Below are 57671 nucleotides of genomic sequence, written 5' to 3' on the forward strand. Positions count from 1 at the left end.
GCGCCCCAGGCGAAGAACTCCAGCGCCTGATCGTCCATGCCACAGCCCAGCTGAATATGCGGATAGTCGCGCGCCAGGAGGTGCACACGGTTGATGTCGCCAGAGCTTTCCTTGATGCTGCAGAAGTTGCGGCTGCGCCCCACCCGGTCAAGAAACTCTTCGCCCATCATGGTGCCGGTGCGGTGAGGATAGTTGTAGAGCATGATCGGCAGATCCGCCGCCTTGTCGATCGCCAGCGCATTCAATGCGTTTTCGCGGTCCGTCGGCACCGAATAGGGCGGGCTCGCCAGCAGGATCGAGTCTGCGCCGATCTCCTTGGCCCCGGTGGCCAGTGCAATGGAATCCGGTGTCATCATGGCGCCGGTGCCCACCACCAAGGGCAGCCGCCCGTTCAGACGCTCCTTGGTAAAGCGCGCCAGCTCCAGCCGTTCCTCGACGGTCTGGGCATAGTTTTCGCCGGTCGAGCCCCCGGAAATCAGCCCATGCACGCCCTGTTCGACGAGGAATTCGATCTGGTCCGCCAAAGCGTCCCAAATGACGTCGCCCGCGCCCGTATAGGGCGTGACAACAGGGGTATAGATCCCTTGAAACTGAAAGATGGGGGTCATCGAAGTCCTCTAGGCTGATGTGTTTCGGCTAAACGTCCCCATCGGCACATCCAGCGCCGTTGGCATGACGAACAATTCGATCTGACCGCGCGACAGGTTCCAGTGGTCCTCGGCCAGTTTGGCGGCGGTTGCCTCGTCGCCCGCCTCGATGGCGGCGATGATGGCGTCGTGCTGGTCGGCGGCCTCGGTGAGGTTTTCCGCCATTTCATTGGTCTGCGGCCGGTAGAAGGTCATGCCGATGCGCGCGTGGTCGATCAGCAACCGCTTGAACGACGGCAACAGGTAGACATTCGCAGCCATGTCGCCGGTGATCTCGTGGAAGCGGTTGTTGGCCAGCGCCCGCTCGGCGCTTGATCCGCTGCGCAGCGCGGCACGGAAGTCCTCTTGCGTGGCCTTCAACTCCGCGATCTGCGCCGGTTTTGCATGCTGCGCCGCGAGCCGCAGAATGGCGCCATAGATCATCGGCGCCGCCAGAAAGAAATCGCGCAAGGTGGTATAGGACATCTCTGTCACCCGGGCGCCCCGGTTCTCGCGCAGATCAACGTAGCCCTCGCCCGCCAATTGCCGCAGCACCTCGCGCAGCGGTGTGCGCGACAGGCCGAAGCGCTCCGACAGGTCGCTCTCATCCAGATCCGCCCCGGGCCGCAGTTCCAGGGTCAGGACCTGCTGCTTCAGGGTGTCATAGAGGGTCGATTTGCGCTGTTTGGCTGCGTCTTTCACCGGGCTTCTCCATCCGAAGGTCTCGTATCGCATCAGAATTCATCGAAGCGACTCTGAGTTCAATCAGAACCTAAGCTTTGTCCTAATTCAAAATACAATTTGTGTACAAGAAAAAAATCTGCTGTGTTGTCCGCCATAACGAACGCGGAGAAACGTGATGACAGACAGGGTCCCAAGCGGGGAAAGCGCGGTGATCGACTGCCGCAATCTATGGAAGATCTTTGGCAAGCGCGCCGATGAGGCGATGAAAGCTGTGCGCGAACAGGGGCTTGGGAAACTCGAAGTGCGCGATGCATTCGGCTGCGTGGTGGGCGTTCAGGATGCCAGCTTCACCGTCGCCCGGGGCGAGATCTTCTGCATCATGGGGCTTTCGGGCTCCGGCAAATCGACCTTGATTCGCCATATCAACCGGCTGATCGAGCCCACATCGGGGCAATTGTTCATCGAAGGGCAGGACGTCAACGCCCTCTCGGCGCGCGATCTGCGGGGTCTGCGCGCGGAAAAAATCGGCATGGTGTTCCAGAACATGGCGCTGATGCCGCATCGCACGGTGCTCGAAAACGTCTCCTTCAGCCAGGAGGTGCGCGGTCATGACGCCCGCGCCCGTCGCGAAACCGCCCTGCGTGCCATTGATGCGGTGGATCTCAACGGTTGGGATCAGAAATACCCCGACGAGCTGTCGGGCGGCATGCAGCAGCGTGTGGGCCTGGCGCGCGCGATCGCCGCCGACCCCTCGATCCTGTTGATGGACGAACCCTTCTCCGCCCTTGATCCGCTGATCCGCCGCCAGTTGCAGGACAAGTTCATGGCGCTGTCGGCAAACATGAAGAAGACCACGCTCTTCATCACCCATGACCTCGACGAGGCGATCCGCATCGGCGACCGCATCGCCATCATGAAGGACGGCCAGCTGGTTCAGGTCGGCACGCCCGAGGACATCGTGACCAACCCGGCTGACGACTATGTCGCCGATTTTGTCGCCGGCATTTCCAAGCTGGAACTGATCTCCGCGGGCAAGATCATGGAGCCCGTGGCCGCCTACGAACAGCGCCGCGGTCCGGTGGACCTGGCGGACTGGCCGGAGGCGCATCCGGACCAGCCGCTCGACGATCTCGTCAACCTGTCCATCGCGACCCAGCATCCGGTGGTGGTGAAGATCGACGGCAAACCCCTTGGGATTGTCACCAAGAACGCGCTCCTGCGCGGCATCAAGGGCGAAACCCCGGGCGCGGACGCTGCCCGCGCGGCGCAATAACGGGAGGGTAGATCCATGGCCGAAGAACAGACTTTCAACATCCTCGATCCGTTTTCATCTGTTGACCTCGGCATCGCCGACAAGACCGATGGCATCAAGCAGTGGGCGATTGCCAACCGCGACCTGATCCAGCCGATCAAGGGTTTTTTCAACGAGATGATCGTGGGCATCGACAGCGCGCTCAATGCGGTGCCGCCGCTGGTGATGCTGGTGATCCTGGCGCTGATCGCCTGGCAGGCGGCAGGGCCGCGTGTTGGCATTCTGGTGGCGGCCAGCCTCACCTTCCTCGGGTTCTTGGCCCCCAATGCCTGGGAACTGGCGATGACCACGCTGGCGATTGTGGTCTCGGCGGTGATCCTGTGCTTTCTCATCGGGCTGCCGCTCGGCATTTTTGCGGGCAAGAACGACCGGTTCGAAGCGCTGATGCGCCCCATCCTCGACACCATGCAGACCATCCCCGCCTTTGTGTATCTGGTGCCGGTGGTGATGCTGATCGGGATCGGCAATGTGTCCGGCGTGATCGTGACGATCATCTTCTCGCTGCCGCCGCTGATCCGTCTGACCTCGCTTGGCATTCGTGGCGTGAACCCCTCGGTGGTGGAGGCGGCGCGCGCCTTTGGTGCCAGCCCGTCGCAGGTGCTGTTCAAGGTCGAGCTGCCGCTCGCCACCCCCACCATCCTCGCCGGTGTGAACCAGACCATCATGCTGTCGCTGTCGATGGTGGTGATCGCCTCGATGATCGCGGTCAAGGGCCTCGGCAACGAGGTGCTGCGCGCCATGGGTCGACTGGATGCGGGCAAGGCCATCGTCGGCGGGCTCGGCATCGTGATCCTCGCCATCGTGCTCGACCGCATCACCCAAGGCATGGGCCAGTCGGGACGCGAGCGCGGCCACCGTCACTGGTGGCAGGGCGGTCCCATCGGCGCGGTTCTGCGCCTGCTGTCCAAACCCAAACAGACCGCCACCGGCGATCTGAAAACCGAAACCTGAACACATACAGGGAGATAACAACCATGTTCAGAACGACCCTCACCGCAGCCCTGGCTGCCAGCACATTCCTCGGCACCGCCGCCCTGGCGCAGGACATGCCCGGCGACGGCACCACCGTGCGCCCCGTCGTCGGCCTGATCGCCGAGGAGTATTTCCAGTCCCGCATCCTGTTCCGCGCGCTGGAGGACCTCGGCTACGAGGTGGCCGAGCCGCTGGAGACCGAGATCCAGACCGCTCACCTCGCGGTCGGCACTGGCGATGGCGATTTCTACCCGATCCACTGGGGCAATCTCCATCAGGCGTTCTTCAACGAGTCCGGCGGCGATGACGTGCTGGAAAAGGTCGGCCCCTTCGTCGAGGGCATGTTGCAGGGCTATCTGGTGGACAAGGCCAGCTATGATGCGGGCGTCACCAACCTCGGCGATCTTCAGGACCCGGACGTTGCGGCTCGGTTCGATGCCGATGGTGACGGCAAGGCAGATCTCGCGGGCTGCGTGCCCGGCTGGGGCTGCGAGCGCATCATCGAGCATCAGCTGACGGAATATGGCCTGCGTGACACCGTCTCTCACAATCAGGGCGCCTACAACGCGATCATCGCCGACACCATGGCGCGCAAGGGCAATGGCGATGCGATCCTGTATTACACCTGGACGCCCTATTGGGTCTCCGGCGCGCTGGTGCCGGGGCAGGATGTGGAGTGGCTCGACGTGCCGCATACCTCGCTGCCGGACGGGGTCGAGACGGAAACCACCTTCAACGGCAAGAACCTCGGCTTTGCGGTCGACAGCATGTATGTGCTGACCACCGATGATTTCCTCGCCGAGAACCCCGCCGCGGCAAAACTGTTCGAGGTGGCCCGGCTCGACGTGAATGACATCTCCGCCCAGAACAAGCTGATGGCGGATGGCGAGGACAGCTCCGACGACATCGACCGTCATGTAGACGAGTGGATCACCGCGCATCAGGCTGATTACGACAGCTGGCTTGAGGCCGCCCGCGCCGCCGCGCAATAATACCCCCGCAACCTTGGCGCCGCGCGATCCTGTCTGGGTGGCGCGGCGCCTGCCGGTCTGGAGCCTGCTATGGCGGATACCCAACATTTCGTCTTTGCCCTCGTCGAGGACTTCACCCACATGGCGCTGTCCTGCGCCGTGGATCCCTTGCGCATTGCCAACCTGATCGCGGGCAAACCGCTCTATCGCTGGTCCTTCGCCTCGGAGGATGGCGAAACCGCGCGCGCCTCCAACGACTCGCACACATTGGTGCACCACAGCTTTGAGACGGTGCCCGATTGTGACCGGCTGTTTGTGCTCTCCGGCATCCATATGAAGGACAAGGACACCAGCCGGCTCATTGCCACCCTGCGCCGCGAACGCGCCCGGGGCACGCTGATCGGCGCCCTGTGTTCGGGGGCCTACATCCTTGCAAAGGCAGGGTTTCTGGACGGCATGCAAGCGGCGATCCATTGGGATTACCACGACAGTTTCATGGAAGCCTTCCCGGAGGTGAACCTGGTCCGCAACGTCTTTGTTGCCGATGAAAAACATGTGACCGCCTCGGGCGGCACCGCCACCGCCGACCTGATGCTGCACCTGATCGAACGGGACCATGGCTATGACCTCTCCGTCGCGGTGGCGGATCAGATGGTCTATAACGCCGTGCGCAACGCCACTGCCGCCCAGAGGGTGTCGCTGCAATCGCGCAACGGCATGCGGAACAAGCATCTGGCCAAGGCCATCCAGGTGATGCACGACAACCTCGAAACGCCGATCTCGCCGACGGTCATTGCCCGCGATCTGGGTATTTCCACGCGTCAGCTTGAGCGGTTGTTCGGCAAATACCTCAACGCCTCGCCCAAGAAGTATTTCATGGAAATGCGCCTCGAACGCGCCCGCCATCTGCTGCTGCAAAGCGAGGCGTCTATCACCGAGGTCGCCATGGCCTGTGGTTTCGACAGCCCGGGGCATTTTTCACGTGTCTACCGGTCCGCCTTTGGCGTGACCCCGATGTTGCAGCGCGACAGGATGAGCTGAGGGACAAGGCAGCGCCCCGTGCGGCGCTAAAATCCGGGTTTTCAGGGTAGGCCGTTGCCCATTTTTGCGGTGGAAACGGCGAAGCCGACTCAGGTTATCCACAATTCGTTGACATGATTCGGGTCGATGGTTAACAAAAGGTAAACGTCAATTCACAAGTCTTGGATCGGTGGCTTTCCGCGCGCCGATATATTTTTATCGGGGGTGTTCATGCAGCAGTTGAAGCGGAAACAGCAGGTCTCTGACGTGGCGCACGCCACGGGTTTCACCCCTTCACAGGCCATGGCGCCCACGTCGGCGACACCGCTGAAGCCGGCGCAAACCAGAATTGAAACGGTGTCATCATCGGGCAACGTCAAGGTTGCACTCAAGCGCAAGCCAGCCGGCGGCGCCACGGCCCCCACCACAGCAGCATCGCCGGCCAACGCAGGGCAGGGGGCACCCGCTGGCCCGCAGTCCACGCCAGAGCCCGTCGCCCCGGTCTTTCCGGATCCGGAGGCCTATGCGGCGGGGCGCAGCAGAATGCCGCTCCTGATGGCGCTGGGCGCGGCAAGCCTGCTGGCGCTGGGTCTGGTCTCGTTCACGCTCTTTACCGGCAACGATCAGGCGCATGCCGATGTGGCGGCTGCCACGGACGCGCCCGACGGCCAGCCTCTGCCTGCGGCCTCGGCAGAGCAGGGCGGGGCGCAAAGTGCTGCGGAGCAAGGGGCGACTTCCGCCCTGGCCGCCGCAGGCAGCACCGCCACCGGTGAGGACCTGATCGCCAAGATGACACAAGGCACATTGGCCGCGCTGCGCAGTGGTGCAGCCAGCCCCGCCGCCGCGCCGGCTGCCCCGGCGACGACCGCGGAAACCGCCTCTGTTTCGGCCCTCTATCAGATGGTGATGACCGCCCATGCGCAGGGGCAATCAGAGGCCTATATCGACCAATTGCTGAACGATGCGCATGCACGCCAGCAGATCACCGTCCCAGAGGGGCTGATCGGGGCCGACGGGCGCGTCGACACGTCGACCATCCTCAGCCTGCTGATCCAGAAATAGATGCCGATAACGGCACGGTCCTGACAACGCGCGCGCCCCAGCCGGGCGCGCGGACGAGCGACACCTACCTTCAACACAAAAACAAATGATCCTTCGGGGGGATACATGAAAGCACTGATCGCAGCTGCCGCGCTGGGGCTGGCCTCTGTTCTTGGGCATGGGGCCGCAGCCGAAACCTGTGGTGGCGTCTATACCGTACAGCCGGGCGACAGCCTCTCGGTGATCGCCGACAAGCTCTACAAGAACGCCGGCATGTGGAGCATCATCCACAATCGCAATATCGACGCCATCGGCCCGAAACCCAGCGCGATCCGCGTCGGGATGAAGCTGGATCTGGCCTGCGTCAATGGTCTGCCGCTGGGGCTGGCCGGGGGGCGCGCGTTGCAGGATGCGACGCCGGTGGCCGCGCAGCCGATCCGGATCGAGGCGGGCAATGCCGCGGTGCGCCACAAGATCAACCTGCTCACCGGGGATGATTTCGAACCCTTCACCGGCAAGGAGCTGCACAACGGCGGTTTGCTCACCGATTTGGTCAATGCGGCGATGACCGAGGCCAACCCGGAGCGTGGCTTTGCCATCCATTGGGTGGATCACTGGGCGGCGCATTTTGATCCGCTGCTGTCCAATGCGCTGCTGGATGTGGGCTTCCCCTGGTACAAGCCCAACTGCACCGAACTGCCCGACAACTACCGCTGCAAGAACCTGCTGTTCTCCGACCCGCTGTTTGAGACCCTGACGCTGATGTTCGCCGATGCCAGCCGTCCGGTGAGCTTTGCATCCGATGAGGATCTGTTCGGCAAGTCGATCTGCCGCCCCAAGGGATATGACACTTCGATCTTCAACGAAAACGGCCGCAACTGGTTGCGCGAGGAGAAGATCACCCTGGTTGTGGCGGCAACGCCCGGAGATTGCTTTGATCTGGTGCTCGAAGGCGGCGCCGACGGTGTTGTGCTGAATGAATTCACCGGCCGGGACAAGATGAAGGAAATGGGGGTCGCCGACCGCATCCAGGTGGTGCCGGAGCCGATCTCGATCCAGTCGCACCATGTGGTCGTGCATAAATCCCACCCCGAGGCGCAGGAGCTGCTGGCCATCGTCAACGACGGTCTGCGCGGCATCCGCGAGGATGGCTCCTATCAGAAGATCGTCGAAGATCACCTGGCCCGCGTCTGGGCCGGGTTCTGATCGGGGGATGGTGATGCAACGCATTCTGATACCGCTGCTGTGGCGGCTGGCGCTGCTGTGCGGCCTGGTCCCCTCTGCCGCGCTGGCGATCTGCGATGTGGAATATGTGGTCCAGCCGGGCGACAACCTCTTTACCATCGCCGAGGCGCATTACGGTGATCGCAACCGCTGGACGCTGATCTACTACCGCAACCAGGGCGAACTGGTGGGGCCGTCGACGGTGCCCGGGCGCACGCTCCATATCCCCTGTCCGCCGGATGCGGTGGAGGCGGACGCCACGCCACTGCGCAAACCCACCGCAGAGCTGAACCTGCTGACCGGAGGCAACTACGCGCCCTTTACCGATCAGAGCCTGCCGGGGCAGGGGATGATCACCGAACTGGTCAATGCCGCGCTGGAACTGGCGCCCTCGCCGGTGCCCTATGCGGTGACCTGGGAGAACGACTGGAGCCAGCACCTGTTTCCGATGCTGGACGGCAAGGAATTCGACATGGGCTTCCCCTGGGTGAAGCCGGATTGCGAGGCCACGCCCGACAACGAGCGCTGTGCCAGGTTTCACTTCTCCGATCCGCTTGTGGTGGTGCCGATCATGCTGTTTGCGCGCACCGGCGGCGACATGGTCTATGCCAGTGATGCCGATGTGCTGGGCAAGACGCTCTGCCGGCCCAAAGGGTTCTACACCTTTGACCTCGACCGCGCGGATCGCCGCTGGCTCAGCGAGGAAAAGATCACCCTGTTGCAGCCGGACACGCCCGGAGACTGCATGCGCATGGTGGCCGAGGGTCGCGTGGATGCGGCGGCGATGAATCTCTTTGTCGGCGCAGAGGCCGTTGTGGCCGAGGGGCTGCGCGGCACGGTGGAGCCGCTTGAGAAGCAGCTGTCGGAAACCGGCATGCATGTGGTCATCTCAAAAACTCACTGGCGCGGCACGTCGCATCTCTATCGGGTCAACGCGGGGCTGCGCAAACTGCGCGAGAGCGGCCGCTTTGACGAGATCATGAGCCGCCACCTGGAGCTGTTCTGGGCCAAGCTGCAATAGCACAGCGCCGCCCGCCGAGGTGACGGCGGGCGGCGCAATCTGATGGGGTCAGGCGGCGACGGTAAAGGCCGCGCGAAACGCATCCAGCGCCGCAAGCTCATCGCCCGCCGCAAAGGCCTCCATCGCCACAGGGCCGTCATAGCCCATGCGCTGCAAGGCGCGCGCAACCCCGGCGTAGTTGATCTCGCCCGTGCCCGGTTCGCACCGCCCCGGCACATCGGCGACCTGAATCTCTCCGATCCACGGCAGGCACGCCTGACACAGCTCGATCAGGTTCCCCTCGCCAATCTGCGCATGATAAAGGTCGAGGTTCAGGCGCAGCTGCGGCCGGTTCACCGCCGAGACCAAGGCCAACGTCTCTTCGGCCCGCGCGAAAGGCACGCCTGCGTGGTCCACCGGCAGGTTCAGGTTCTCCAGCGTGAACTGCACGTCCAGCTCTTCGGCCAGATCACAGATCCGATGCAGCGTGTCGATGGCTTTGACCCATTTCAGCGGCGTGGCCACTTCGGCCAGCTTTGGCCGTCCGCCCTCCCCCAGCCCGGTGCCATGCAGGTTCAGCCGCGCCACGCCCAGCCGCTTGCCCACCAGCGCCGTTTCCCGGGCCGAGGCCAGCAGCATATCCGCACCCGCATCATCCGACAGCCGCCCCTCAAGGTAGCCATTCATGATCGAGAACACCGCGCCAGAGGCCTCAAGCGTGTTCAGATCATGGTCGGGCCAGTTCCACAGCCCAACCTGAAACCCCATCTCGTGCAGCTGCGTGCAGCGCCACTCGACCGGTTTGTCCTGCCAGAGCATCTCGGCGCAGGCGGCAAGGGTAAACGCCATGGATCAGCCCCCGATCAGATCGGAGGTAATCGCCACAGGACGCCCCTCGGCCAGCGAGCGGTTCGCAGCCTCAGCCAGCGCCAGCGCATTGACGCCATCCTGTATCGATGCGGGCACCGGCGTGCCCGCAACCACCGCATCGACAAAGGCCGACCATTCGATCGCATAGGCGCGCATATAGCGTTCAAGGAAGAAATAGACGGGCTTGGCCGACTGCACCCCGGCGGTGGTCGATTTCACCACGGTATTTTCAACCTCATTTTCAGCCGCGAGCGTGCCCTCAGAGCCCAGGACCTCCAACCGCTGGTCATAGCCATAGGGCGCGCGGCGCGAGTTGCGGATGGTGGCGATGCGCCCGTCCGCATAGGTCAGCACCACCACGGCGGTGTCGACATCGCCCGCCGCGCCGATCTCCGGATCGACAAGGCACGACCCATGCGCCATCACGCTCACCGGCATTCCAAACAGGAAGGAACACATGTCGAAATCATGGATCATCATGTCCCGGTACAGACCACCAGAAACCTTGATATAGCTCACCGGCGGCGGCGCCGGGTCATAGGAGGTCACCGCCAGCATCTCGCCCTTGCCGACCTCGCCCGCGTCCAGCGCCGCCTTGACGGCGGCAAAGTTCGGGTCAAAGCGCCGGTTGAAGCCCATCATCATCGGCTTGTCGTGGCTGGCGGCAATCTGGCGGACCTGAAGCGCGCGCTCCAGCGACAAATCAATGGGCTTTTCGCAAAAGATCGCTTTGCCCGCCTTCACGCCCGCCTCGATCAGGTCGGAATGCGTGTTGGTCGAGGAGGCAATCAGGATCGCGTCAATGCTTGTATCGGCAAAGATTTCCTCGGGTGTGCGCGCCGCGATGCCATGCTCCTGTGCAAGCGCCTCGGCGGCCTCGGCCATAACGTCAGTGACCGCAACCAGCTCCGAGCGCGGATCCATCTTGATCGAGGCGGCATGGACCTTGCCGATGCGGCCCGCGCCAAACAATGCGACTTTCATAGGCGTATTCCTTTTGTGCTGGCGTCACAGGGTGACGCGGCGGCCCTCACGGGCCGAAGTGTCGATAGCATGGATGACGCGCTCAAACTCCAGCGCGTCGGTGAAATTGGGAAAACTCTCCTCGCCCGCCGCAATGGCACGCAGGAACCCCGCAACCTCGATGGTTTTCAGATCGCCAAAGCCCAGCTGATGCCCCGGTGCCGGGCAGAAGGCCCCATAGGGTGCATGCTCCGGCCCCGTCAGAATGGTGCGGAACCCCTGCTGCGCGCGCGGACCTTCATTGACATAGAGCTTCAGTTCGTTCAGCCGCTCCTGACTGAAGGTCATCATACCCTTGGTGCCATGCACCTCCCAGTCGAGCTTGTTCTTGCGCCCCCAGGCCGAGCGCGAGGTGCACAGCGTGCCCTGCGCCCCGTTGCGATAGCGGATGATGGCCGAGGCGGTGTCCTCGTTCTCCACCGCCGCGCGGCCGCTTCCATCGGGCAGAGGGCGGGTTTGATGGATGATCTGCGTATCGGCAATCAGGCTCTCGATCTCGCCCATCAGCACATGCGACATCGACACCAGATGACAGCCCAGATCGCCGAGCGTGCCAAGCCCCGCATCCGCGCGGGTGGCGCGCCAGGTCCACGGCAGGTCCGGGTCGGCCTGATAGTCCTCATCCACCCAGCCGCGAAAATGCACAGGCTTTCCGATCACCCCTGAGGCGATCAATGCGCGGGCATGGCTGACGGCGGGATTGTGAATGTAGTTATACCCCACTTTTGTGCGCACCCCGGCGGCACGCGCCGCGGCTTCCATCTCCTGCGCATCCTCCAGCGTCAGCGCCAGAGGTTTCTCGCAATGCACATGTTTCCCGGCTGCAATCGCCGCCAGCGCCATCTCCTTATGCAGCGCATTGGGTGTGGTGATGGAGACAATATCGACCTCCGGACTGGCGATCAGGGCGCGCCAATCGTCGGTGGCGGCGGCAAACCCGAACTGAGCCGCCAGATCGCGTGCCTTCTGTGCGGGCGTGTCGCACAATTGCGCCAGACGCACCGGCGCCAGATCCCCAAATACCGCCGCGGCAGAGCCATAGGCCAGCGCATGCGCCTTGCCCATGAAGCCGGTTCCGATCAAACCAAGACCTAGAGTCACGAAATCCTCCCTTATGGAATTTTCATTCCAATTTCGGTGATGAGCGATTACAGTGACCCTGTCAAGAGAGAGGACATTAAATGCGCGAGAACGAAGCTGTCGCCACGCCGCCCGTCAATATCAGCGAAACCATCGAGCGGCTGGACCGGATGATGGATGAGCTGCCGAAACGGTTGAAGCAATGCGCGTCGTTCACCCGTCGGCATCTGCATCTTGTGGCGGTCTCCACCGTCTCTGACATGGCGGAGGCATCGGGCGTCGCGCCCTCTGCCTATATCCGGTTCTGCCAGGCCATCGGCTTTAGCGGCTATTCCGAGATGCAGGGGCTGTTTCGGGTGCAGTACACCTCTTTCCGCCCCGACTATGAGCAGCGTCTCGCTCAGGTGCGCCCCGACGTGGCGCAGGGCAGTGGGCAGCTGTTGGGCGAATTTGCCGAGGCGGGGCATAAGTCCTTGCTGTCGCTTGGCAATTCTGTTGCAAATGAGGGGCTTAACAGTGTTGCAAGCGGGCTGGCCAAGGGGCGAATTTTGCATCTTCTGGGTATGCGTCGCGCCTTTGCCGTGGTCAGCAATATGTCCTATCTGCTGGGCAAGATGGATGTGCCTGCCTTGTTGCATTCCGATGTTGGTCAGCTCGACAATACCCCTCTGATGACGCCCGATGATGCGCTGTTTGCGGTGACCTTCGCGCCCTTTTCCGAGGATGTGATCCAGCAGGCCAGGGGGGCCGCCGAGCGGGGCGTTCCGGTCTACGGGCTGAGCGATTCCGAGAAATGCCCGCTGTTCGACTTCGCCCGCGAGGTGCTCATCGTGCACGAACATGAGGTGGCGGGGTTCCGGGCGCTGAATGCCTCCATCTCGCTGACCACGACGCTCGCGGTTCTGGTCGGATCGCAGCGACACGAATCTTGACAGGTTCGCTCCAAAACGGAATAAATGTTCCATAAGCGCGATTCGACATCGTTTTGCGTTGACCGGTGGGAGGCCGGTCGCACCGAAGCCCTTCCGGCGCAACCGCGCATCGAGGGGCCTGCAATCCGGGAAACCGGGCTTTGTCTAAGGGAGGACAAATTGAAAAAATTCTTGAAAACCGCAGCTGTTGTCGCCGGGATGGCCGTCGCAGCCCCCGCCATGGCGCAGGACATCATCGTGGTCGCCCACGGTCAGGCCAATGATCCGTTCTGGTCCGTGGTGAAGAACGGCGTGGAAAAGGCCGCCGCGGATTCCGGTGCCAACGTCGATTTCCGCTCGCCCGAGACCTTTGACATGGTGCAGATGAGCCAGCTGATCGACGCCGCCGTCAATCAGGAACCCGACGGGCTGGTGGTCTCCATCCCCGACGCCGACGCGCTGTCGCCCTCGATCCGCCGCGCGGTCGAGGCCGGTATTCCGGTGATCTCGATGAACTCCGGCTCTGACGTCTCCAAGGATCTCGGCGCGCTGCTGCACGTTGGCCAGGACGAATACACCGCAGGCAAGGCCGCCGGTGAAAAGCTCGCCTCCATGGGCGGCACTGTCGGCATCTGCGTCAACCAGGAAGTCGGCAACGTGGCGCTCGATCTGCGCTGTCAGGGCTTTTCCGACGGGTTCGGCGGCTCTGTCGAGGTGATCCCGACCCAGAATGACCCGGCCGAAGTCGAAGCCAAGGTCAAGGCGGCGCTGGAATCCAACCCCGACATCGACACGGTGATGGGCCTTGGTGCCTCCCTGGTGGGTGAGCCGGCGATCCGCGCTGTTGCCGCCGTTGGCCGCACCGGCGAAGTCAACGTTGCCACCTTCGACCTGTCGGCCAGCTTCCTTGAAAGCGTTGCCGAGGGGGAGGCCGCCTTTGCCATCGACCAGCAGCAATTCCTGCAAGGCTACCTGCCGGTGTCCTTCCTGGCGCTGAACGCAAAATTCGGGCTGATCCCCGGCGGCAATGTGCCCTCCGGCCCCAACCTGATCACCCAGGACAAAGCTGCCCAGGTGGTCGAGCTGAGTGCTGAAGGCATCCGCTAAGCCACGCACTTAAAACGCTAAATCGCATTTGGGGCCGTGGTGCAAACGCCGCGCCACGGCCCTTCTTTGTCCCCAAGGGAGGATCACGCCATGGCCGACACGGCCCAAACCGTCACCGACGAACGCCTGAAACAAGAAGGCTTTGGCGCGCGGCTGATGAAGCGCCCGGAGCTTGGGGCCATCGCCGGTGTCATTCTTGTCACCACATTCTTTTTGTTCACTGCCGACAGCACCATGTTCACGCTCTCGGGCATCATGAACTTCATGACCCCTGCGGCGCAGCTCGGCATCCTCGCCATCGGGGCGGCGATGCTGATGATTGGCGGTGAATTTGACCTCTCCATCGGCTCCATGGTGGCCTTTGCGGGTCTGATCTTTGGCGCTTGCGTCGTGACCCTCGGCCTGCCCCTGATCCTCGCGATCCCGCTGACATTGGCGGTGGCGGCTGGGCTTGGCGCGGTGAATGGCGTGATCGTTCTGAAAACCGGCCTGCCGTCCTTTATCGTCACACTCGCCTTCCTGTTCATCCTGCGCGGCGCGTCGCTGGTGGGGCTGAAACTGGCCTCTGGCGGCTCCACCCAGCTGCGCGGCGTGCGCGATGCGGTTGAGGGCGACTGGCTTGCGCCCATGTTCTCTGGCGACGCATTCGGCCCGATCTTTGCCTGGCTTGCCCAGATCGGCCTGATCGACACCTTCAAGAACGGCACCCCCAAAGTACCCGGCATCCCGGTGGAAATCCTCTGGTTCATCGCGCTGGCGCTGGTGGCGACCTATGTGCTGCTGCGCACTCCGCAGGGCAACTGGATCTTTGCCTCGGGCGGCGATCGCAACGCGGCGTCCAATTCCGGTGTGCCGGTGCGCAAGGTGAAGATCTCGCTCTTTATGGTGACGGCGCTCTGTGGCGCGCTGGTTGCGATCATCACCGTGATGGATGCCGGATCGACCGACGCCCGCCGCGGCTTCATGAAAGAGTTCGAGGCCATCATCGCCGCAGTGATTGGCGGCTGTCTGCTGACCGGCGGCTACGGATCGGCCATCGGCGCATTCTTTGGCGCGATCATCTTTGGCATGGTCACCATCGGTCTCACTTATACGGACTTCGATCAGGACTGGTTCCAGATCTTCCTGGGCGGCATGCTGCTGATCGCGGTTCTGTTCAACAACTACATCCGCAAGCGCGTGACGGGGGAACGCTGAGATGACCCAGCAGATGACCGAAGACACGACTTTTCATCACGGCAGCCCGCAGGACGCGGCCAAGCCGATCATCGAGATGCAGAGCATCGAAAAGCATTTCGGCAATATCATCGCGCTTGCCGGTGTCAGCTTTGATGTGAAACCGGGCGAATGCCACTGTCTGCTTGGCGACAATGGTGCGGGCAAATCCACCTTTATCAAGACCATGTCGGGCGTGCACAAACCCACCAAGGGCGCGATCACCATCGACGGGCAACCGATGAATTTCGACAGCCCCCGCGATGCGATGGAGGCCGGAATTGCCACGGTGTTTCAGGATCTTGCCATGATCCCGCTGATGAGTGTGACGCGCAATTTCTTCATGGGGCGAGAGCCGCTCAAGGGTTCCAAACCCTTCCGCCGCATGGACATCGAGATGATGAACCAGACCACCGTGGAGGAGATGCGCAAGATGGGCATCAACCTGCGCGGCCCCGATCAGGCGGTCGGCACGCTCTCGGGCGGCGAACGCCAGACGGTTGCCATTGCGCGCGCGGTCTATTTCGGCGCGCGGGTGCTGATCCTGGACGAGCCCACCTCGGCGCTTGGCGTGCGGCAGACCTCGAATGTGCTCGCCACCATTGACCGGGTGCGCAAACAAGGCGTCGGCGTGGTGTTCATCAGTCACAACGTGCGCCATGCGCTGGCCGTGGGCGACCGGTTCACCGTGCTCAATCGCGGCAAGACGCTGGGCACCGCTCAGCGCGGCGAGATCACACCGGAGGAGCTGCAGGATCTCATGGCGGGTGGTCAGGAAATGGCACAGCTCGAAGGCTCGCTCGGGGGCACTGTGTAATGACCAAGGATCTGGACCTCATCACCATCGGGCGTTCGTCCGTCGACCTTTACGGCGCGCAGGTCGGTGGCCGTCTGGAGGACATGCGCAGTTTCGAGAAATACGTCGGCGGCTCCCCCACCAATATGGCAACGGGCACCGCGCGTCTGGGCTTGCGTTCGGCGCTGCTGACCAAAGTCGGCGACGAGCATATGGGCCGTTTCCTGCGCGAGGAACTGGTGAAGGAGGGCGTCGACGTCACCGGCGTCCTCACCGACCCGGAGCGGCTGACCGCGCTTGTGCTGCTCGGCATTCGCGATGAGGACCAGTTCCCGCTGATTTTCTACCGCGAGAATTGCGCCGATATGGCGCTGAGCGCGCAGGACGTGGACGAAGGCTTCATCGCCCGCGCCCGCGCCGTAGTCGCCACCGGCACCCATCTGTCGAACTCGCAGACCGAGGCGGCAGTGCTGAAAGCGCTGGACTTCGCGCGCAAACACGGCGCGCAGACCGCGCTGGACATTGATTTCCGCCCCAACCTCTGGGGGCTATCCGGTCACGGCGACGGTGAAAACCGCTTTATTGCCTCAGCAGCGGTGACGGAAAAACTGCAATCCACCCTGCATCTGTTTGACCTGATCGTCGGCACCGAAGAGGAATTCCACATCGCAGGCGGCACCACCGACACCGTCGCAGCACTGCGCGCCGTGCGCGCGGTCTCGGGGGCGACGCTGGTGTGCAAACGCGGTGCCGATGGCGCGGTGGCCTTCACCGGCGCGATCCCGGACAGGCTGGACGCGGGTCAAAGCGGCCCCGGCTTTCCCATCGAGGTCTTTAATGTGCTCGGCGCGGGCGATGGCTTCATGTCCGGTCTCTTAAAGGGCTGGCTCGACGGCGAAGACTGGCCCACCTCGCTCAAATACGCCAATGCCTGCGGGGCCTTTGCCGTCAGCCGTCATGGCTGCACCCCCGCTTATCCCAGCTGGGAAGAGCTGCAATTCTTCCTCCAGCGCGGCGTGGTGGAAAAAGCCTTGCGCAACGACACCGCGCTGGAGCAGATCCATTGGTCCACCACCCGCAAGCGTGACTGGGACGATCTGCGGGTCTTTGCCTTTGATCACCGCATGCAGATGGAAGAGATGGACGGCGCCACGCCCGAGCGCATCGGCGCGTTCAAGGAGCTTTGCCTCAGGGCCGCCGTTACACAGGCCGCTGGCCGCCCCGGTCACGGCATCCTCTGCGATGGCCGCCTTGGCGCGCGCGCGCTTTATGCGGCAGCGGGGCAGGGTCTGTGGATCGGTCGCCCGGTGGAATGGCCCGGTTCGCGCCCCTTGCGGCTGGAACCGCAGGTGGGCGAGGATGCAGGCGGGCTGAAGGAATGGCCCGGCGAACATGTGGTCAAATGCCTGTGCTTCCCGCATCCCGACGATGACGACGCGATGTGGGCCGACCAGATCGCCACCATCACCCGCGTGTTCCAGTCCTGCCGCCGGAACGGGCTTGAATTCCTGCTGGAGGTGATCCCCTCCAAGGTCGGCCCCTTTGACGATAAAACCACGCCAGATGTCATCCAGCGCGTGTACGATGCGGGCATTTACCCCGATTGGTGGAAGCTCGAACCCTTCCGCTCCGAGGCCGCATGGGCCGCAAGCTGCGATGCGATCGAACGCAACGACAAACGCACCCGAGGTATCGTGGTGCTGGGTCTGGACGCCCCGGAGGACGAGCTGCGCGAGAGCTTCGCGCTCGCCGTGCGCTTCCCGCTGGTCAAAGGGTTTGCCGTCGGACGGACGATCTTTGGCGATGTGGCCCGTGACTGGTTTGCGGGCCGCATTGACGACGACAGCGCCGTGGGGCGCATGACAGAAAATTACGCCCGGCTTTGCGATGTCTGGGCGCAGGCACGCGCACGCACAATGGAGGCGGCACAATGAGCACGATCCGGCTAACCGCAGCGCAGGCGATGGTGAAATATATCGCCGCACAACTGAACGAGGAGGGCGAACCCTTCCTCGCCGGGATCTGGGCGATCTTTGGCCATGGCAATGTGGCCGGTCTGGGCGAGGCGCTGCACGGCGCGCGCGACGAATTCCGCACCTATCGCGGCCACAATGAGCAGACAATGGCCCATGCGGCGATTGCCTATGCCAAGCAGTCCGCGCGCAAACGAGCGATGGCGGTCACCTCCTCCATCGGCCCCGGTGCCACCAATATGGTGACGGCGGCGGCGCTGGCGCATGTGAACCGGCTGCCGCTCTTGCTGATCCCCGGCGATGTCTTTGCAAACCGAGGCCCCGACCCGGTGTTGCAACAGATCGAGGATTTCGGCGATGGCACCACCAGCGCCAATGATTGTTTCAAACCGGTCACGCGCTATTTCGACCGCATCATGCGCCCCGAACAGCTGCTGACTGCCCTGCCGCGCGCTTTTCGCACCATGACCGATCCGGCAGACTGCGGCCCGGTCTGCCTGTCCTTCTGTCAGGACGTGCAGGCCGAGGCCTATGACTGGCCCGAGGCCTTCTTTGCGCCGCGCATTTGGCAAACCCGCCGTCCCCGCCCGGATGAGGGCGAGCTGGCGCGGGTCGCCGACCTGCTGAAAGCCGCAAAATCTCCGGTGATCGTGGCCGGGGGAGGCGTACATTACGCAGACGCCTGCGCCGCGCTGCAAAGTTTTGCCGAGGCGCATCAAATCCCGGTTGTGGAAAGCCAGGCGGGCAAATCCGCCCTTGCGTGGGATCACCCGCTGAACCTCGGCCCCGTAGGGGTGACCGGTGCGGGCTCTGCCAATGAGGTCTGCGCCGGGGCCGATCTGGTGCTGGGTTTGGGCACAAGGTTTCAGGATTTCACCACCGGCTCGTGGAACCTGTTCCAGAACCCGGGCCGCACGCTCGTCTCCCTCAATGTTGCCGCCTATGACGCAATGAAACATGGCGCAGAGCCCTTGTGCTGTGATGCCCGCGTCGGGTTAGAGCTGCTGGGCGCGGCGCTTGGCGATCTGCAATTCGCCGCCCCCTCCGCCACCCTCAAGGAGGCGTGGTTCAGCGCCGTCGACCCGCTCACCGCCGCCCCGCGCGAGGACATCCAACTGCCGACCGACCAGCAGGTGATCGGCGCGGTGCAACGGGCCTCCGGTCCCGACACGGTGGTGATGTGCGCCGCGGGCACCATGCCGGGCGAACTGCACAAACTCTGGAAAGCCCCGCGCCCCGGGGCCTATCACATGGAATACGGCTATTCCTGCATGGGGTATGAGATCGCCGGAGCCATGGGCATCAAGATGGCGCAGCCAGATCGCGATGTGGTCTGCATGATCGGCGACGGCAGCTATATGATGGCCAACTCGGAACTGGCGACGGCGGCGATGCTGGGCATCGACATGGCCGTGGTGATCACCGACAACCGGGGCTACGGCTGCATCAACCGGCTGCAAATGGGCACCGGCGGGGCAGAGTTTAACAACCTCCTCGACCACTCCCATCACGTGACGCCGTCGAACATCGACTTTGCTGCCCATGCCGCATCCATGGGGGCGGCGGCGGTGCATGTCAGCAGCATTGCGGAACTAGAAGAGGCCCTGAGCCGCGCCAAATCCGCCAAAGGGCCGTTTGTGGTGGTGATCGACACCGATCCCTACCCCTCGACCCCCGATGGCGGCCATTGGTGGGACGTGGCGGTGCCCGAAGTGTCCGAGCGGGCCGAGGTGCGCGCCAAACGCGCCGAATATGAAAAACAGATCAAGGCCCGCGCGCTCAACTGACGCCCGTGGCCTGCCTTTCCGGGGTGCGTCCTCCCGCGCGTCGGAAAGGCCCCAATTTTGGATCAGGCGCGGACATGCGCCCACAACGAAAGACACCGCCCATGAGCGTCAAGATCGGCATCTCCCCCATCGCATGGCAGAACGACGACCTGCCCGACCTCACCGCCGCCTACACGATGGAACAGGCCCTGAGCGAAGCGCGCGAGATCGGCTATACCGGGGTCGAACGTGGCCGCCGCATGCCTCAGGACACCGAAGGGCTGCGCAAGTATCTGAACGAATACGACATTTCGCTCTGTGGTGGCTGGTGCTCTGGCAACCTGTTGGTCAATGACGTCGAGACCGAAAAAGCCGCCATCGCAGAGCAGGTCGAGCAATTCGCCGCTTTGGGCGCGCCCTGTCTGGTCTATGCGGAATGCTCCAACACCGTGCAGGGCGACCGCACGACCCCGGTGAACAACCGCCCCAAGCTGACCCGCGACGACGTCCGCGCCTATGCGGCCAAGCTCTCTGAACTGGCCAAGTGGATGACCGACAAAGGCCTGCCACTGGCCTATCACCACCACATGGGGGCCTTTATCGAGGATCAGGAGGATATCGACTGGCTGATGGAGGCCAGCAGCCTCGAGGTGACGTTGCTTTATGACACCGGCCATCTGGTCTTTGGCGGCGGCGATCTGCTGGGCACGCTCGACAAATGGGGCGACCGCATCCACCACGTCCACTATAAGGATTTGCGCGCCAATATCGCCGCACAGACCCGCGCCGAGAACTGGTCCTTTCTGGATGCGGTGATCGCCGGGGCCTTTACCGTGCCGGGGGATGCCGAAGGGTCCATCGATTTTGCCGCCGTGACCGAACGTCTGGCCAAAATGGGCTATCAGGGCTGGATCGTGGTCGAGGCCGAACAAGACCCCGCCAAGGTCGCGCCCTATGCGGCCTCAAAACTGGGCTATCAGACCATTCGCGACCTCTGCGCGCGCTATGGGCTGGAGGTTGCGGATTAATCCCCGCGCCCCAACAACAGGAGGCAAGACCCATGAGCGATCTGCTGCAAAAACCCTTTGGCACCCATGGCGAGGTGCACCGCATCACCCCCGAAAGTGCAGGCTGGCGCTACGTGGGCTTTGCCCTGCACCGTCTGCGCGCGGGCGACAGGGTGGCGGACGTCACCGGCGACCGCGAGGTGATCCTCGTGATGGTGGAAGGCAAAGCCAACCTGACCGGCGCAGGCCAGGACTGGGGCGAGTTGGGCGCGCGCATGTCGGTGTTTGAGAAAACCCCGCCCCATTGTCTTTATCTGCCCAATGGCAGCGACTGGAGCGCCGAGGCCACCACCGATTGCACCATCGCGGTCTGCTCCGCACCGGGCAAGGGCGGCCATGCGGCGCGCCGGATCGGCCCTGATGGCATCACCCTCACAGAGCGCGGCAAGGGCACCAATACCCGCTACATCAACAATATCGCAATGGAGAACGAGGACTATTGCGACAGCCTGCTGGTCACCGAGGTCTTCACCCCCGCCGGCCACTGGTCGTCCTTCCCCAGCCACCGCCACGACGAGGATGACTTCCCACGGATCACCTATCTGGAGGAGACCTATTATCACCGCCTGAACCCGGCCAGCGGCTTTGGCATCCAGCGCGTCTATACCGATGACGGGCAATTGGATGAAACCATGGCGGTCGCGGATGGCGATGTGGTACTGGTGCCGCGCGGTCACCACCCTTGCGGCGCGCCCTACGGTTTCGAGATGTATTACCTCAACGTCATGGCAGGCCCCTTGCGCAAATGGCGCTTTGTCGCCGCGCCGGAGGTCGAATGGATCATGGAGCGCGACGCCTGATCCCGGCACCGCCCGGGGTGACATGCTCCGGGCGGTGCGCGGCCTGCCCTTCTCAGAGGCGGGCCAGAACGCCTTTTTCCGGCTTCCCGGTGGGGGTGCGCGGCATCTCCTCCAGCTGCACAAATTCACAGGGCACCATGAATTTTGCCATGCGGCCCGCGCAATGGCTGCGCAGCGCCTCCAGATCCAGGCTGTGGCCGTCCTTTGCGGTGACAAAGGCCTTGATGTCCTCTTCTCCCATCGTGCCGGGCACGGCGATCACCGCACAATCCTGCACCGATGGGTGGCTGAGGATGCCTTCTTCGACCTCGTAGCCGGACACCATTTCGCCCCGGACCCGGATGCGCTCGCTGACGCGATGCAGGAAATAGAACCGGCCTTCGTCATCCATGCGGCCGATGTCGCCGGTCTGGAACCAGAGGTTGCGGCGGCTGTCGAGCGTGCGCTCCGGCATGCCGAAATACCCGTCTGCCATCACGCCGGGCTCCTTGGGGCGGACCGCCACATGGCCGGGGCTGCCCGCCGGCAGGCGTTCGCCGTGATCGTCCTGGATCTCCACCTCGAAATGCGACAGCACCAATCCGCCGGGGTGGTCCCATTGCGGCACCACCACCCAGCCCGCATCGGTGGAACCATAGCCGCCGCCGGGGATCAGATGGGTGTTGAAACGGGCATCAAACGCCGCCTTGGGCACCGGCGCCGGCGTCGCCCAGCAGCGGCTGATCCGGTGGGTTTTTTCCAGTTCTGACGGCGGGTTGGCCCACAACAGCTGCTGCACCGATCCCAGCATCATGAACCAGGTGGCGCCATAGTCGTTCACGTCCGTCCAGAAGTTCGACAGGCTGAACCGGTCCCGCAGGATCACATGCCCGCCGGTCATCAGGGTGGTCAGAATATCGTAATAGGCCGCCCCGATGTGGGACAGCGGATAGGGCGCGTAGACACAATCCGCCTCCGTGACCCGGAAGGGGGCGATCATGTTCTCGGCGGTGCGCACCGCATAGCGATGCGACAGCATGCAGCCCTTGGAGGTCCCGGTGGTGCCGGAGGTGAACAGGATGGTGGCGGTGTCGGTGTCGCGGGCGGCGGCGGTGATATGAGAGGTCTCTTGCGACAAGAGGCTGGCAAAGGCCCGCACCTCCAGCTGTGGAAACCGGCGCCGGGCGTCCTCCGCGCCATCCATCATCACCAGGCAACGCAGATGCGGCAGCTGATCCCGGATCTGGTCGAGCGCCTCCAGATGGGCGGCAGAGGTGAACAGCACCGGCGCGCCGGTCTGGCTGATCATGCGCGCCAGCGGCGCGGCACGCATGGCCCGGTTGACCGATACCTCGATCACATCGATCTTCTTCAGCGCATAGGTGAGCGCCAGATACTCGATGCTGTTCTCCAGCAGGATCGCGCCATGACCGAGCTGCGCGCCAAACTGCGCCAGCAGACCATGGGCGATGCGGTTGGTCAGACGTTCAAACGCCGCATAGGTGATGCTGCGCCCGGTCTCGGCCTGGGTCACAAACGGACGATCCGCAAACATCGCGGCGCGTTCGGTCAACAGGTCTCCCAGAGTGATTCTGAGGGTCATGGCGGGGTCCTCCTCGTGCAATCCTGTCCGCTGCCGGATCATTAGAACCGGAGGCGGGGACCCAAGAAGGGGGCGTTTCCTAATGCTATCATGAGCCGCGCCTAATGCTGTTCGGGCGCGGGCGGCGGCCCCGTTTCGCGCTGGTCGAACAAGCCAGGCTGCGCGGCGGGTCAGGCGGCGCCGGAGGCCGGAGGTCGCGCCACCTCGCGCAGCCATTCAATCAGCGCGGTGACCTCCGGTCGCTGGTGGTTCTGCCCCGCCGGCAGCACCAGATAATGCCCCTGCCGCGCAGGCAGCCTCTGCTCCGTGGCCTGCACCAGCGTGCCGCGGTCCAGGTAGGGCTGGACAAAGACATCGGCAATCAGCGCCGCGCCCAGGTTCTGCGCCGCCAGTTCCAGGGCGATCAGCGACTGGTCGACCCGGTAGGCGGGGGCGGGCACCGGGCAATCGGGGGCGTGCAGGGCAAAGAAATGGTGCCAGGTGTCAATCACCCCTGTCACTTCGATCAGCGGGCCCTGCGCCAGGCTTTGCAGGCTGCCATCCCCGCGTTGCTCCGGCGTGCAGACCGCGATGATCTCGTTGTGCATCAGCGGGATCACCTCGCCGTCCGACCAGCTGCCGTCCCCATAGCGAATGTCGATGTCGATATCCTCGCCGCTGGCCAGTTCCGCCCAATAGGCCGACAGGACCCGCAGGCGGCTGTTGGGGTTCTGCGCGCGGAATTGCGCCAGCCGGGGCACCAGCCACAACAGGTTCAGCGAACTCAGGCAGCGCAGGGTCACCTCCCGCTCCGCGCCCATGCCGAACAGGTTCGACGTGGTGGCCTCGAGATCGCCAAAGGCTTTGCTCACCACGGGCAGATAGGCCTGACCCAGGCGGGTCAGATACAGGGATTTGCGCTCTCGTCTGAACAGCATGTGGCCCAGATGCGCCTCCAGCCCGCGCACCTGATAGCTGACGGCAGAGGGGGTCAGGCCCAGCTCTTCGGCGGCCAGTGTGAACGTCCCGAGCCGCGCACTTGCATCAAAGGCGCGCAACCAGGGCAGAGGGGGCAATTCCTTGTACATGGCGGGAGCATAACAGGTCTGCGAAATTTTTTAAGGATATGACGAATATTTTTTCGTTTTGGATTTTGACGGGTGGTTTGTAACGGTGCTGTGACGCGACATCGAGCAGGCACCAGACCGTGAAAACCTACGACTACATCATCATCGGCGCGGGATCGGCGGGCTGTGTGCTTGCAGAACGCCTGAGCGCCTCCGGACGTCACAGCGTATTGGTGCTGGAGGCGGGCGGGCGCGGCCGCACCCCCTGGATTGCGCTGCCGCTGGGCTATGGCAAGACCTTCTTCAACCCGGCGGTCAACTGGAAGTACGAAACCGATCCCGAGGACAGCCTGGGCGGACGCCGGGGCTACTGGCCGCGCGGCAAGGTCGTCGGCGGATCCGGCGCCATCAACGCATTGGTCTACGCCCGTGGCCTGCCGCGTGATTTTGACGATTGGGAGGCCGCCGGCGCCACCGGCTGGAACTGGCAGGCGGCCCGCAGCACCTATGAGCAGATGGAGACCCGTGTCAGCGCCTGCGGGGCGCGACAGGGGCAGGGGCCCCTGCATGTGCAGGATGTCTCGGACCAGATCCACCCGGCGACGCGGCATTTCTTCCAGGCGGCAGAGGAGTTGCGCCTGCCGCGCACCGCCGACATCAACGGCGACAGCAATGAAGGGGCGGCGACTTATCGCATCAACACCAGCGGCGGGCGGCGGATGCATTCGGCCCGCGCCTATCTTGGCCCGGCGCTGAAGCGGGAGAATGTCACCCTGATGACCGGCGCGCTGGTGGAGCGGATCGGGTTTGACGGCCTGCGCGCAACCTCGGTCGAGATCCGCCACAAGGGGCGCCGCCAGAGTCTGCGCGCCGGACGTGAGATCATCCTGTCCGCCGGGGCGGTGACCTCGCCACGGGTGCTGCAACTCTCCGGCATCGGCCCGGCGTCGGAGCTGCGCGCCCATGGGATCACGCCGCTGCTGGATGCGCCGCATGTGGGCGGCAATCTTCAGGACCACCTCGGCGTCAACTACTACTTTCGCGCCACCGAGCCGACGTTGAACAACCAGCTGCGCCCGCTGCACGGCAAGATCCGCGCGGCGCTGCAATATGCGCTGACCCGGCGCGGGCCGCTGTCGCTGTCGGTCAACCAGTGCGGCGGCTATTTCCGGTCCGGCGCCAGCCTGAGTGCGCCGGATCAGCAGCTCTATTTCAACCCGGTGACCTATACGACAACGCCAAACGGCACGCGCACCGTGGTGCAGCCGGATCCCTTTGCGGGCTTTATCATCGGGTTTCAGCCCACCCGCCCCACCAGCCGCGGGCGGATCGACATCAGCGCCAACGACCCGCAGGCGCCGCCGCGCATCCGCCCCAACTCGCTGGCAACCGAAGAAGATCGCGCGCAGGTCATCGCGGGCGGGTTGCTGTGCCAGCGCCTGGCCCGGACCACCGCCATCACGCGCCTGATCGAAGGCCCGATGGAGCCCGACCTGCGCGGCCTGACGCCGGAACAGATCCTGGCCGATTTCCGGGCGCGATGCGGCACCGTGTTCCACCCGGTCGGCACCTGCCGCATGGGGGCGGAGGCGGCGCAGTCCGTGGTCTGCCCCCGGCTCAAGGTGCACGGCGTGGCGGGCTTGCGGGTGGTGGATGCGTCGGTCTTTCCCAATATCACCTCGGGCAACACCAATGCGCCGACCATGATGCTGGCCCACCGGGCCGCCGACCTTATTCTGGAGGATGCATGAGCACGCCTTATTCCACATCCGGCGCGGTGCCGGTGACCTTTGCGCGCGGCGACGCCGACACCGGCCCGCGCATCACCCGGATCGAGACCTTCTGCACGCCGCTGATCGGCTTTGTCCGTGTCACCGCCGAGGATGGCACCCAGGGCTGGGGGCAGGTCTCGACCTACAACAGCGACCTGACCTGCGAGATCCTGCACCGCCAGGTGGCCCCCTGGGCGCTGGGCCGGGGCATGGATGCGCTGGAGGCGGTGATCGCCGAGATCCCGCTGCGCGAACATAAATTCCCCGGCACCTACCTGCGTCGCGCCATGGCGGGGCTGGATACGGCGGTCTGGGACTGGCGCGGCAAGGCACAGGGCAAACCGGTGGCGGAGCTCTTGGGCGGATCGAGCGGTCCGGTGCGGGCCTATGCCTCCTCGATGCGGCGCGACATCACCCCCGAGGCGGAGGCTGAACGTATGCAGCGGCTGCGCGATGCATACGGGTTTGATGCCTTCAAGGTCCGGGTCGGCGCGGAATGCGGACAGGACCGCGACGAATGGGACGGCCGCACCGAGGCGATCATCCCCGCCTTGCGCCAGGCCATGGGACCGGAGGCCGCGCTTCTGGTCGATGGCAACTCGGGCTTCAGCCCCGCCCGCGCGATCGAGGTCGGGCGCATGCTGGAGGCCAACGGCTATGAGCACTTCGAGGAACCCTGCCCCTATTGGGAGCAGGAGCAGACGCAGGAGGTCACCCGCGCCCTGAGCATCGATGTGGCGGGAGGAGAGCAGGACTGCGATCTCCAGCACTGGAAACGCATGATCGAGAACCGCGTGGTCGACATCATCCAGCCGGATATCCTCTATCTTGGCGGCATGGTGCGCAGCATGGATGTGGCGCGCATGGGCCACGCGGCGGGGCTGCCCTGCACGCCGCATGCGGCCAACCTGTCGCTGGTGACGCTCTTCACCATGCATCTTCTGCGCGCGGTGCCCAATCCGGGCCGCTATCTGGAATTCTCCATCGAGGGGGACGACTACTACCCCTGGCAACGCGAGCTGTTCGTGAACGATCCCTATCAGATCACCGACGGTCAGGCGCAGGTCTCCGATGCCCCCGGCTGGGGGGTGGAGATCTGTCCCGAGTGGCTCGCCAAATCCACCTATAAATGCAGCGAGGACGGCCAATGACTGCCGATCACCTGATTTCGACCTATTTTGCCACCGGCACCCTGCCGGACCTGCCCCGCGATCACTTCATCGACGGGCAATTCACCGCCCCCGCAGGCGGGGCCCGGATGCAAAGCTACGATCCCGGGCGCGCCGTGCCCTTTGGCGATTTTGCCGCGGGCACGGCGGCCGATGTGGACCACGCGGTGCACAGCGCCACCCGGGGCTTTGCGATCTGGCGCGAGACACCACCGGCGCAGCGCTGCGCCATCCTGATGGAGGTGGCGCGGCTGATCCGGGCAGAGGCGGACCGGCTGGCGGTTGTCGAAAGCCTCGACAGCGGCAAGACATTGGCCGAGGCGCAGGGCGACATCGCGGGCTCTGCCCGGTTGTTCGAATATTACGCCGGTGCCGCCGACAAGCTCGACGGGCGCAGCGTCAATCTGGGCAATGACAATGCCGCCTTCACCCTGCGCGAACCGGTGGGGGTCACCGCCCATATCGTGCCGTGGAACTATCCGACCTCGACCCTGGTGCGGGGCATTGCCCCGGCGCTGGCGGCGGGCTGCTCGGCGGTGGTGAAACCGGCAGAGACCACGCCCTATACGGCGCTGATGATTGCCGAACTGCTGATCCGCGCCGGGGTTCCGGCGGGGGTGGTGAATGTGGTGACGGGCACCGGCCAAGAGGCGGGCGCGCCGCTGGTCCAGGATCCGCGCGTGCGTCACGTGACCTTTACCGGCTCGGTGGCAACCGGCGTCGGCGTGATGCAGGCGGTGGCCCCGAATGTCACCGGCCTGACGCTGGAGCTGGGCGGAAAATCCCCGCTGGTGGCCTGCGCCGATGCCGACCCCGAGGCGGTCGCCGAGGGGGCGCTCTGGGCGATCTTCTCCAATGCGGGCCAGATCTGCTCTGCGGGCTCGCGGCTGGTGATCCACCGCGATCTGCACGCGCCGGTGCTGGAGCGGCTGGTCGCCAAGGCGCAGGCGCTGCGGTTCGGGCATGGGCTGCGCAACGCCGACATGGGGGCGGTGAACTCGGACCGCCACCTGGCCGCCATCACCGCCCATCTCGACAGCGCCCGCGCCCGCGGGGCAGAGATCCTCTGCGGTGGCAACCCCGCCTGCGATCGCGACACCGGCACCGGCTGGTTCTTTGAACCGACGATCCTGGATCGGCTACCGGCAGAGGACCCGGCGATCCAGCAGGAGATCTTTGGGCCGGTGCTTGGCGTGCAGGTCTTCGAGGACGAGGATCAGGCGATCGCGCTGGCCAATGGCACCGATTTTGCCCTGGCCGCCGGGATCTACACCCGGGACATTTCAACCGCGCTGCGCCTGTCGCGCCGGATTGACGCCGGTCAGGTTACGGTCAATGACTATTGGGCCGGCGGCATTGAACTGCCCTTTGGCGGCAATCGCAAATCGGGCTTTGGCCGGGAAAAGGGTCTCGAAGGTCTCGATGCCTATACCCGGGCAAAGGCGATCACGCTGTCGGTCTAACGCGCCGGTGCACAGATACCCGTCCGGAAGGGCCGGGCGGTGTTGGTCAGGGCGGCGCTGATCTGGGGCGGGGGCCGGGGCACATGCGTGTTTCGGCCCGATCCACTGACAGAGGGCCCGATGAAAGAGGGGATGCCGCATGTGGAGCCAAGTGCCGCCCTTGCAAAGCCTGAAACTGTTTGACGCGGTCGCCCGCAGTCGCAGCATGACCCATGCCGCCGCCGAGGCGGGCATCTCGCAATCGGCGGTCAGCCAGTCGATCCGGCAGCTGGAGGACTTCGTGCAGGTGCCGCTGCTGGATCGCTCCTGCCGCCCGATGCAACTGACCGAGGAAGGCGCGTTGCTGCACCGGGCCTGTTTCGACACGCTGGGACGGCTGGCCGAGGTGGTCGAAGAACTGCGCCGCGCCGGGCAGGGCACCGATACCGTCACCCTGTCCTGCAATCTCGGGTTTGCCACCTATTGGCTGATGCCGCGCCTGAACGCGTTCAGTGTCGCCCACCCCGAGATCACGGTGAATGTGATGGCCACGTTCCAGGGCGCGCCCGGGGTGCAGCCAGGGACGGATGTGGCGATCCGCTACGGCGATGGCGGCTGGACACAGGACGGCTGGGTCCTGTTGTTCCGCGAAACCATCGCGCCGGTCTGCGCGCCGCGCTACCTGGAGTGCGCTGGGGCCTTCTCCGGCCCCGAGGCGCTGGCGCGGCAGCGGTTGATCCATGTCTCGGGAACCGGCCCGGACTGGCCCGGCTGGGAGAGTTACTTCCGGCAGCTGGGCCACGCAAAGCCCGCCCTGCAATGCCGGCTGCGCTTCAGCAACTACGTGCAGGCGGTCCAGACCGCATTGACCGGCGAGGGGGTCATGCTGGGCTGGCGCGCGGTGGCCGGGGATCTGCTGCACACCGGGCAGCTCTGTGTCGCCGGGGGCAGGCCCCTGCCGCAGGCCAGCGGCTATCACCTGCGCACCGCACCCGGGAGCGACCGGCGGGAGGCGGTGCAGGTCTTCCTTGGCTGGCTGCGCAGACAGGCAGAGGAAACCCCCGATCTGATCTAGGGGCGCATACCCGGCCTGGGCGCACCTCCGGCGTAGTCGCTCGAGGCGCGGGACAGCGATCAGAGGTTGGGATGGATGAAACCGTTGATGGGATAGACGCTGCCAAAGGCGCCGGGGTTGCTCTCCAGCCGCACCCTGGACCAGTCGTTGTTTTCCGACACATCGACAACCGCCATGCCCAGCGACACCTTGTTGCGGTGCCAGTTGGCGTGATCCACCCGCAGCATCCGCTCGTTCACCAGTTCGGATACCACCGCCACATGGCCCAGCGGCATCGACCGGGTGGCGCTGAACGCCATGACCGCGCCGACGCTGGGGGAGCTGCCGACGTCAAATTCGCCCTGTGCCTGTCCCCACCAGGTGCGGGCATTGCCGCGGATCTCGACACCGGAGAGATTGCGCGCGAAGGGCACGCACCAGACCCGTGCCCCGCGGGCGCGCAGGGATTCGGCTTCGCGCATGGCAAAGTCGCGCCGCAGCGGGTCGATCTGGCTGCCGCTGTCCGGCCGCGTTCCGCAGGCGGTCACAGCCAGCGTCGCAACAAGCAATAGCACACTCAAACAGGGGTTCAGGCGGGGCGCGCCAGCGTAGCGTTTCAACAATGTCCCAAGGATCTTTTTTCGGTTTCGTGATTGCGCGAAACATTCTGTCAGAAATCCGTGTCTGCCAACCCTGCGGTGCCGGGCAGGCAAAAAACCGCCTAGGTTCCGGGGTCTGGAGGCTTTGCCGCGACGCCCCCGGGCACGCATCGCGTCATATTGCCTGTTTTCCACGGGCCGGACACCGGGCCTGGCGGCGCCGGATAGGATGCATTTGCGCTTTGCGGCAGCTTGCGAGGGGGACGCAATCTGCATACATAGGTATACCAAGCGACTTGATTCGGCGCGCGTCCCTGGCGGCGCGCGTCGTCGTTCAAGCCAGTTCGGATACCAAACGCAGCGAGATAGACATGAGCTTGTACACTGACTACCTGGATGAAATCGGCACCCGCAAGGCGCAGGGCCTGAGCCCGAAGCCGATTGACGATGGCGCGCTGGTGGAGGAGCTGATCTCGCAGATCAAGGAGCCGGGGCATGCGCATCGCGCCGACTCCCTGCATTTCTTCATCTACAACACCCTGCCCGGCACGACCAGCGCTGCGGGTGTGAAGGCGCGGTTCCTGAAGGAGATCATCCTGGGTCAGGCCGAAGTGGCGGAAATCACGCCGGATTTCGCGTTTGAGCTGCTCTCGCACATGAAGGGCGGCCCCTCGGTCGAGGTGCTGCTTGATCTGGCGCTGGGCGAGGATGCGGCGATCGCCGAACAGGCGGCAGAGGTGCTGAAGACGCAGGTGTTCCTCTACGAAGCGGACACCGCCCGGATCGAAGCTGCCTACAAGGCCGGCAATCCGATCGCCCGCGACCTGCTTGAAAGCTACCTCAAGGCGGAGTTCTTCACCAAGCTTCCCGACATCGACGAGGAGATCAAGGTCGTCACCTATATCGCTGCCGAGGGCGATATCTCCACCGACCTGCTGTCGCCGGGCAATCAGGCGCACTCGCGGTCGGACCGGGAACTGCACGGCAAATGCATGATTTCCGAAGCGGCACAGAAGGAAATCGAGGCGCTCAAGCTCCAGCACCCCGACAAGCGGGTCATGCTGATCGCCGAAAAGGGCACCATGGGCGTCGGCTCCTCGCGGATGTCTGGTGTGAACAACGTGGCGCTCTGGACCGGCAAACAGGCCAGCCCCTATGTGCCCTTCGTCAACTACGCCCCGATCGTGGCGGGCACCAACGGCATCTCGCCGATCTTTCTGACCACGGTGGGCGTGACCGGCGGCATCGGCCTCGACCTGAAGAACTGGGTCAAGAAGGTCGACAGCGACGGCAAGCCGATCCTGAACAACGACGGCAACCCGATCCTCGAACAGAAATACTCGGTCGAGACCGGCACCGTGCTGCGGATCAACACCAAGACCAAGACCCTGCTGAGCGAAGAGGGCGAGGAACTGGTGGACGTCTCCTCTGCCTTCACGCCGCAGAAGACCGAGTTCATGAAGGCCGGCAGCTCCTACGCGATCGTGTTTGGCAAGATGTTACAGGCCTTTGCGGCCGAAACGCTGGGGGTCGAGGCACCGGCGGTCTTTGCCGCCTCGCAGGAGATCTCCCACGAGGGGCAGGGCCTGACCGCGGTCGAGAAGATCTTCAACGCCAATGCGCGCGGCTCCACCCCGGGCAAGAAGCTGCACGCCGGCTCCGATGTGCGGGTCCGCGTGAACATCGTCGGCAGCCAGGACACCACCGGGCTGATGACCAGCCAGGAGCTGGAGGCGATGGCGGCCACGGTGCTGTCGCCCTCGGTTGACGGTGCCTATCAGTCGGGCTGTCACACCGCATCGGTCTGGGATGCCAAGGCGCAGGCCAACACGCCGCGCCTGATGGCCTTCATGCACAAGTTCGGTCTCATCACCGCGCGCGATCCGAAGGGCGAATACCACGCCATGACGGATGTGATCCACAAGGTGCTCAACGACATCACGGTGGATGACTGGGCGATCATCATCGGCGGCGACAGCCACACGCGGATGTCCAAGGGCGTGGCGTTCGGCGCCGACTCCGGCACCGTTGCGCTGGCGCTGGCAACCGGCGAGGCGACCATGCCGATCCCGGAATCCGTCAAGGTCACCTTCAAGGGCAAGATGGCCGACCACATGGATTTCCGCGATGTGGTGCACGCCACCCAGGCGCAGATGTTGCAGCAATGCGGCGACAACGTCTTTCAGGGCCGCATCATCGAGGTCCACATCGGAACGTTGCTGGCCGATCAGGCCTTCACCTTCACCGACTGGACCGCCGAGATGAAGGCCAAGGCCTCGATCTGCATTTCCGAAGACGAGACGCTGATCGAATCCCTCGAAGTGGCCAAGCACCGCATCCAGATCATGATCGACAAGGGCATGGACAATGAGGCCGGGATGCTCCAGGGTCTGATCGACATCGCCGAAACCCGGATCGCCCAGATCAAATCCGGCGAAAAGCCCGCGCTGCGGCCCGATGACAACGCCAAGTATTACGCCGAGGTGGTGGTTGACCTGGACGCGATCAACGAGCCGATGATCGCCGACCCGGACGTGAACAACCCCGATGTGTCCAAGCGCTACACCCATGACACCATTCGTCCGATTTCCTTCTACCAGGCGGAAAAGAAGGTCGATCTCGGCTTTGTGGGCTCCTGCATGGTGCACAAGGGCGACATGAAGATCGTCGCGCAGATGCTGAAGAACATCGAAAAGGCCAACGGCAAGGTCGAGTTCAAGGCGCCGCTGGTGGTCGCTGCGCCGACCTACAACATCATCGACGAGATGAAGGAAGAGGGCGACTGGGAGATCCTGCAACGCTACTCCGGCTTTGAATTCGATGATTTCATGCCCAAGAGCAAGGCGCGCACCGAATACGAGAACATCCTCTATCTGGAGCGCCCGGGCTGTAACCTCTGCATGGGCAACCAGGAAAAGGCGGCCAAGGGGGACACCGTGCTGGCGACCTCCACACGTCTGTTCCAGGGCCGGGTCGTGGCCGATTCCGACACCAAGAAGGGCGAGTCGCTGCTGGCCTCGACGCCGGTTGTGGTGCTCTCGGCCGTGCTGGGCCGCACCCCGACGCTGGAGGAGTACAAATCCGCCGTCGACGGCATCGACCTGACCAAATTCGCACCGCCGCTGGCAGCGCCGGCCGGGACGAACTCGGTACATTTCTAAGGCGTAGCGCCGCAACGGGCGCAAAAATTCAAGGGCGGCGTGGGACACCAGGCCGCCCTTTCTGCATCCGGCCTGCATCCGGTGCACATCCGGTCACGGGGTTTTTGCGATCTCTGCCGGGCGGGATCACCCCGCCACGATCACCTCTCGCAGCCGGGTCAGGGAAACCGGCTTGCCGATCACCGCCAAGCCGGCGACATCGGCGAGTTCGCGCGGGGGGCGGGCGACCTTGCGGGTGGACATGAGCACAAGCTGGCATCCGGCATGCCGGTTGCGGGCACTGCGCAGGATGTCCCAACCCGATGCGCCATCCTCCAGGTTGAGGTCGCTGAGCACCAGATCCAGATCCGACCGCCGCTGCACATCCAAAAGCCCCGCGGCATGGCTGCCGGCGCGGGTAACCTCAAAACCGAGGTCCTCCAGCGCCTGTGCCGCGGCGGCCAATGCGGTCGGGTCGTCATCCACAACCAGCGCCCGGCGCGCGCCTGACGGCGGATCGGCGGAGGTCGGGGCGTCGGCAAGCGGCGGAAACCGCAGGGTGATCGTGGTGCCCTGATCCTCTCCCGATGTGCGCGAGTGGAGCAGTAGCTGACCGCCGGACTGGTGCACAAACCCGTCGACCATCGACAATCCCAGACCGGTGCCGCTGCCGTCATCGCGATGGGTGAAAAACGGCTCCGTCGCCCGGCGCAGGACCTCGGGTGCCATGCCGCATCCGGTGTCGCGGATCGTCACCTGTGCGCCGCCGTCCCGGTCCTGTTCCACGGCAACCCGGATGCTGCCGGTCTCGGCGATCGCCTGCCCGGCGTTGACGCAAAGATTCAATACAGCGCTTTCCAGCTGGCCCGGGTCCACCAGCGCCAGAACGGGTGTCTCGGGCACATCGAACGCCAGCGCGACACGTTCGGGCAGCGCGATCTCCAGCAGGTCGGCCATGCCGGTCATCAGCAGGCCCACATCGGTCACCTGCGGTTCCAGATGCTGCTTGCGGGCAAAGGCCAGCAACCGCTCCGTCAGCGACACGCCCAGATCGACCGCCGACCCGATACGGGCCCGGAAATGACCCGCCTGATCGGGGTCTGCGGTTTCCAGCAGGTGCAGGTTGCCCGAGATGCTGGACAGGATATTGCCAAAATCATGCGCGACCTCGCCGGTCACCTTGCCCAGCGTTTCGACCCGGCGGATCTCTTCGAGCCGTTCGTCGATGCGTTTGCGTTCGGTGGTTTCCGACAGCAACCAGACCGTGCCGCCATCCGGCAGCGGCGAGTGGCGCAGCTCCAGCACATGGCCGGAGGCATCGGTGAATTCCTGAAACCCGCCACGGTCGCCGGGGCCGGTCTGCCGGACGAAGGCGGAGCGCTCGATCAGCGCCTGCATGGTCTCGGTGGTTTCCGTCCCCTGTGCCATGTCCGCTGGCGGCAGCCGCAGCAGCGCCCGCAGATTGTCGTTCTCCGCCTCGATGCCGCCATGTGGGGCGGTTATGGCGACACCGTCCTTGATGTTGCGGAACACGCGCGAAAACAGCGCGTTCTGGCGCCGGATCTCGCTGGTGCGGCGGTCAAGCTTGCGGGCATTCTCGCGGAACACCTGAAAGGCAGCAAACAGCTGGCCGATCTCGTCGTCAGAGACCCGGGCGCGCGGCAGGTCGCTGCGATGGTCCCCGGCGGCAAGCCGGCGCATCGCATCGGCGATCCGGCGCAGGTTGCGGGCCACATAGCGCGACACATAGGCCGAGGAGGTGATCGCGACCAGCAGGCTGGCCAGGGTCAGCGCCAGAAAGGAATTCTTGGCCAGGCCCAGGTTGTCGGAGGTCTCGGCGCGGGCCTGACTCAACCGGGCCTCGGCCTGCGCAACCTTGCCCTCGGCATAGGTGGAAATGCGCGCGGTTTCCTGGCGGATGCGGAACAGGGCGTTTTCGGCATCCAGCTGCGCGGCGATCTCGCGATGTTTCAGGGCAAACAGCGTGTCGCTGCGCCGAAGCGCGGTCTGGATCTCCTCAAAGGTCGGCTGGTGAACCGGCAGCAGCTGCGCCGCGACCCGGTCGCGCACCGTCCGATACCGCCGGGTGAATTCGCCCAGCTCGATCAGCGCTTCGGCGCGCCCGGCGCTGATGGCGCTGGCGGTCAGCTGTTGCAGCTCGGCCCAGACCTCGCGTTCCGCCAGCGGCAGCGCCCGGTCGCCGGACCGCCGCCGGACCCGGCTGTTCAGGCGCTGCATGTCGCGGTCGATCGCCGTCAGATCCGCCTTGCGCGCCGCCTGCGGCACCAGCGCCGTGGTCAGGTCGTCAATGGCCAGGCTGAGGCGGGCCAGCGGCAGATCAAGGGCCGGATCGGCCGCGGCATGCCGGGCGATCTGGGCCAGGTTGTCGCGCACGCTCTGTGCCTCCTGCTCCAGCTGGAACGGCGGGAACAGCGCATAGAGAAACGGCGCCGAGGTCGCCAGCTCGGCAGCCTCGCGCGACAGGTCCAGCGCATCGGAGACCTCGGCAAGCGTGTCCTGATGCAGCACGTTCATCCACAGTTCGGTCCGGTTCAGCACCCGCATGCCGATCAGGCTGACTAGCAGGATCAGCCCGAACAGGACCGCGATCGCGGCAGAGAGCCGGACCCGGACGCTGAGACGGGAGAGGCCGGAGATCACGGCTCAGCCCGCCGACAGGTGAAAGATATAGCCCTGCGCGCGCCGGGTCTGCAGATGTACCGGCTTTGACGGCACCGCCTCGATCTTGCGGCGCAGGCGCAGGATCAGCACGTCGATGGTCCGGTCCACATAGCGCTGCATGTCCGACCCCAGCTCCTCCAGAAGCTCCGGGCGCGGGACCACCCGTTCCGGATTGCGGGCAAAATACTCCAGCAGGCGGTATTCGGCGTTGGTCAGCGGGATTTCCTCGCCCGCGCCATCCAGCAACCGGCGGGACTGCACATCGAGACACATGTCGCCAAAGCGGATCGCCTGCCCCGGTGCGGCGCTGGGGCGGGCGGTGCCGTGGCCATAGCGGCGCAGCACGGCGCGGATGCGGGCGACCAGTTCGCGCGGATTGAACGGTTTGATCATGTAGTCATCGGCGCCGGTCTCCAGCCCGATAATCTTGTCGATCTCGTCGCCGACGCCGGTCAGCATCACGATCGGGATCTCGTAGCGTTCGCGGATATGGATCGCCAGCGTCAGGCCGGATTCCCCGCGCAGGCGCAGGTCGATCAGCGCCAGATCCACCGGCGGCGGATCTCCGAGCGCGTGAAAGGCGGGAATGTCGGCGCAGCAGACGGCGTCAAACCCGCTGTCCCGCATCAGCGCAGAGAGCGTATCGCGCACATTGGGATCGTCATCCACAATCGCGATCAGCGGCTCGGTCCGGCCTGCCATCATGCAACCCTCCTCCTGTCACATCCGCGGCGTCCGGGGCGCCCTGCACAGACCGCCCCTGTCCTCAGTGTCGCAAACGGGGGCCGAGTTTAAGGGGATATGGCGGCGATTGTAATACTGTTAACATGAATCCCGCATTCCGGCTGTTTCATTAACAGAACGCGGCTCGCATCGCCGCCCGCGCCGCTCCTATCGTCGGGGTGTCAGCGCCTGGACCACCGGGGATGTTTCCGGCAGGCGTATCAAGGGAGGATACCATGACACAGCTATTTACCCGTGCCGCAACGGCACTGGGCGTTCTGTCGCTGAGCGCATTTGCAGCCGCCGCCGACGACTGCGCCAACCGTGGCGCGCTCGATGCGCTTTACTGCGATGCCAATGGCGATCTGGTGGCGGACACGCCCAGCGATCCGGCAGAACTGAGCAACCCCGACACGCTGGTCTTTGCCTATACCCCGGTCGAGGACCCGGCGGTCTATGCCGACATCTGGGAGCCGTTCATCGCGCATCTGGAGGAGACCACGGGCAAGGATGTGCAGTTCTTTGCGGTGCAGTCCAACTCTGCCGAGGTCGAGGCGATGCGTTCGGGGCGTCTGCATGTGGCGGGTTTCTCCACCGGCCCGACGCCCTTTGCGGTGAACCTCGCCGGTGCCGTGCCCTTTGCCATCATGGGCGCCGAGGACGGCCAGTTCGGCTACAAGCTTCAGGTCTTTACCCAGGCCGACAGCGACATCAAGGAAGTGAAGGATCTGGCAGGCCGCCGTGTCGCGCATACCTCGCCGACCTCCAACTCCGGCAACCAGGCGCCGCGCGCGCTGTTCCCGGATCTTGGCGTCGAGCCTGACAAGGATTACGAGGTGATCTATTCCGGCTCGCACGACCAGTCGATGCTGGGTGTGGTCGCGGGCGACTACGATGCGGCGCCGGTCGCCTCCGAAGTGGTGGACCGCATGGCGGAACGCGGCCTCTATGATACCGCCGACGTGCGCAAGATCTGGGAGAGCGATCCGTTCCCGACCACCTCCTTCACCCTGGCCCACAACCTCGACCCCGAGCTGGCGGACAAGATCAAGGAGGCCTTCTTCTCCTTTGATTTCGAGGGCACCAAACTGGGCGAAGAGTTCGACGGCGTGAGCAAGTTCGTTCCGATCACCTACAAGGATCAATGGGCGGTGATCCGTCAGATCCAGAAGTCCAACGGCGTGGAATACACCCCGCAGGGCCTCGCCGGGAACTGATCCCACCCCATTCGAAACAGCCCGGTCAGCATTGGTCTGGCCGGGCGCTTTTCGCGGCCTCCCGTGCGTCTCTGCCCCCTGTGCCAGAGGGCATCGCGGCAGAGGCAGGGCCGCGCTATGTCCCGGAGACCGTCATGCTGAAAATTACCAAACTGACCAAACGCTACGGATCGGGCGATCCGGTGCTGAAGGAACTGGACCTGACGGTGGAGGGCGATCAGCTCACCTCCGTGATCGGCTCCTCCGGCGCGGGCAAGAGCACGCTGCTGCGCTGCATCAACCGCCTGGTCGAACCCACCTCGGGCTCCGTCGATCTGAACGGCACCGAGTTCACCACCCTTGGCCGCCGCGAGCTGCGCGCCGCGCGCCGCCGGATCGGCATGGTGTTTCAGGGCTTCAACCTGATCGACCGGCTGACGGTGATGGAAAACGTACAATCCGGGCGGCTCGGTTACATCTCCACCTGGGCGGCGCTGACCCGGCGCTACCCGCGCGAGGACATTCGCCACGCCTATGAGCTGATGGAACGTGTGGGCATCGCCCATTACGCCGACAAACGCGCCGACGAGCTGTCCGGCGGTGAACGTCAGCGGGTGGGCGTGGTGCGCGCGCTGATGCAGCGTCCCGAGATCCTGCTGGCGGATGAACCCACCGCCTCGCTCGATCCCAAGACCTCGGAGCAGATCATGTCGCTGCTGCGGGATCTGGCCAGCGAGTTGAAACTGCCGGTCATCATCAACATCCACAACGTCACCGAGGCCAAGGAATACAGCGACCGCATCGTCGGCATGCGCTACGGGCGGATCATCTTTGACGACCTGCCGGGCCAGCTGGGCAAGGGCGAGATGGACGAGATCTACGCCGGGGTGCCGGCCGAGGACCGTGCGCAGGTCGGAGCCGCGGCATGAGCGCGATTAAGGACACATGGCGCAAACCACCGTTCATCGCCAACCCCGCGCTGCGCTACGGGCTCTACGCGGCGGTGCTGATCTACTTTGTCGCGACGTTGGCCACGCTTCCGATCGACTGGGCGCGGGTGTCGGACGGCATGACACGGGCGCAGCGGATCTTCAGCGGCGCCTTCCCGCCCAGCTTTGAACGGTCGGGCCTCTTGCTCGACGGGTTCCTCGAAAGCCTTAAGATCGCGATCCTCGCCACCGTGGGCGGCATCGCGATCTCGGTGCCGCTGGCGTTCATGGCGGCAAGCAACATTTCGATCCGGCCGATCTACCTGTTGGGCCGGGGCATCATCATCGTCGCCCGCAGCTTTCACCCGGTGATCGTCGCGATCATCTTCGTCAAGGCGGTGGGCTTTGGCCCCTTTGCCGGGGCGCTGACGCTGGTGGTCTATTCCATCGGCTTTGTCGCCAAACTGCTGGCCGAACGGATCGAGGAAATCGACTTTGGCCAGGTCGAGGCCATGCGCTCTGCCGGGGCGGGGTTCATCGCCACGCTGGCCTATGCGGTGATGCCGCAGATCATGCCGCGTCTGGTTGGTCTGGGGATCTATCAGCTCGACAGTAACCTGCGCGCCTCTGCGGTGGTCGGCATCGTCGGCGCGGGCGGGATCGGCGCGACTCTGGCCAATGCCTTTGGCCGCTATGACTACGACTTTGCCCTCGCCATCACCATGGTCATCGTCGGCGTGATCCTTGTCTCCGAGGCGGTGAGCGGATTTATCAGAAAGCGGATTGCATGATGACCAGCCAGTCTTTGAACCAAACCCTCGATCAGTGGTCCCGCTTCACCCCGCGCCAGCGTCTGATGCGCTACGGCGGCTTTGCCCTGACGGTGCTGGTCGTCGCCTGGGCGCTCAGCAGCATCGACGTGATCTGGGCCTGGGTCTGGGATGCGCCATCGCAGATGGGCGACCTGTTCGGCCGCATGATGCCGCCCGATCCCAGCAATCTGCCCTCGATCCTCGAGGCGATCTGGCAGACGGTGAACATCGCCACGCTGGCCACGATGATCGCCGTCGTCGTCTCGCTGCCGGTGGCCTATATCGCGGCGCAGAACACCACGCCGAACAAGTTCGCGCTCTGGGTTGGCCGCTTTATCCTGGTGTCGTCGCGGTCGGTGAACACCATCATCTGGGCGCTGCTGTTCGTGGCCATCTTCGGCCCCGGCATCGTGGCGGGGATCGTGGCGATCATGTTCCGCTCGATCGGTTTCCTCGGCAAACTCCTCGGCGAGGCGATCGAGGAAATCGACCGCAAGCCGGTGGAGGCGCTGGAGGCCTGTGGTGCCTCGCGGTTCAAGATCGTGCTCTATGCCATCGTGCCGCAGGTGATGCCGGCGTTCTTTGCGGTGGCGATCCTGCGCTGGGACATCAACCTGCGCGAATCCACCGTGCTTGGCCTCGTCGGCGCCGGCGGCATCGGGATGATCCTGCAAGGCGCGATCGACACCTTCAACTGGCCCGAGGTCTCGATGGTGCTCCTGACCATCCTCGCCCTTGTGGTGGTGGGCGAGGTGGTGTCGTCCTTCCTGCGCCGCAAGGTGCTGTAAAATGCGCGCGGTGCCCCATTCTACCGGGGCGCCGCGCGCCCTGCCCATGGCCGGGCATCACGCCGGATCACCGCGGCGGCGGGTCCACGGTAAAGGGCGAGAGGCTGTCTACAAAGACATCCATGAAGTCGCGCACCACCCGCGGCACGCTGACCGCGCTGGGAAACAGGATCGACAGCCGGTGATGGATTTCCGGTTCGAACGGGCGCACCACCACCCCCGCCGACCGGAATGCCTCCGCATCGAGCGCGCTGACCACCGATGCGCCCAGCCCCTGCTGCACCATGGTGCAGGCGGTGGTGAACTGGCGCACCTCGACCAGGCTGTTGATCTCGACGTTATAGCTCGCAAAGGCCCGCGACAGATGCCGGTAGAAACGGCTGTCGCGCCGGGCGTGAATCATCTTCTCCGACGCCAGATCCGCCGGTGTGATGCTGGATTTGGCCGCCAGCGGGTGCTCCGGCGGCAGGATACAGGCCGAGCGGATGAAGATGTCGCGGCTCTCGGTCGCCGGATGTCCCGAGAACCCGTCGGTGATGCCGCAGTCATATTGTTCGCCGATGATCCACTCCAGAATGCGCTCCGGGCGGTCCGGTTCCAGCGCCACGGTGACGCCGGGCCGCTCCTTCAGGAACTGCGCCAGGAGCTGCGGCAGATGCGAGGTGGCAAACCCCGGCAGGCAGGCGATCCGCATGTGGCCGCCGGTGCGCTCCTTCAGGTCGCGGCGCAGGTCTTCGAGGTGGTCGAGCCCGTCGAGGATGCGCCGCACCTCCGTCAGCAGATGCCGGGAATCACTGGTGGGTTCCAGAATGCCGCGCCGCCGCTGAAACAGCTCCAGGTCCATCGAGGCGGAGAAATCCGAAATCAGGCGGCTGACAGCCGGTTGCGAGACGCCCAGCATCTCTGCCGCCTTGGTGATGCTGCCGGTCTCCGCGACCGCCTTGAAAGCCTGAAGCTGGCGTAATTTGAACTGCACGGGCGTGTCCTTGCTGTGGGGGCGCTGCGGGAAATATGCGCATCAATATAATATCATGTTATGACAATGTTGTGAAACTTTCACTTGAATTATGAAGCGTCCTGTCAAATGCTGCCCGCGAACGACCAGAGGAGGATAGAAAATGGGTGTTTCAAAAATTGCATTGTCCTGTGCCCTGGCCACCGGCCTGACCGCCGGGGCCGCCTGGGCCGAGACCGAAATCCAGTGGTGGCACGCGATGGGCGGCGCCAATGGCGAGCGCGTCGACAAGATCGCGGCCGACTTCAACGCCAGCCAGTCCGACTACAAGATCGTGCCCACCTACAAGGGCAACTACACCGAAACCATGACCGCTGCCGTGGCCGCCTTCCGCGCCGGTGAGCAGCCGCATCTGGTGCAGGTGTTCGAGGTCGGCACCGCCACCATGATGGCCGCCAAGGGCGCGATCTACCCGATCGAGCAGATGATGGCCGACGCAGGCGAGCCGTTCGACAAATCCGACTATCTGCCGGCGGTGATCTCCTACTACCAGACCCCCGAAGGCGAACTGCTGTCGATGCCCTTCAACAGCTCCACCCCGGTGATGTGGTACAACGCCGACGCGCTGGAGGCTGCGGGCGTCGATGTTCCCGAAACATGGGATGACGTCAAAACCGCCGCACAGGCGCTGGTCGACAACGGCATGGAATGCGGCCTGTCCTTTGGCTGGCAGTCCTGGGTGATGATCGAGAACTTCTCCGCGTGGCACAACATGGAGATGGGCACCCAGGAAAACGGCTTTGCCGGGTTTGACACCGAATTCGTGTTCAACAACGACAAGGTCGCCGCCCGTCTGGATGATGTTGCCTCAATGAGCGAGGGCAACCTGTTCAAATACGGCGGCCGTCGCGGCGACAGCCTGCCGCTGTTCACCAATGGCGAATGCGGCATGTGGATGAACTCCTCGGCCTATTACGGCTCCATGGTCGAACAGGCGGAGTTTGAATTCGGCCAGACCATGCTGCCGCTCGACACCTCGGTGGCGGATGCGCCGCAGAACTCCATCATCGGTGGCGCGACCCTCTGGGCGCTGGCCGGTCACGAGGATGAGGAATACAAGGGTCTGGCGCAGTTCATGACCTATCTGTCCTCGCCCGAGGTGCAGGCCTGGTGGCACCAGGAAACCGGCTATGTGCCGATCACCACTGCCGCCTATGAACTGAGCCAGGAACAGGGGTTCTACGACGAAAACCCCGGCACCGACACCGCGATCAAACAGCTGAGCCTGAACACGCCGACGCCGAACTCCCGCGGCATTCGTTTTGGCAACTTCGTGCAGGTGCGCGACGTCATCAACGAAGAGCTCGAAGCGCTCTGGGCTGGTGACAAGACCGCTGCCGAGGCGCTTGATACCGCAGTGGAACGCGGCAACGCACTTCTGCGCAAGTTCGAACGCTCCGTGAAGTAATCGCCCACGGCTCTCCCCGGTCTTGCAGTGATGCAGGGCCGGGGAGGGCCGATTTTTATCCTTTTCCAGAAAGGACCCCGAGGCGCCTATGCTGAAACGCGTCCATTTCCCCGCATCCCTGTTGCCCTACCTGCTGGTCGCGCCGCAAATCGCGATCACTTTGGTGTTTTTCATCTGGCCCGCCAGTCAGGCGGTCTATCAGTCATTCCTGATCGAGGACGCCTTTGGCCTGTCGACCGAATTCGTCTGGTTCGAGAATTTCGAGCTGCTGTTCGAGGACGACATCTATCTGGCCACCTTTGGCCGCACGATCTTCTTTTCCGCCGCCGTGGCAATCCTGTCGATGTCGATGGCGCTGATCCTTGCGGGTTTTGCCGACCGGGTCGTGCGCGGGGCGACGGCCTATCGCACACTCCTGATCTGGCCCTACGCGGTGGCGCCGGTTCTGGCGGGTGCGCTGTGGGTATTCATGTTCAACCCGACGCTGGGGATCTTTCCCTATATCCTCGATTTTGTCGGCGTGGACTGGAACCACTACCTGAACGGCAATCAGGCGATGGCGCTGGTGGTCTTTGCCTCCGCATGGAAGCAGATCGCCTATAACTTCCTGTTCTATCTTGCCGCGATGCAGTCGATCCCGCGCTCGGTGATCGAGGCCGCCGCCATTGATGGCGCAGGCCCGATCCGGCGGTTCAAGGATTTCATCTTCCCGCTGGTGTCGCCGACCACGTTTTTCCTGCTGGTCATCAACGCGGTCTATGCGTTTTTCGAGACCTTCGGCATCATCCACGCGGTGACCCAGGGCGGGCCTGCAAACTCCACCACCATCCTTGTCTACAAGGTGTTCAACGACGGCTTTGTCGGCCTTGATCTGGGCGGCTCTGCCGCGCAGTCGGTGATCCTGATGGTGCTGGTCATTGCCATGACCGTGGTTCAGTTCCGCTTTGTCGAGAGAAGGGTGCAGTACTGATGGTTGAAAATCGACCCATCCTGAACATCGTCAGCCACATCGTCCTAATCCTCGGCATCGCCATCGTGGCGCTGCCGATCTGGATCACCTTTGTGGCCGCCACCCATGATGCGGTGCGCATGACTCAAGCGCCGATCCCGCTCTTGCCGGGCAGCTACTTCTGGGAAAACTTCCAGCAAACGCTCTGGGGCTCCGGCCTGTCGGGCACCGAGATTGCCCCGGTCTGGCGGATGCTGCTGAACTCGCTGGCGATGGCGATGATGATCTCGCTGGGCAAGATCGCGATTTCGCTGATCTCGGCCTTTGCCATCGTCTATTTCAAGTTCCCGTTCCGCATGGGGTTCTTCTGGCTGATCTTCATCACCCTGATGCTGCCGGTCGAGGTGCGCATCCTGCCGACATTCGAGGTGGTCGCGGATCTCGGCATGCTCAACAGCTATTGGGGGCTGTCGGTGCCGCTGATCGCCTCGGCCACGGCGACATTTATGTTCCGGCAGGTGTTCCTGACCATCCCGGACGAAATGCTCGAAAGCGCGCGCATCGACGGGGCAGGGCCGATGCGGTTCTTCTGGGACATCGTGATCCCGCTCAGCCGCACCAATATCGCGGCGCTCTTTGTGATCCTGTTCATCTACGGCTGGAACCAGTACCTCTGGCCGCTGTTGATCACCACCGACACCGACATGACCACCATTGTCATGAGCATCAAACAGATGCTGGAGGCGGCAGAGCAATCCCCGCAATGGAACATCATCATGATGACGGCCCTTCTAGCGATGATCCCGCCGGTCTTTGTCGTCATCGCAATGCAGAAGCTCTTTGTTCAGGGCCTCACCGAGACAGATAAATAGGCATCCCACATGGCAAGCATTACCCTCAAGGATCTGGTGAAATCCTACGGTGACACCGAGGTCCTGCATCACATCGACGGCGCGATCAACGATGGCGAGTTCGTCGTCATCGTTGGCCCGTCGGGCTGCGGTAAATCCACCCTCTTGCGGATGATCGCGGGGCTGGAGACCGTGACCTCTGGCGACATTCAGATTGGCGACCGGGTGGTCAACAATCTGGAACCCGCCAACCGTGACATCGCGATGGTGTTTCAGAACTACGCGCTCTATCCGCATATGTCGGTGCGTGAAAACATGGGCTACGGGCTGAAGATCCGCGGCAACAGCAAGGCCGATATCAACCGCCGCGTTGAAGAAGCCGCCGCGATCCTCGAAATCGGGCCTTACCTTGACCGCAAGCCCCGGCAATTGTCGGGCGGGCAACGGCAGCGGGTCGCCATGGGGCGCGCCATCGTGCGCGATCCGCAGGTCTTCCTGTTTGACGAACCCTTGTCGAACCTCGATGCCAAGCTGCGGGTGCAGATGCGCCTTGAGATCCGCAAGCTGCAACAGCGCCTTGGCGTGACCTCGATCTACGTGACCCACGATCAGGTGGAGGCGATGACGCTGGGCGACCGGCTGATGGTGCTGAATGGCGGCTATGTCGAGCAGTTCGGCACGCCCATTGAGCTTTATGACCGCCCCGCCACGCTCTTTGTTGCGGGCTTCATCGGCTCTCCGTCGATGAACTTCCTGCCTGCCGAGGTCGCCTCGGGCATGGTGACGCTGGCCAATGGCGCGCGCCTTGCGGGTGGGGGCACCGCTTCGGGCAAGGTGACGCTGGGCCTGCGCCCGGAACACCTGATCGCCGACGAGACTGGCCCCATCGAGATCGATGTGCAGCTTTGCGAACAGCTGGGCGCGATCACATTGCTGCATGGCCATCTCAGCGGCACCGATGTGGACTGTGTGGCCAGCATGCCCGGTCACGTATCCGCCGAACCCGGAACGCTGATGCGCTTTGCCATTGCGCCGGAACATCTGCATATGTTCGACACGCAGACCGGCAAGCGAGTGGACGCATGAGTCATTTTCCCCAAATCGATGCCTATCGTGGCGAAGCCGGGCTGATCCGGGTGATCGGCCATCGTGGTGCCCGCGGTGTCATGCCTGAAAACACGCTGGAGGGGTTTCGCTTCACCTTCGACATCGGCGTCGACGCGCTGGAGTTTGATGTGGTGCTGTCCTCGGACGGTGTGCCGGTGATCACCCACAATCACGCGCTGTCGCCAGCGGCGGTGCGCGATGCCGGCGGCGCCTGGATCGCGCAGGACGACATCAAGGTCGCGGATCTGCCCTTGGACGACCTGCGCCGCCTCGATGTGGGCGGGCTCGACAGCCGCTCCACCTATGGGCGGCGGTTCCCCGATCAGGCGTTTCTGAGCGGGGTTCGCATCCCCACGCTTGCCGATCTCTGCGCTCTGGTGAAAGAGCCGCAATATGACCATGTTGCCCTGCTGCTGGAACTCAAGACCGACCTGAGCGACCCTGATATTGCCGCCATCCGCGTGCAGCAGGTCTCGGCGGTGGTGGAGGTCGTGCGCGCCCATGGGCTGAGCGCGCGCACCGCGCTGCACAGTTTCGACTGGGCGCTTCTGGACGAATGCCGCCGTCAGGCGCCGGAGATGCCGACCTCCTATCTGTCCGAGGTGGCGCGCGCCGGCCGCGACGGCGAACCCGCCGGCCTCACCGAGGCCAGCCCCCTGCCGGAGATGGTCGCCGCCGCCGGGGGGCAGATGTGGTGCCCGTGGTTTCAGGACATCACCCCGGAGCGCATGGCGCAGGCCCGTGCACTGTCGCTGCCGGTCACCGTCTGGACCGTCAACGAGACCGCCGATATCGAAGCGATGATTGATGCCGGTGTGGATGGGATCGTGACCGATTATCCGGGCCGGGTGCAGCGCCTCCTGCTGGAGCGCGGATTGCGCTGGAGCGACCGTGTCCCGACACCCGCCATCGCGACATGAGGGATATGAGCACAATGATCGGCACCGACTGGGCGTTTCAGCGCTATGAGAGCGTGCGCGCGACCCTGCCGGATGCCCGTTTTGCCGCTGCGTCGCATGAGGGGCGGGATCTGGGCGATACCGTCGATGCGTATGATGCCTATATTCTCGATGCCTTTGGGGTGCTGAACCGAGGCGAGACCGCCATTGACGGCGCGGTAGACCGCATGGCCGCACTGCGCGCCTTGGGCAAACGACTGGTGGTGCTGACCAATGCCGCCAGCTACACCCGCGCGGAGGTGCTGGCCAAATATCACCGGCTTGGCTTTGATTTCACCGCATCCGAGGTGGTCTCCAGCCGCGACGTGGCCTTTGCCGGGCTGCCGAGGCTGCCCGAGGGCAGCTGCTGGGCTGCGGCGGCGGCCCCGGAAGATGACTTTAGCGACGCACCCCCGGGCGTGCATATTGCACATCTCGCGGACAATCCGGACCTGCTGCGCACCGCCGGGGGCTTTTTGCTGCTGTCATCGGCGCGCTGGGATGCCGCCGACACAAAGGCGCTGACCGAGGCGCTGCTGGAAAACCCGCGCCCGCTGGTGGTGGCCAATCCCGATCTGGTGGCCCCCCGCGAAGAGGGCCTGTCGCTGGAGCCGGGCCTCATCGCGCATGACATCACCGAACGCACCGGCGGCAAGGCGATGTTCTTTGGCAAGCCCTTTGGCAATGCCTTTGACACCGCGTTGGCGCGGCTGGCGGGCATTCCCCGCGCTCGCATCGCCATGGTGGGGGACACGCTGCACACCGATGTGCTGGGCGGCGCGGCAGCGGGGATCGGATCTGTTCTGATCACGGATCACGGGCTGTTCAGGGGCCATGATGTCGCGCCCTACATAGAGAAGAGCGCAATTCGACCAAGCTGGATCGTGGCAACGACATAGCCTGTAGGGATCGCGCCGGCTGGACAAGGCGCGCCACGGCAGTAGGAGGCAAGACGGGATTGACGGCATTTCTGATACAGATCGCGGGGGCGGCGGCGCTCTTGTTGTGGGCGGTGCGGCTGGTGCGCACCGGGGTGGAGCGCGCCTTTGCCACGCAATTGCGCCAGGGGCTGCGCCGGGCGTCGGACAACCGGCTGCTGGCCACCGTGACCGGCCTCGTCTCGGCCATGCTGTTGCAGAGTTCGACTGCCGTGGCGATGCTGGTCTCGAATTTCGCCGCCAAAGGGGCGCTTGCGGGCTCCGTCGGCCTTGCCATGCTGCTGGGCGCCGATCTCGGCTCTGCGCTGGTGGCACAGATCCTGCTGGCGCGCCCGGGGCTGCTGGTTCCGACGCTGATCCTGCTGGGGGTGATCCTGTTCCTGCGCAGCCATCAGCGCAGGGTGCGCCAGACCGGGCGTATCCTGATCGGCCTGGCGCTGATCTTCGTCTCCCTCGACATGCTGCGCACCGCCACCGCCCCGATCATCCAGAGCGATGGGGCCGTGGCCATATTGGGCTATCTCGACAGCGATCTCCTGACCGCCTTTCTGCTCGGGGCCGTCTTTGCCTGGGTGGTGCATTCCAGCGTGGCGGCGATCCTGCTGTTCGTGACCATGGTGGCGCAGGGCGCGCTGCCGCCGATGGCCGCGATGGCGATGGTGCTGGGGGCCAACCTCGGCGGGGCCATGATCGCCTTTGTGCTGACGCTGGCCGCGGATGTCCGCGCCCGCCGCATCGTGATGGCGAACCTGGTGCTGCGCGGTGGCGGCGCGCTGCTGGTGCTGGTGGCGCTGAACCTGAACCTCCTGGACCCGCAGTGGCTGGGCGCCACCGCAGCGGGGCAGGTGATGGCGATCCACCTGGCGTTCAACCTCGTGCTCTGCCTGCTGATGATGCCGCTGGTGGGGGTGATCGCCCGCCTGTCCGACCGGCTGCTTGCAGAGGATGCCGTCCAATCCGGCGACCGGGGGCTGAGCGCGCTGGACCCTGCTGCGCTCGATGATCCGCCGCGCGCCCTGAGCTGCGCCGCCCGCGAACTGCTGCGCATGGGGGAGCTGGTCGAAAAGATGCTGGTCTCCGCCACCGGGCTCTATGAAACCTGGGATGACCGGGTCGCCACCAGCATTCAGGAGGACGAGCGCGCCCTTCGGCGGATGCATCAGGACCTGAAGCTCTATCTGGCCGGGGTGCATGGGCAGAAGCGCGACGACGAGGCCGCAAATGGCGCGATCGAGGCGTCGCTGATGGCCGCCAATCTCGAGGCCGCCGCCGATCAGGTGGCGCGCAAGATGACCGACCTGGCCCGCAAGCTGCATCACGAAGGCGTCTGTTTCTCCAAATCGGGGCGGCAGGAACTGTTGGACTTCATGGACCGGGTGCAGGCCAATGCGCAGCTCGCGCTCAAGGTGATGATGACCGGCAACCCCGATGACGCCCGGGAACTAGTGGCCGAGAAAGACAGCATCCGCACCGCCGAGCAACGCTTGCAGAGCAAGCACCTCAGCCGGTTGCGCGACGGCATCAGCGAGAGCATCGAGACCAGCGCCCTGCACCAGGAAACCCTGCGTATTCTGAAACAGGTCAACACCGCCTTTGCCATGGCCGGCTATCCGATCGTGGAACGCGCCGGAGACCTGCTCTCCAGCCGCTTGCAGCGTCCGGGCGACCCGCTGGGCGGACAATAGGCCGCCGCTCTGCACCGTCGGTTCTGACAGGCCGCGGCAGCGCCGCGGGCCACCGCCTGCCTCCGCGCCGCCATGGCAGGCGGAGCATCGTTCCCTTACTCCCGTAGCACATTGCATGCGTGTCGCGCCCATGGGTGCATGACACGCATGCCTTGCTTGCGCCGCACGCGACTTCTCACATCAGAAACAGACCAGTAAAGGTGATTAAAATAGTAAGATATTAATCGACAAGGTCTCGAGATGCCCCTTTCCCAAGGTAAAACAATCGCTTCTGTTTGGCTGCTGCTGACGGGGGCGGGCCTGCCCACCGCTGGGCTGACGCAGGAGGCTGCGCCGGACGGTTTCGGCGCCGTGATCGAACTGGAGGAGATCACGGTCTCCAGACCTGCGGCAGGGGAGGAGATCGCGCAGGAGACGATCCGCGCCGCACAGCCGACGACCTTGAACGAGCTGTTCGCCGATACGGATGACGTCACCGTCAGCGGTGGCAACCGGACCTCGGCGCAAAAGGTCTATATCCGCGGGATCGAGGATGTGCGCGCGAATGTCACCATCGACGGCGCCCTCACCTCGGGCACGTTGTTTCCGCACAACGGAAACTCCGGCATCGACCCGTTCCTGCTGAAATCCGTCGCGATCGACGCGGGCACCGGCACCGCGCTCTCCGGGCCGTCGGCGCTGGCGGGCGGGGTGCGGTTCGAAACCCTCGATCCGGAGGACTTTCTGCTGCCGGGGCAGCGACAGGGGGCGATGCTGCGGCTCTCGGGGCAGACCAATGGCGACCGGCTGTCCCTTGGCACCGCGATCTATGGTCAGCCCACCGACCGCTTTGGATATGCGCTCTATGGCGCGACCTCCTTTGCCGACACCTACATCGGCGGCGATGGCCAGCGGGTGCCCTATACCGACAGTGAACCGGACACGCTGTTTGCAAAGCTGAAACTCCGACCCGCCGACGGCCACACGCTCGAAATCAGCGCGATCCGCCGCACCGACGATGGCCTGCGCAGCGCCCAGGTCAATTTTGGTGTCGATCCGGCGCATTCCCGTTCCTCACCGGAACAGCAGGCGCTGTCGCAGGACACCTACAGCCTCTCCTACCGGATCGCACCCGCAGGCAGCCCGGCGCTCGACCTGGAGGCGCGGCTGTTCCAGAACGAAACCGAGCTGCACCGGCGCATTGACCCGGCCCAACGGGCGGCATGGCGGACGCGCGGGTTTGCGGTGCAGAACGCCTCGGCCCTCGGCGCGCTCGACCTGACCTATGGGCTCGACTTTACCGAGGCCCGATCCAGCGGCCAGGACGGCGCCGCGGCAGAGATGTCAGAGACCGCGCGCACCTGGGGCGCGTTTGTGCAGGCGGAGATGCAGGTCTCCGAACGGCTGCGGGCCACGGGCGGCCTGCGCTACGATCACAGCACGCTGACCGATCTGGCGGGCAACCGGCATGCGGGCCACCGGGTCAGTCCGAACCTCGGCGTTGAATTCCAGGCGACCCCGGCGCTGTCGCTGTTTGCCAGCTGGGCCCAAGCGTTTCGGGGCGTGCAGCCCGCGCCGGGGCTGAACCTGACGGCGGGTGTGGATGCGGCCCTGACCGATCCCAGCCTTGACGGGGAAACCGCCGAGACCATCGAGGCCGGCTTTGCCTTTGCGCGCAACGGCTGGAACCTTGGGGCCACCTATTTCCAGACCGAGATCGAGGATGTGATTCTCTATGGCGGTCGCCGGGGGCTGCCCTATGCGCGCCGCAACGCAGGCACCGCCGAGACCGAGGGCTACACGCTCAGCGCCGGGTATGCCTGGGCGGACTGGTCGGTGCAGGCGTCGTTTCACCATTCGGACACCACCATCGGCGGGCGCTATGTCAGCCCGAGCGACTGGTATGACGGCTTTGCGCCCCAGGGCGACACGCTGTCCCTGCGGGTGGTCCGGGAGCTTGCGGGGCGCAATATGCAGATCAGCTGGACCAGCCAGTTCGTGATGGCCGAGGACAAGTTGCCCGACAGCTTTACCGCCGCCGCCGAGCTTGCGGGGTATGACGTACACGACCTGTCGCTGGTCTGGCGCCCCCGCGACACGCAGGAATACAGCCTGGCGCTGACGAATATCTTCGACGAGGCCTATATCGCGCATGGCACCGCCTACAGCGTGCCCGGCGGCACCACCAACCTGCTGGAGCAGGGCCGCAGTCTGCGGGTGACGGCGCAGATCAAGTTCTGAGGTCTGCACGCGGGGCTGAACCCTGGCCTAATCCTCGAAGCGTTCGGCGAGTTTTTCATCCTCGCCCATGGCGGCGAGTTTGATCTCCCGGATCAGGCGAATGCTGGGTTTGGCGGCAAAGAGGATCGACCCGATGAGGAACAGCCAGGTGCCGGCCGTCATCAGCCGCTCGAAAAAGAAAAAGACAGAGCCGATCACAAAGCTGAAGGCGGCGCCGAAATCCGCCAGCGTATAGGCGATTTCAAAATGGGCGTACCGGCGGCGTTGCGCGGCACTGCCGTGCCGGTGGTCGCGATCAAAGAGCATTCTGGAGGTCTCCGGCAGTTGCGTTCGCCGCGGACGCTACCAACGCCGGCAGCGATTGCAAGAGCACCGCACCCCCCCCGAGGACCAGAGCGCCCTCCCGGGGGGAGGGGCGGGCGCGGCGCGGTGCTTTCCCCCGCGCGAGGCGTCAACGAGAGCGGAATCCCTTCAGAAGCGCCTGAGTCTTGCGGAGTTTGGCTTGGCGCTGAGCCTTTTCATCCTGTCGCCTGCCAAGCTCACCGAATGCGACATTCCCGAATATGGCAATTGGGATCATGACGATCAGTACGCACGCTGTCGCGACCGAGTTGGATGTCAGTGCAAGAGACAAAAGGAACGCCATTACCGCGCCCACTACCAACAAGATGATATGCCAAGTCCGCATCCTACGAGAAAGCGCGGCACACCAATCGATGTACCGCGCCAGATACTTGCCGAACAGGAACAATTAGCGGCTCAGGCCCCCGTGCAGCGTCGGCACGTCCAGGCAGCTGAACCCGTAGTGGCGCAGCCAGCGCAGGTCGCTGTCGAAGAAGGCGCGCAGGTCGGGGATGCCGTATTTCAGCATCGCCAGACGGTCGATGCCGATGCCAAAGGCAAAGCCCTGGTATTTGTCGGGGTCGATGCCCCCGGCGGCGATCACCTTGGGGTGCACCATGCCGGAGCCGAGGATCTCCATCCAGTCGTCGCCCTCGCCGATCTTCAACTGGCCATTGTCCCAGCTGCAGCGGATGTCGACTTCGGCCGACGGCTCGGTGAAGGGGAAATGCGAGGCGCGGAAACGCAGATCGACGCTCTCCACCTCGAAGAAGGATTTGACGAATTCCTCCAGCACCCACTTGAGGTTGGCCATGGAGATGTTCTCATCCAGCGCCAGCCCCTCGACCTGATGGAACATCGGCGTGTGGGTCTGGTCGTAGTCGGCGCGATAGACGCCACCCGGGCAGATGATGCGCAGCGGCGCGCCCATCTTCTCCATCGAGCGGATCTGCACCGGGCTGGTGTGGGTGCGCAGCACATGCGGCGGGCGGTTGTCGCCCTCGGCGCGGTGCATGTAGAACGTGTCCATCTCGGCCCGGGCCGGATGGTGGCCGGGGATGTTCAGCGCGTCGAAGTTGTACCAGTCGGTGTCCACCCGCGGCCCTTCGGCAACGGAGAACCCCATCTCGGCAAAGATCGCGGTCAGCTCCTCGGAGGCCTGCGAAATCGGGTGGATCGAGCCCTGACGGCGCGGGCGCGTCGGCAGCGTCACATCCAGCCACTCGGAGCGCAGGCGTTCATCCAGGGCCGCATCGGCCAGCGCCGCCTTCTTGGCCGCCAGCGCCGCGTTGATCTCGTCCTTGAGCGCGTTCAGCGCCGGGCCCGCGACCTGGCGTTCCTCCGGCGTCATCTTGCCCAGTTCGCGCATCTTCAGGGCCACTTCGCCCTTCTTGCCCACGGCGGCCAGGCGCACGGCCTCCAGCGCGTTCTCGTCGCCGGCTTCGGCAATCTGGCCGAGGTATTTTGCTTTAAGATCGTCCATGACGGCCCCTCACGTCTCGCTTTGCTGTCCTGCTACCACACGAGGCGTCGAAAGCAAGCACCTGCGCCGCCTTGCCGCTGCCGCAGGCCGGTGCTGTCGCCCCCAGCCCACGCCGCCCCCCGAGGTGTCCGGGTAGTTCAGGCAGGCGGGCCGCCGATGCGCTGATGTCAGCGCCTGTCAACATGCCGCGACCATGCCCCTTGCATGACGGCGCACAAAAGCCCACTTTGAAGGCAGTTCTTACCTCAGGCCAGATTTCATGCGCGACCGGATTATCCGAAAGCTGACGACGATCCTCTCTGCTGATGCGGAGCAGTTCAGCACGGCGATGACCACCGATGAAGTCGGCACCTACACAGAGCTGCAATCGGCGCGCGATGTGTTCTTCAAGCTGATCGAACGCCATGGCGGCCGGGTGGCCAATACTGCCGGTGACGGGCTGATCGCCGATTTCCCCTCGGTGGTGGAGGCGGTGCAATGCGCCATCGAGGTGCAGCAGGAGCTGGCGGCCAAGGACAGCGCGCTGTCGTTTCGCATCGGCATCCACCTCGGGGATGTGATCTGCGACGGCGACGACCTGATCGGCGAGGGGGTCAACCTCGCCGCGCGGCTGCAAACCATGTCGGAACCGGGCGGGGTGCTGATCTCGCAGCAGGTCTATGACCATGTGCGCAACAAGCTGACCATCGGGTTCGAGCACCTCGGCCCGCAGCGTCCGCGCAACCTGACCGAAGATGTCACCGTCTATCGGGTGTCGCTGGGGGCCCCGCGCCACAGCCGTGCCACGGGCGCATCTGTGGCCGGGACGGAGCGCAGCAGCCAGACCGCACGGGTGTGGCAGGATCCCGATCCCTTCGAAGGCGCGCCGCAGCGCCGGTTTGACGACGGCGAGGCCGCCGACGCGCAAGGGGCGCCCGCTGAGGGGCCGCTGCGCGGTCTCGACAAGCTTTGCGGTCGCCGCCTGCCGATCAGCAAGGGCAGCCGCCGGCTCCTCGGGGTGGCGGCGGGGCTGGTGCTGCTGGACATCATCTCTGACCGCGGGCTCTGGGCGCATTGGCCGGTGCTGGTGCTCTGCATGATTATCGGCTTGCGCGACGGGCCGCGGATCTTCGGGCGCAACGAGGTCCTGTCCGTGCCGCTGCGGCTCTGGATCATCGGAGGGTTTCTGGTGCTGGTGAACCTGTTTTCACAAAGCCCGCCGTGGTCGATCTGGGCGGTCGGCGGACTTATCCTGTTTTCCCTCCTGCGCCGCAGCCGGTCGCAGCCCGAATAGGGGCACGCGCCTGCGCCGCACCGATGCCCTGCGGCCGCTGCGCACGGGGCCGAGGCCTGGGTCAGCCTGACATAGCGCACCGCAACACGGCATGAAAAAACCCGCCAGATCGCTCCGGCGGGTCAAATCAGTTTTGCTGTGCCTGATCTCAGGCGGCCAGCGCATCCTGTGCCTGACGCACGATCGCACCGAAGGCTTCGGGCTCGTGCACGGCGAGGTCTGCCAGAACCTTACGGTCCACTTCGATACCGGCCAGGTTCAGGCCGTTGATGAAGCGGGAGTAGGTCAGCGCCTCGTCGTGGCTGCGGACGGCAGCGTTGATACGCTGGATCCACAGCGCGCGGAAGTTGCGCTTGCGGTTCTTGCGGTCACGGGTTGCATACTGGTTCGCCTTGTCGACGGCCTGTGTTGCAACCTTGAAGGTGCTCTTGCGGCGGCCATAGTAACCTTTGGCGGCCTTGATGATCTTCTTGTGACGGGCGTGAGTGACGGTACCACCTTTAACGCGGGACATATCTCAGATCTCCTCTTAGCGGTCGTAGGGCATGAAGCCCTTGACGATCTTTGCGTCCGGTGCGGACAGGGTGGTGGTTCCGCGGGCATCACGGATGAATTTCTTGTGACGTTTGATCATGCCGTGGCGCTTGCCGGCCTGACCTGCCATGACCTTGCCGGTCGCGGTCACTTTGAAGCGCTTCTTGGCGCTCGATTTTGTCTTCATCTTGGGCATTTCCGTCTCCTTATTCGTAGGTTCGCTACACACGCGACTCGGCATGCCACTTTGGCCGGTCGCGCGAACAGGGGTGCGCTGTACGGCAGCTGTTTCCAAATGGCAAGAAGATTCGGTTACAGAAGTTGGCCGAGCACCCGAAAGACCACATCCGGCAGCTCGGAGAACTGATAGCCACCCGGCTGTGACAGGGTGGCCCAGGCGATACATCCGCCCGCCATCACCAGCATGGTCATGGCGCGATATGGGCTGCGGCGATGGGCATAGGCGGCCACGAAGGCAGGCACGCCCAGCCAGGCCAAAGCCAGTCCGATTACCAGAACCGTATCGCTGTCCATGACACGACGTACCCCAAAACACACAATGGGGTCAGCCTATTACTCCGGATCGGTGTTGTAAATCAGCCGTTCGTCACAGGGCGCGATGCGCAGGATGTTGGTGGTGCCGGGAACGTTGAAGGGCACACCTGCGGTGACCACCACCTGATCGGTTTCGCTGGCAAACCCGCCGGAGCGGGCGGCGCGGGCGGCGGAGACCACCGCCCCCTTGAAGCGGTCGACCTTGGAGGTCACGAAACAGTTGCACCCCCAGCTGAGGCACAGGCGCCGCGCGGTCTTTTCCAGCGGGGTCAGGGCCAGGATCGGCACGAACGGACGCTCGCGCGAGGTCAGCAGGGCGGTGGTGCCGGATTGGGTAAAGCAGCAGATCGCCTTGATCTCGGTCTTTTCCGCGATCTCGCGGGCGGCGGCGACGATGCCGTCGGCCAGCGTGTCGCCCTTGGCCTGGCGCGATGCGCCGATGATCTCGCGATAGGTCGGGTCCAGCTCCACCTCGGTGGCCACCTTGTCCATGGTCTGGACCGCCTCGATCGGATACTGGCCGGCGGCGGATTCGGCGCTCAGCATGATGGCATCGCTGCCCTCGTAGATCGCGGTCGCCACGTCCGAGACTTCGGCCCGGGTTGGCATCGGGCTTTCGATCATGCTTTCCAGCATCTGGGTCGCCACGATGACCGGCTTGGCGGCCGCGCGGCATTTGCGCACCAGACGTTTCTGGATCGGCGGCACGTGGGAGACCGGCAGCTCGACGCCCAGATCGCCCCGCGCCACCATGATCCCGTCGGAGGCATCGAGGATTTCGCTGAAATTGTCGACCGCGGCGGGTTTTTCGATCTTGGACAGCACCGCCGCCCGGCCATCGGCGAGGGTGCGGGCCTCGAACACGTCCTTTGCACGCTGCACAAAGGACAGCGCCAGCCAGTCCACGCCCAGTTCGCAGACAAACTCCAGGTCGGCGCGGTCCTTCTCCGACAGCGCCGCCAGCGGCAGGATCACATCCGGCACGTTGACGCCCTTGCGGTTGGAGATGGTGCCGCCGGTGACGACCTCGCAATTGGCGAAATCCGCGCCGCAGTCGTCGACCTTGAGGCGGATCTTGCCGTCGTTGACCAACAGCGACGCGCCCGGCTCCAGCGCCTGAAAGATCTCGGGATGCGGCAGGCAGACGCGGTTCAGGTCGCCCTCGGCCGGGTCGAGATCGAGGCGGAATTTCGCCCCCTCGACCAGCTCTTCCTCGCCATTGGCAAAGACGCCGACGCGCAGCTTCGGACCTTGCAGGTCGGCCAGAATGGCGATGGTGGAGTCGAGGTCGGCCTCGACCTGGCGGATGATCTTGTGTTTGGCGGCAATCTCGTCGTGGCTGCCATGGGACATGTTGAGACGGAACACATCGGCGCCGGCCTCATGCAGCGCGCGGATGGTCTCGTAGGTCTCGGATGCCGGGCCGAGGGTGGCCACGATCTTGACGTTGCGCGTGCGTTTCATGGAATCTCTATCCTCCGGCTGTCCATCCCGAGATGGCGGGTCCTGGTGTGCTGCTGCGATACCGGGGCGGCCTGGCGCCCCGCGTCTATGTTATCGCAAACATCGTTTTCGGTCTTATGGCGCAAATCACCTGCTGCCGCAACTCTTCATAAGCTACGCCATCAAATCATGACGGGCCGGTGACGGCCTCATGACAGGTCCATCATATTGCACCATCGCCCCTCGCGGCAACCGCGCTGGCCTGAGCCTTGTCGCGGCCCCATGTGATTGCTACCACAGATGTCACCGAAGCAAGGAGTCCGCCATGACCACGCCCGAGATCGACGCCCAAACCCAGATCGAACTGGAAGCGGCCGCCTTTCGCCGCCTGCGCCAGCATCTGATGCAGGACCGCACCGATGTGCAGAACATCGACATGATGAACCTCGCAGGCTTTTGCCGCAATTGTCTGAGCCGCTGGTATCAAGAGGCCGCCAACGACAAGGGCATCGAGATGGACAAGGCGCAGGCGCGCGAA

At 64.4% G+C, this 57671-nt stretch carries 51 protein-coding genes (2 of these 51 cut by a window edge); 34 read left to right on the forward strand and 17 right to left on the reverse strand.

Annotated features, from left to right (window positions below; translation table 11 throughout):
• Together ACXAF5_RS02490 and ACXAF5_RS02495 are read right to left on the reverse strand one after the other, a co-directional pair.
• On the reverse strand, positions 1-608 hold the 5' portion of the coding sequence (locus tag ACXAF5_RS02490) for a dihydrodipicolinate synthase family protein (RefSeq protein WP_474945421.1). It extends 310 nt beyond the left edge of the window; the window shows 608 of its 918 coding nt (coding positions 1-608); the start codon lies at positions 606-608; the stop codon falls past the left edge of the window.
• A 9-nt stretch (positions 609-617) separates the two neighbouring features.
• Entirely contained in the window at positions 618-1328 is a 711-nt protein-coding gene (locus ACXAF5_RS02495; RefSeq protein ID WP_413219257.1) for a GntR family transcriptional regulator, read from the reverse strand.
• Positions 1329-1485: 157 nt separating this feature from the next.
• Between ACXAF5_RS02495 and ACXAF5_RS02500 the strand changes: the two genes are divergently transcribed.
• From ACXAF5_RS02500 to ACXAF5_RS02530, 7 genes are all read left to right on the forward strand, one after another.
• On the forward strand, positions 1486-2583 hold the full coding sequence (locus ACXAF5_RS02500) for a quaternary amine ABC transporter ATP-binding protein (protein WP_126138339.1): 1098 nt from the start codon (positions 1486-1488) through the stop codon (positions 2581-2583).
• 15 nt (positions 2584-2598) lie between these two features.
• The gene (locus tag ACXAF5_RS02505; protein ID WP_239318518.1) at positions 2599-3573 is read left to right on the forward strand and encodes an ABC transporter permease; all 975 of its coding nucleotides are present in this window, start codon (positions 2599-2601) and stop codon (positions 3571-3573) included.
• 23 nt (positions 3574-3596) lie between these two features.
• On the forward strand, positions 3597-4586 hold the full coding sequence (proX, locus tag ACXAF5_RS02510) for a glycine betaine/L-proline ABC transporter substrate-binding protein ProX (protein WP_474945422.1): 990 nt from the start codon (positions 3597-3599) through the stop codon (positions 4584-4586).
• 69 nt (positions 4587-4655) lie between these two features.
• Positions 4656-5606 (forward strand): GlxA family transcriptional regulator, encoded by a 951-nt coding sequence (locus ACXAF5_RS02515; protein ID WP_474945423.1) that lies wholly within the window; start codon positions 4656-4658, stop codon positions 5604-5606.
• Between the two features lie 210 nt (positions 5607-5816).
• Positions 5817-6647: a hypothetical protein gene (locus ACXAF5_RS02520; RefSeq protein WP_474945424.1), complete on the forward strand. Its 831-nt coding sequence runs from the start codon at positions 5817-5819 to the stop codon at positions 6645-6647.
• A 105-nt stretch (positions 6648-6752) separates the two neighbouring features.
• A complete protein-coding gene (locus tag ACXAF5_RS02525; RefSeq protein ID WP_474945425.1) occupies positions 6753-7832 on the forward strand; it encodes a peptidoglycan-binding protein LysM in 1080 nt (359 codons plus the stop codon).
• Between the two features lie 13 nt (positions 7833-7845).
• A complete protein-coding gene (locus tag ACXAF5_RS02530; protein WP_474945426.1) occupies positions 7846-8871 on the forward strand; it encodes an ABC transporter substrate-binding protein in 1026 nt (341 codons plus the stop codon).
• Between the two features lie 48 nt (positions 8872-8919).
• On the opposite strand, the gene ACXAF5_RS02535 is transcribed toward ACXAF5_RS02530, so the two are convergent.
• From ACXAF5_RS02535 to ACXAF5_RS02545, 3 genes are read right to left on the reverse strand one after another with little or no spacing between them, the layout of a single operon-like run.
• Positions 8920-9699 (reverse strand): TIM barrel protein, encoded by a 780-nt coding sequence (locus tag ACXAF5_RS02535; protein WP_474945427.1) that lies wholly within the window; start codon positions 9697-9699, stop codon positions 8920-8922.
• 3 nt (positions 9700-9702) lie between these two features.
• Complete coding sequence (gene iolG, locus ACXAF5_RS02540) at positions 9703-10704, reverse strand: inositol 2-dehydrogenase (RefSeq protein ID WP_474945428.1); 1002 nt, start codon at positions 10702-10704, stop codon at positions 9703-9705.
• A gap of 24 nt (positions 10705-10728) precedes the next feature.
• A complete protein-coding gene (locus tag ACXAF5_RS02545; RefSeq protein WP_474945429.1) occupies positions 10729-11844 on the reverse strand; it encodes a Gfo/Idh/MocA family protein in 1116 nt (371 codons plus the stop codon).
• Between the two features lie 80 nt (positions 11845-11924).
• Here ACXAF5_RS02545 and ACXAF5_RS02550 point away from each other — a divergent pair, with 80 nt between their 5' ends.
• From ACXAF5_RS02550 to iolB, 8 genes are all read left to right on the forward strand, one after another.
• Positions 11925-12755 carry a MurR/RpiR family transcriptional regulator gene (locus tag ACXAF5_RS02550; RefSeq protein WP_474945430.1) on the forward strand — a complete coding sequence of 277 codons (831 nt, stop codon included), beginning with the start codon at positions 11925-11927 and terminating at the stop codon, positions 12753-12755.
• Between the two features lie 159 nt (positions 12756-12914).
• Complete coding sequence (locus tag ACXAF5_RS02555; RefSeq protein WP_239360773.1) at positions 12915-13841, forward strand: sugar ABC transporter substrate-binding protein; 927 nt, start codon at positions 12915-12917, stop codon at positions 13839-13841.
• Between the two features lie 90 nt (positions 13842-13931).
• Complete coding sequence (locus ACXAF5_RS02560; protein WP_474945431.1) at positions 13932-15038, forward strand: ABC transporter permease; 1107 nt, start codon at positions 13932-13934, stop codon at positions 15036-15038.
• Between the two features lie 13 nt (positions 15039-15051).
• Complete coding sequence (locus tag ACXAF5_RS02565) at positions 15052-15873, forward strand: ATP-binding cassette domain-containing protein (protein ID WP_474947784.1); 822 nt, start codon at positions 15052-15054, stop codon at positions 15871-15873.
• Entirely contained in the window at positions 15873-17786 is a 1914-nt protein-coding gene (locus ACXAF5_RS02570) for a bifunctional 5-dehydro-2-deoxygluconokinase/5-dehydro-2-deoxyphosphogluconate aldolase (protein WP_474945432.1), read from the forward strand. The genes ACXAF5_RS02565 and ACXAF5_RS02570 overlap by 1 nt, the downstream gene beginning before the upstream one ends.
• Complete coding sequence (iolD, locus tag ACXAF5_RS02575; RefSeq protein ID WP_474945433.1) at positions 17783-19612, forward strand: 3D-(3,5/4)-trihydroxycyclohexane-1,2-dione acylhydrolase (decyclizing); 1830 nt, start codon at positions 17783-17785, stop codon at positions 19610-19612. Before ACXAF5_RS02570 ends, iolD begins: the two co-directional genes overlap by 4 nt.
• A 101-nt stretch (positions 19613-19713) precedes the next feature.
• Entirely contained in the window at positions 19714-20619 is a 906-nt protein-coding gene (gene iolE / locus ACXAF5_RS02580) for a myo-inosose-2 dehydratase (RefSeq protein ID WP_474945434.1), read from the forward strand.
• A gap of 32 nt (positions 20620-20651) precedes the next feature.
• Positions 20652-21458, forward strand: a complete 807-nt coding sequence (iolB, locus tag ACXAF5_RS02585; protein WP_474945435.1) for a 5-deoxy-glucuronate isomerase — start codon at positions 20652-20654, stop codon at positions 21456-21458.
• Positions 21459-21510: 52 nt separating this feature from the next.
• On the opposite strand, the gene ACXAF5_RS02590 is transcribed toward iolB, so the two are convergent.
• Positions 21511-23040 carry an AMP-binding protein gene (locus ACXAF5_RS02590; protein ID WP_474945436.1) on the reverse strand — a complete coding sequence of 510 codons (1530 nt, stop codon included), beginning with the start codon at positions 23038-23040 and terminating at the stop codon, positions 21511-21513.
• Positions 23041-23210: 170 nt separating this feature from the next.
• Positions 23211-24107, reverse strand: coding sequence for a LysR substrate-binding domain-containing protein (locus tag ACXAF5_RS02595; protein ID WP_474945437.1), 897 nt, complete (start codon positions 24105-24107; stop codon positions 23211-23213).
• Between the two features lie 119 nt (positions 24108-24226).
• Between ACXAF5_RS02595 and ACXAF5_RS02600 the strand changes: the two genes are divergently transcribed.
• From ACXAF5_RS02600 to ACXAF5_RS02615, 4 genes are all read left to right on the forward strand, one after another.
• Positions 24227-25837, forward strand: a complete 1611-nt coding sequence (locus tag ACXAF5_RS02600; protein ID WP_474945438.1) for a GMC family oxidoreductase — start codon at positions 24227-24229, stop codon at positions 25835-25837.
• Positions 25834-27009 carry a mandelate racemase/muconate lactonizing enzyme family protein gene (locus ACXAF5_RS02605; RefSeq protein WP_474945439.1) on the forward strand — a complete coding sequence of 392 codons (1176 nt, stop codon included), beginning with the start codon at positions 25834-25836 and terminating at the stop codon, positions 27007-27009. Before ACXAF5_RS02600 ends, ACXAF5_RS02605 begins: the two co-directional genes overlap by 4 nt.
• Positions 27006-28490 (forward strand): aldehyde dehydrogenase family protein, encoded by a 1485-nt coding sequence (locus tag ACXAF5_RS02610; protein WP_474945440.1) that lies wholly within the window; start codon positions 27006-27008, stop codon positions 28488-28490. The genes ACXAF5_RS02605 and ACXAF5_RS02610 overlap by 4 nt, the downstream gene beginning before the upstream one ends.
• A gap of 139 nt (positions 28491-28629) precedes the next feature.
• The gene (locus ACXAF5_RS02615; protein ID WP_474945441.1) at positions 28630-29544 is read left to right on the forward strand and encodes a LysR substrate-binding domain-containing protein; all 915 of its coding nucleotides are present in this window, start codon (positions 28630-28632) and stop codon (positions 29542-29544) included.
• A gap of 59 nt (positions 29545-29603) precedes the next feature.
• On the opposite strand, the gene ACXAF5_RS02620 is transcribed toward ACXAF5_RS02615, so the two are convergent.
• Positions 29604-30104, reverse strand: coding sequence for a CHAP domain-containing protein (locus tag ACXAF5_RS02620; RefSeq protein WP_474945442.1), 501 nt, complete (start codon positions 30102-30104; stop codon positions 29604-29606).
• Positions 30105-30493: 389 nt separating this feature from the next.
• Here ACXAF5_RS02620 and ACXAF5_RS02625 point away from each other — a divergent pair, with 389 nt between their 5' ends.
• On the forward strand, positions 30494-33283 hold the full coding sequence (locus ACXAF5_RS02625; protein WP_239318553.1) for a bifunctional aconitate hydratase 2/2-methylisocitrate dehydratase: 2790 nt from the start codon (positions 30494-30496) through the stop codon (positions 33281-33283).
• 126 nt (positions 33284-33409) lie between these two features.
• On the opposite strand, the gene ACXAF5_RS02630 is transcribed toward ACXAF5_RS02625, so the two are convergent.
• Positions 33410-35923 carry an ATP-binding protein gene (locus ACXAF5_RS02630; RefSeq protein ID WP_474945443.1) on the reverse strand — a complete coding sequence of 838 codons (2514 nt, stop codon included), beginning with the start codon at positions 35921-35923 and terminating at the stop codon, positions 33410-33412.
• A 3-nt stretch (positions 35924-35926) separates the two neighbouring features.
• Positions 35927-36649, reverse strand: a complete 723-nt coding sequence (locus ACXAF5_RS02635; RefSeq protein ID WP_239360730.1) for a winged helix-turn-helix domain-containing protein — start codon at positions 36647-36649, stop codon at positions 35927-35929.
• Positions 36650-36903: 254 nt separating this feature from the next.
• Here ACXAF5_RS02635 and phnD point away from each other — a divergent pair, with 254 nt between their 5' ends.
• The 4 genes from phnD to phnE (ACXAF5_RS02655) all read left to right on the forward strand — a co-directional run bounded on the left by phnD (position 36904) and on the right by phnE (ACXAF5_RS02655) (position 40392).
• On the forward strand, positions 36904-37884 hold the full coding sequence (phnD, locus tag ACXAF5_RS02640; protein WP_239318559.1) for a phosphate/phosphite/phosphonate ABC transporter substrate-binding protein: 981 nt from the start codon (positions 36904-36906) through the stop codon (positions 37882-37884).
• A gap of 134 nt (positions 37885-38018) precedes the next feature.
• Entirely contained in the window at positions 38019-38792 is a 774-nt protein-coding gene (phnC, locus tag ACXAF5_RS02645) for a phosphonate ABC transporter ATP-binding protein (RefSeq protein WP_239318561.1), read from the forward strand.
• Positions 38789-39583, forward strand: a complete 795-nt coding sequence (gene phnE / locus ACXAF5_RS02650; RefSeq protein ID WP_239318563.1) for a phosphonate ABC transporter, permease protein PhnE — start codon at positions 38789-38791, stop codon at positions 39581-39583. The genes phnC and phnE (ACXAF5_RS02650) overlap by 4 nt, the downstream gene beginning before the upstream one ends.
• Positions 39583-40392 (forward strand): phosphonate ABC transporter, permease protein PhnE, encoded by an 810-nt coding sequence (gene phnE / locus ACXAF5_RS02655; protein ID WP_239319188.1) that lies wholly within the window; start codon positions 39583-39585, stop codon positions 40390-40392. The genes phnE (ACXAF5_RS02650) and phnE (ACXAF5_RS02655) overlap by 1 nt, the downstream gene beginning before the upstream one ends.
• Positions 40393-40459: 67 nt before the next feature.
• Here the strand turns inward: phnE (ACXAF5_RS02655) and ACXAF5_RS02660 are convergent, their stop codons facing one another.
• Positions 40460-41368 (reverse strand): LysR substrate-binding domain-containing protein, encoded by a 909-nt coding sequence (locus ACXAF5_RS02660; RefSeq protein ID WP_474945444.1) that lies wholly within the window; start codon positions 41366-41368, stop codon positions 40460-40462.
• A gap of 142 nt (positions 41369-41510) precedes the next feature.
• Here ACXAF5_RS02660 and ugpB point away from each other — a divergent pair, with 142 nt between their 5' ends.
• From ugpB to ACXAF5_RS02700, 8 genes are all read left to right on the forward strand, one after another.
• On the forward strand, positions 41511-42815 hold the full coding sequence (ugpB, locus tag ACXAF5_RS02665) for a sn-glycerol-3-phosphate ABC transporter substrate-binding protein UgpB (protein ID WP_474945445.1): 1305 nt from the start codon (positions 41511-41513) through the stop codon (positions 42813-42815).
• An 88-nt stretch (positions 42816-42903) separates the two neighbouring features.
• A complete protein-coding gene (ugpA, locus tag ACXAF5_RS02670) occupies positions 42904-43785 on the forward strand; it encodes a sn-glycerol-3-phosphate ABC transporter permease UgpA (protein WP_126137268.1) in 882 nt (293 codons plus the stop codon).
• Positions 43785-44636, forward strand: a complete 852-nt coding sequence (gene ugpE / locus ACXAF5_RS02675; protein ID WP_474945446.1) for a sn-glycerol-3-phosphate ABC transporter permease UgpE — start codon at positions 43785-43787, stop codon at positions 44634-44636. Before ugpA ends, ugpE begins: the two co-directional genes overlap by 1 nt.
• A gap of 9 nt (positions 44637-44645) precedes the next feature.
• A complete protein-coding gene (locus tag ACXAF5_RS02680) occupies positions 44646-45701 on the forward strand; it encodes a sn-glycerol-3-phosphate import ATP-binding protein UgpC (protein WP_474945447.1) in 1056 nt (351 codons plus the stop codon).
• Positions 45698-46642, forward strand: a complete 945-nt coding sequence (locus ACXAF5_RS02685) for a glycerophosphodiester phosphodiesterase family protein (RefSeq protein WP_474945448.1) — start codon at positions 45698-45700, stop codon at positions 46640-46642. Before ACXAF5_RS02680 ends, ACXAF5_RS02685 begins: the two co-directional genes overlap by 4 nt.
• A gap of 14 nt (positions 46643-46656) precedes the next feature.
• On the forward strand, positions 46657-47559 hold the full coding sequence (locus ACXAF5_RS02690; RefSeq protein WP_474947785.1) for an HAD-IIA family hydrolase: 903 nt from the start codon (positions 46657-46659) through the stop codon (positions 47557-47559).
• Between the two features lie 59 nt (positions 47560-47618).
• A complete protein-coding gene (locus ACXAF5_RS02695) occupies positions 47619-49283 on the forward strand; it encodes a Na/Pi cotransporter family protein (protein ID WP_474945449.1) in 1665 nt (554 codons plus the stop codon).
• Between the two features lie 240 nt (positions 49284-49523).
• A complete protein-coding gene (locus ACXAF5_RS02700; RefSeq protein ID WP_474945450.1) occupies positions 49524-51503 on the forward strand; it encodes a TonB-dependent receptor domain-containing protein in 1980 nt (659 codons plus the stop codon).
• 27 nt (positions 51504-51530) lie between these two features.
• Here ACXAF5_RS02700 and ACXAF5_RS02705 read toward each other — a convergent pair whose 3' ends face one another.
• Positions 51531-51809, reverse strand: coding sequence for a YrhK family protein (locus tag ACXAF5_RS02705; RefSeq protein ID WP_239318577.1), 279 nt, complete (start codon positions 51807-51809; stop codon positions 51531-51533).
• A 445-nt stretch (positions 51810-52254) separates the two neighbouring features.
• Entirely contained in the window at positions 52255-53328 is a 1074-nt protein-coding gene (gene pheS / locus ACXAF5_RS02710; protein WP_474945451.1) for a phenylalanine--tRNA ligase subunit alpha, read from the reverse strand.
• 259 nt (positions 53329-53587) lie between these two features.
• Here pheS and ACXAF5_RS02715 point away from each other — a divergent pair, with 259 nt between their 5' ends.
• Positions 53588-54601, forward strand: a complete 1014-nt coding sequence (locus tag ACXAF5_RS02715; RefSeq protein ID WP_474945452.1) for an adenylate/guanylate cyclase domain-containing protein — start codon at positions 53588-53590, stop codon at positions 54599-54601.
• Positions 54602-54749: 148 nt separating this feature from the next.
• Here the strand turns inward: ACXAF5_RS02715 and rplT are convergent, their stop codons facing one another.
• The 4 genes from rplT to pyk all read right to left on the reverse strand — a co-directional run bounded on the left by rplT (position 54750) and on the right by pyk (position 57154).
• Positions 54750-55115, reverse strand: a complete 366-nt coding sequence (gene rplT, locus ACXAF5_RS02720) for a 50S ribosomal protein L20 (protein WP_239318580.1) — start codon at positions 55113-55115, stop codon at positions 54750-54752.
• A 15-nt stretch (positions 55116-55130) separates the two neighbouring features.
• The gene (rpmI, locus tag ACXAF5_RS02725) at positions 55131-55331 is read right to left on the reverse strand and encodes a 50S ribosomal protein L35 (protein WP_009178285.1); all 201 of its coding nucleotides are present in this window, start codon (positions 55329-55331) and stop codon (positions 55131-55133) included.
• 116 nt (positions 55332-55447) lie between these two features.
• Positions 55448-55669 carry a hypothetical protein gene (locus ACXAF5_RS02730; protein WP_474945453.1) on the reverse strand — a complete coding sequence of 74 codons (222 nt, stop codon included), beginning with the start codon at positions 55667-55669 and terminating at the stop codon, positions 55448-55450.
• Positions 55670-55708: 39 nt separating this feature from the next.
• Positions 55709-57154, reverse strand: a complete 1446-nt coding sequence (gene pyk, locus ACXAF5_RS02735) for a pyruvate kinase (protein WP_474945454.1) — start codon at positions 57152-57154, stop codon at positions 55709-55711.
• Positions 57155-57458: 304 nt separating this feature from the next.
• Here pyk and ACXAF5_RS02740 point away from each other — a divergent pair, with 304 nt between their 5' ends.
• Positions 57459-57671 carry the 5' portion of a DUF1244 domain-containing protein gene (locus tag ACXAF5_RS02740; RefSeq protein WP_474945455.1) on the forward strand. Its footprint extends 120 nt past the window's final position, so 213 of the gene's 333 nt are visible here — the first part of the coding sequence; the start codon lies at positions 57459-57461; its stop codon lies beyond the right edge, outside the window.

The sequence above is a fragment of the Epibacterium sp. ABV4_022 genome (assembly GCF_056159345.1).

Excerpts from the sequence above, each read along its gene's own strand:
- ACXAF5_RS02500 (WP_126138339.1), top strand. The coding sequence starts at position 1,486 with ATGACAGACAGGGTCCCAAGCGGGGAAAGCGCGGTGATCGACTGCCGC.
- ACXAF5_RS02505 (WP_239318518.1), top strand. The coding sequence starts at position 2,599 with ATGGCCGAAGAACAGACTTTCAACATCCTCGATCCGTTTTCATCTGTT.
- proX (WP_474945422.1), top strand. The coding sequence starts at position 3,597 with ATGTTCAGAACGACCCTCACCGCAGCCCTGGCTGCCAGCACATTCCTC.
- ACXAF5_RS02515 (WP_474945423.1), top strand. The coding sequence starts at position 4,656 with ATGGCGGATACCCAACATTTCGTCTTTGCCCTCGTCGAGGACTTCACC.
- ACXAF5_RS02520 (WP_474945424.1), top strand. The coding sequence starts at position 5,817 with ATGCAGCAGTTGAAGCGGAAACAGCAGGTCTCTGACGTGGCGCACGCC.
- ACXAF5_RS02525 (WP_474945425.1), top strand. The coding sequence starts at position 6,753 with ATGAAAGCACTGATCGCAGCTGCCGCGCTGGGGCTGGCCTCTGTTCTT.
- ACXAF5_RS02530 (WP_474945426.1), top strand. The coding sequence starts at position 7,846 with ATGCAACGCATTCTGATACCGCTGCTGTGGCGGCTGGCGCTGCTGTGC.
- ACXAF5_RS02535 (WP_474945427.1), bottom strand. The coding sequence starts at position 9,699 with ATGGCGTTTACCCTTGCCGCCTGCGCCGAGATGCTCTGGCAGGACAAA.
- iolG (WP_474945428.1), bottom strand. The coding sequence starts at position 10,704 with ATGAAAGTCGCATTGTTTGGCGCGGGCCGCATCGGCAAGGTCCATGCC.
- ACXAF5_RS02550 (WP_474945430.1), top strand. The coding sequence starts at position 11,925 with ATGCGCGAGAACGAAGCTGTCGCCACGCCGCCCGTCAATATCAGCGAA.
- ACXAF5_RS02560 (WP_474945431.1), top strand. The coding sequence starts at position 13,932 with ATGGCCGACACGGCCCAAACCGTCACCGACGAACGCCTGAAACAAGAA.
- ACXAF5_RS02565 (WP_474947784.1), top strand. The coding sequence starts at position 15,052 with ATGACCGAAGACACGACTTTTCATCACGGCAGCCCGCAGGACGCGGCC.
- ACXAF5_RS02570 (WP_474945432.1), top strand. The coding sequence starts at position 15,873 with ATGACCAAGGATCTGGACCTCATCACCATCGGGCGTTCGTCCGTCGAC.
- iolD (WP_474945433.1), top strand. The coding sequence starts at position 17,783 with ATGAGCACGATCCGGCTAACCGCAGCGCAGGCGATGGTGAAATATATC.
- iolE (WP_474945434.1), top strand. The coding sequence starts at position 19,714 with ATGAGCGTCAAGATCGGCATCTCCCCCATCGCATGGCAGAACGACGAC.
- iolB (WP_474945435.1), top strand. The coding sequence starts at position 20,652 with ATGAGCGATCTGCTGCAAAAACCCTTTGGCACCCATGGCGAGGTGCAC.
- ACXAF5_RS02590 (WP_474945436.1), bottom strand. The coding sequence starts at position 23,040 with ATGACCCTCAGAATCACTCTGGGAGACCTGTTGACCGAACGCGCCGCG.
- ACXAF5_RS02595 (WP_474945437.1), bottom strand. The coding sequence starts at position 24,107 with ATGTACAAGGAATTGCCCCCTCTGCCCTGGTTGCGCGCCTTTGATGCA.
- ACXAF5_RS02605 (WP_474945439.1), top strand. The coding sequence starts at position 25,834 with ATGAGCACGCCTTATTCCACATCCGGCGCGGTGCCGGTGACCTTTGCG.
- ACXAF5_RS02610 (WP_474945440.1), top strand. The coding sequence starts at position 27,006 with ATGACTGCCGATCACCTGATTTCGACCTATTTTGCCACCGGCACCCTG.
- ACXAF5_RS02615 (WP_474945441.1), top strand. The coding sequence starts at position 28,630 with ATGTGGAGCCAAGTGCCGCCCTTGCAAAGCCTGAAACTGTTTGACGCG.
- ACXAF5_RS02625 (WP_239318553.1), top strand. The coding sequence starts at position 30,494 with ATGAGCTTGTACACTGACTACCTGGATGAAATCGGCACCCGCAAGGCG.
- ACXAF5_RS02635 (WP_239360730.1), bottom strand. The coding sequence starts at position 36,649 with ATGATGGCAGGCCGGACCGAGCCGCTGATCGCGATTGTGGATGACGAT.
- phnD (WP_239318559.1), top strand. The coding sequence starts at position 36,904 with ATGACACAGCTATTTACCCGTGCCGCAACGGCACTGGGCGTTCTGTCG.
- phnC (WP_239318561.1), top strand. The coding sequence starts at position 38,019 with ATGCTGAAAATTACCAAACTGACCAAACGCTACGGATCGGGCGATCCG.
- phnE (WP_239318563.1), top strand. The coding sequence starts at position 38,789 with ATGAGCGCGATTAAGGACACATGGCGCAAACCACCGTTCATCGCCAAC.
- phnE (WP_239319188.1), top strand. The coding sequence starts at position 39,583 with ATGACCAGCCAGTCTTTGAACCAAACCCTCGATCAGTGGTCCCGCTTC.
- ugpB (WP_474945445.1), top strand. The coding sequence starts at position 41,511 with ATGGGTGTTTCAAAAATTGCATTGTCCTGTGCCCTGGCCACCGGCCTG.
- ugpA (WP_126137268.1), top strand. The coding sequence starts at position 42,904 with ATGCTGAAACGCGTCCATTTCCCCGCATCCCTGTTGCCCTACCTGCTG.
- ugpE (WP_474945446.1), top strand. The coding sequence starts at position 43,785 with ATGGTTGAAAATCGACCCATCCTGAACATCGTCAGCCACATCGTCCTA.
- ACXAF5_RS02680 (WP_474945447.1), top strand. The coding sequence starts at position 44,646 with ATGGCAAGCATTACCCTCAAGGATCTGGTGAAATCCTACGGTGACACC.
- ACXAF5_RS02685 (WP_474945448.1), top strand. The coding sequence starts at position 45,698 with ATGAGTCATTTTCCCCAAATCGATGCCTATCGTGGCGAAGCCGGGCTG.
- ACXAF5_RS02690 (WP_474947785.1), top strand. The coding sequence starts at position 46,657 with ATGATCGGCACCGACTGGGCGTTTCAGCGCTATGAGAGCGTGCGCGCG.
- ACXAF5_RS02700 (WP_474945450.1), top strand. The coding sequence starts at position 49,524 with ATGCCCCTTTCCCAAGGTAAAACAATCGCTTCTGTTTGGCTGCTGCTG.
- ACXAF5_RS02705 (WP_239318577.1), bottom strand. The coding sequence starts at position 51,809 with ATGCTCTTTGATCGCGACCACCGGCACGGCAGTGCCGCGCAACGCCGC.
- pheS (WP_474945451.1), bottom strand. The coding sequence starts at position 53,328 with ATGGACGATCTTAAAGCAAAATACCTCGGCCAGATTGCCGAAGCCGGC.
- ACXAF5_RS02715 (WP_474945452.1), top strand. The coding sequence starts at position 53,588 with ATGCGCGACCGGATTATCCGAAAGCTGACGACGATCCTCTCTGCTGAT.
- rplT (WP_239318580.1), bottom strand. The coding sequence starts at position 55,115 with ATGTCCCGCGTTAAAGGTGGTACCGTCACTCACGCCCGTCACAAGAAG.
- rpmI (WP_009178285.1), bottom strand. The coding sequence starts at position 55,331 with ATGCCCAAGATGAAGACAAAATCGAGCGCCAAGAAGCGCTTCAAAGTG.
- ACXAF5_RS02730 (WP_474945453.1), bottom strand. The coding sequence starts at position 55,669 with ATGGACAGCGATACGGTTCTGGTAATCGGACTGGCTTTGGCCTGGCTG.
- pyk (WP_474945454.1), bottom strand. The coding sequence starts at position 57,154 with ATGAAACGCACGCGCAACGTCAAGATCGTGGCCACCCTCGGCCCGGCA.